Annotated in this window: 57 protein-coding genes (2 of these 57 running past the window's edge); 32 read left to right on the forward strand and 25 right to left on the reverse strand. The window is 52.2% G+C overall.

Translation table 11 applies throughout. From position 1 onward, the window contains the following. The 7 genes from A7E78_RS10325 to A7E78_RS10355 form a co-directional block, all read right to left on the reverse strand. Positions 1-312, reverse strand: partial view of a cyclase family protein gene (locus A7E78_RS10325; protein WP_072284148.1) — the 5' portion only. It extends 300 nt beyond the left edge of the window; only the first 312 of its 612 coding nucleotides appear in the window; the start codon lies at positions 310-312; the stop codon falls past the left edge of the window. Positions 313-447: 135 nt separating this feature from the next. Continuing rightward, positions 448-720 (reverse strand): ATP synthase subunit c family protein, encoded by a 273-nt coding sequence (locus tag A7E78_RS10330; protein ID WP_072284149.1) that lies wholly within the window; start codon positions 718-720, stop codon positions 448-450. A gap of 80 nt (positions 721-800) precedes the next feature. After that, complete coding sequence (gene atpB, locus A7E78_RS10335) at positions 801-1,505, reverse strand: F0F1 ATP synthase subunit A (protein WP_072284151.1); 705 nt, start codon at positions 1,503-1,505, stop codon at positions 801-803. After that, the gene (locus tag A7E78_RS10340; protein ID WP_072284152.1) at positions 1,502-1,888 is read right to left on the reverse strand and encodes an ATP synthase subunit I; all 387 of its coding nucleotides are present in this window, start codon (positions 1,886-1,888) and stop codon (positions 1,502-1,504) included. Before A7E78_RS10340 ends, atpB begins: the two co-directional genes overlap by 4 nt. Continuing rightward, entirely contained in the window at positions 1,875-2,129 is a 255-nt protein-coding gene (locus tag A7E78_RS10345; protein WP_072284153.1) for an AtpZ/AtpI family protein, read from the reverse strand. Before A7E78_RS10345 ends, A7E78_RS10340 begins: the two co-directional genes overlap by 14 nt. A 130-nt stretch (positions 2,130-2,259) precedes the next feature. After that, a complete protein-coding gene (locus A7E78_RS10350) occupies positions 2,260-3,204 on the reverse strand; it encodes an HD-GYP domain-containing protein (protein WP_072284154.1) in 945 nt (314 codons plus the stop codon). Between the two features lie 172 nt (positions 3,205-3,376). After that, a complete protein-coding gene (locus tag A7E78_RS10355) occupies positions 3,377-4,681 on the reverse strand; it encodes a pyridoxal phosphate-dependent aminotransferase (protein WP_072284156.1) in 1,305 nt (434 codons plus the stop codon). A gap of 361 nt (positions 4,682-5,042) precedes the next feature. Between A7E78_RS10355 and A7E78_RS10360 the strand changes: the two genes are divergently transcribed. Next, complete coding sequence (locus A7E78_RS10360) at positions 5,043-7,445, forward strand: penicillin-binding protein 1A (protein WP_072284157.1); 2,403 nt, start codon at positions 5,043-5,045, stop codon at positions 7,443-7,445. Positions 7,446-7,568: 123 nt separating this feature from the next. Here the strand turns inward: A7E78_RS10360 and nth are convergent, their stop codons facing one another. The 9 genes from nth to dnaA all read right to left on the reverse strand — a co-directional run bounded on the left by nth (position 7,569) and on the right by dnaA (position 19,743). Beyond that, the gene (gene nth / locus A7E78_RS10365) at positions 7,569-8,204 is read right to left on the reverse strand and encodes an endonuclease III (protein ID WP_235606733.1); all 636 of its coding nucleotides are present in this window, start codon (positions 8,202-8,204) and stop codon (positions 7,569-7,571) included. Positions 8,205-8,314: 110 nt separating this feature from the next. Further along, positions 8,315-9,031 (reverse strand): endonuclease/exonuclease/phosphatase family protein, encoded by a 717-nt coding sequence (locus tag A7E78_RS10370; protein WP_145924887.1) that lies wholly within the window; start codon positions 9,029-9,031, stop codon positions 8,315-8,317. Positions 9,032-9,076: 45 nt separating this feature from the next. Then, positions 9,077-10,081: an NAD(P)H-dependent glycerol-3-phosphate dehydrogenase gene (locus A7E78_RS10375; RefSeq protein WP_072284162.1), complete on the reverse strand. Its 1,005-nt coding sequence runs from the start codon at positions 10,079-10,081 to the stop codon at positions 9,077-9,079. A gap of 13 nt (positions 10,082-10,094) precedes the next feature. Continuing rightward, positions 10,095-10,973, reverse strand: coding sequence for a tetratricopeptide repeat protein (locus tag A7E78_RS10380; RefSeq protein WP_072284164.1), 879 nt, complete (start codon positions 10,971-10,973; stop codon positions 10,095-10,097). After that, positions 10,915-13,410, reverse strand: coding sequence for a DNA gyrase subunit A (gene gyrA, locus A7E78_RS10385; protein WP_072284165.1), 2,496 nt, complete (start codon positions 13,408-13,410; stop codon positions 10,915-10,917). The genes A7E78_RS10380 and gyrA overlap by 59 nt, the downstream gene beginning before the upstream one ends. Positions 13,411-13,471: 61 nt before the next feature. Then, positions 13,472-15,853 carry a DNA topoisomerase (ATP-hydrolyzing) subunit B gene (gyrB, locus tag A7E78_RS10390; RefSeq protein ID WP_145924944.1) on the reverse strand — a complete coding sequence of 794 codons (2,382 nt, stop codon included), beginning with the start codon at positions 15,851-15,853 and terminating at the stop codon, positions 13,472-13,474. Positions 15,854-15,877: 24 nt separating this feature from the next. After that, complete coding sequence (gene recF / locus A7E78_RS10395; protein WP_072284168.1) at positions 15,878-16,975, reverse strand: DNA replication/repair protein RecF; 1,098 nt, start codon at positions 16,973-16,975, stop codon at positions 15,878-15,880. A 45-nt stretch (positions 16,976-17,020) separates the two neighbouring features. Further along, on the reverse strand, positions 17,021-18,139 hold the full coding sequence (gene dnaN / locus A7E78_RS10400) for a DNA polymerase III subunit beta (protein ID WP_072284170.1): 1,119 nt from the start codon (positions 18,137-18,139) through the stop codon (positions 17,021-17,023). A 248-nt stretch (positions 18,140-18,387) separates the two neighbouring features. Next, positions 18,388-19,743, reverse strand: coding sequence for a chromosomal replication initiator protein DnaA (gene dnaA, locus A7E78_RS10405; RefSeq protein ID WP_072284172.1), 1,356 nt, complete (start codon positions 19,741-19,743; stop codon positions 18,388-18,390). Between the two features lie 337 nt (positions 19,744-20,080). On the opposite strand from dnaA, the gene rpmH reads away from it, so the two are divergent. From rpmH to dinB, 18 genes are all read left to right on the forward strand, one after another. Then, a complete protein-coding gene (gene rpmH / locus A7E78_RS10410; RefSeq protein ID WP_072284173.1) occupies positions 20,081-20,233 on the forward strand; it encodes a 50S ribosomal protein L34 in 153 nt (50 codons plus the stop codon). An 8-nt stretch (positions 20,234-20,241) separates the two neighbouring features. Next, positions 20,242-20,583, forward strand: a complete 342-nt coding sequence (gene rnpA / locus A7E78_RS15775; RefSeq protein WP_072284174.1) for a ribonuclease P protein component — start codon at positions 20,242-20,244, stop codon at positions 20,581-20,583. A 16-nt stretch (positions 20,584-20,599) separates the two neighbouring features. Beyond that, on the forward strand, positions 20,600-20,809 hold the full coding sequence (gene yidD, locus A7E78_RS10420; protein WP_072284175.1) for a membrane protein insertion efficiency factor YidD: 210 nt from the start codon (positions 20,600-20,602) through the stop codon (positions 20,807-20,809). Between the two features lie 42 nt (positions 20,810-20,851). Then, on the forward strand, positions 20,852-22,471 hold the full coding sequence (yidC, locus tag A7E78_RS10425; RefSeq protein WP_072284176.1) for a membrane protein insertase YidC: 1,620 nt from the start codon (positions 20,852-20,854) through the stop codon (positions 22,469-22,471). Positions 22,472-22,561: 90 nt separating this feature from the next. After that, positions 22,562-23,935, forward strand: coding sequence for a tRNA uridine-5-carboxymethylaminomethyl(34) synthesis GTPase MnmE (mnmE, locus tag A7E78_RS10430; RefSeq protein ID WP_158516102.1), 1,374 nt, complete (start codon positions 22,562-22,564; stop codon positions 23,933-23,935). A gap of 57 nt (positions 23,936-23,992) precedes the next feature. Beyond that, complete coding sequence (gene mnmG / locus A7E78_RS10435) at positions 23,993-25,861, forward strand: tRNA uridine-5-carboxymethylaminomethyl(34) synthesis enzyme MnmG (protein ID WP_072284177.1); 1,869 nt, start codon at positions 23,993-23,995, stop codon at positions 25,859-25,861. Beyond that, complete coding sequence (gene rsmG / locus A7E78_RS10440; protein ID WP_072284178.1) at positions 25,854-26,510, forward strand: 16S rRNA (guanine(527)-N(7))-methyltransferase RsmG; 657 nt, start codon at positions 25,854-25,856, stop codon at positions 26,508-26,510. Before mnmG ends, rsmG begins: the two co-directional genes overlap by 8 nt. A gap of 240 nt (positions 26,511-26,750) precedes the next feature. Then, the gene (locus A7E78_RS10445; RefSeq protein WP_072284180.1) at positions 26,751-27,515 is read left to right on the forward strand and encodes a ParA family protein; all 765 of its coding nucleotides are present in this window, start codon (positions 26,751-26,753) and stop codon (positions 27,513-27,515) included. Positions 27,516-27,517: 2 nt separating this feature from the next. Further along, a complete protein-coding gene (locus A7E78_RS10450) occupies positions 27,518-28,369 on the forward strand; it encodes a ParB/RepB/Spo0J family partition protein (RefSeq protein WP_072284181.1) in 852 nt (283 codons plus the stop codon). A gap of 131 nt (positions 28,370-28,500) precedes the next feature. Then, entirely contained in the window at positions 28,501-28,779 is a 279-nt protein-coding gene (locus tag A7E78_RS10455; RefSeq protein ID WP_235606734.1) for a bactofilin family protein, read from the forward strand. Between the two features lie 312 nt (positions 28,780-29,091). After that, a complete protein-coding gene (locus tag A7E78_RS10460) occupies positions 29,092-29,517 on the forward strand; it encodes an ATP synthase F0 subunit B (protein ID WP_072284184.1) in 426 nt (141 codons plus the stop codon). After that, on the forward strand, positions 29,514-30,116 hold the full coding sequence (locus A7E78_RS10465) for an ATP synthase F0 subunit B (protein ID WP_083553015.1): 603 nt from the start codon (positions 29,514-29,516) through the stop codon (positions 30,114-30,116). The genes A7E78_RS10460 and A7E78_RS10465 overlap by 4 nt, the downstream gene beginning before the upstream one ends. Then, positions 30,113-30,658, forward strand: a complete 546-nt coding sequence (gene atpH, locus A7E78_RS10470; RefSeq protein WP_072284185.1) for an ATP synthase F1 subunit delta — start codon at positions 30,113-30,115, stop codon at positions 30,656-30,658. The genes A7E78_RS10465 and atpH overlap by 4 nt, the downstream gene beginning before the upstream one ends. 5 nt (positions 30,659-30,663) lie before the next feature. Continuing rightward, the gene (atpA, locus tag A7E78_RS10475; protein ID WP_072284187.1) at positions 30,664-32,172 is read left to right on the forward strand and encodes a F0F1 ATP synthase subunit alpha; all 1,509 of its coding nucleotides are present in this window, start codon (positions 30,664-30,666) and stop codon (positions 32,170-32,172) included. 22 nt (positions 32,173-32,194) lie between these two features. Next, the gene (gene atpG, locus A7E78_RS10480; RefSeq protein ID WP_072284189.1) at positions 32,195-33,061 is read left to right on the forward strand and encodes an ATP synthase F1 subunit gamma; all 867 of its coding nucleotides are present in this window, start codon (positions 32,195-32,197) and stop codon (positions 33,059-33,061) included. Between the two features lie 52 nt (positions 33,062-33,113). Then, the gene (atpD, locus tag A7E78_RS10485) at positions 33,114-34,520 is read left to right on the forward strand and encodes a F0F1 ATP synthase subunit beta (RefSeq protein ID WP_072284191.1); all 1,407 of its coding nucleotides are present in this window, start codon (positions 33,114-33,116) and stop codon (positions 34,518-34,520) included. A gap of 33 nt (positions 34,521-34,553) precedes the next feature. Continuing rightward, positions 34,554-34,967 carry a F0F1 ATP synthase subunit epsilon gene (locus A7E78_RS10490; protein ID WP_072284192.1) on the forward strand — a complete coding sequence of 138 codons (414 nt, stop codon included), beginning with the start codon at positions 34,554-34,556 and terminating at the stop codon, positions 34,965-34,967. A gap of 106 nt (positions 34,968-35,073) precedes the next feature. After that, complete coding sequence (gene dinB, locus A7E78_RS10495) at positions 35,074-36,282, forward strand: DNA polymerase IV (protein WP_072284193.1); 1,209 nt, start codon at positions 35,074-35,076, stop codon at positions 36,280-36,282. On the opposite strand, the gene A7E78_RS15635 is transcribed toward dinB, so the two are convergent. After that, on the reverse strand, positions 36,241-38,016 hold the full coding sequence (locus A7E78_RS15635) for a TIM barrel protein (protein WP_083553019.1): 1,776 nt from the start codon (positions 38,014-38,016) through the stop codon (positions 36,241-36,243). The genes dinB and A7E78_RS15635 overlap by 42 nt on opposite strands. Before the next feature lie 245 nt (positions 38,017-38,261). Here A7E78_RS15635 and A7E78_RS10510 point away from each other — a divergent pair, with 245 nt between their 5' ends. From A7E78_RS10510 to A7E78_RS10535, 6 genes are all read left to right on the forward strand, one after another. Next, positions 38,262-39,635, forward strand: a complete 1,374-nt coding sequence (locus A7E78_RS10510; RefSeq protein WP_072284195.1) for a glutamate--cysteine ligase — start codon at positions 38,262-38,264, stop codon at positions 39,633-39,635. Positions 39,636-39,755: 120 nt separating this feature from the next. Next, positions 39,756-41,753: a transketolase gene (gene tkt / locus A7E78_RS10515; protein WP_072284197.1), complete on the forward strand. Its 1,998-nt coding sequence runs from the start codon at positions 39,756-39,758 to the stop codon at positions 41,751-41,753. Positions 41,754-41,838: 85 nt separating this feature from the next. Further along, positions 41,839-42,489 (forward strand): RNA polymerase sigma factor, encoded by a 651-nt coding sequence (locus A7E78_RS10520; RefSeq protein ID WP_083553021.1) that lies wholly within the window; start codon positions 41,839-41,841, stop codon positions 42,487-42,489. Next, positions 42,486-42,935 (forward strand): anti-sigma factor, encoded by a 450-nt coding sequence (locus A7E78_RS10525; protein WP_072284198.1) that lies wholly within the window; start codon positions 42,486-42,488, stop codon positions 42,933-42,935. The genes A7E78_RS10520 and A7E78_RS10525 overlap by 4 nt, the downstream gene beginning before the upstream one ends. Before the next feature lie 22 nt (positions 42,936-42,957). Then, positions 42,958-43,392 (forward strand): DUF3106 domain-containing protein, encoded by a 435-nt coding sequence (locus A7E78_RS10530; protein WP_072284200.1) that lies wholly within the window; start codon positions 42,958-42,960, stop codon positions 43,390-43,392. 161 nt (positions 43,393-43,553) lie between these two features. Beyond that, positions 43,554-43,961 (forward strand): c-type cytochrome, encoded by a 408-nt coding sequence (locus A7E78_RS10535; RefSeq protein WP_145924889.1) that lies wholly within the window; start codon positions 43,554-43,556, stop codon positions 43,959-43,961. Positions 43,962-44,447: 486 nt separating this feature from the next. Here A7E78_RS10535 and A7E78_RS10540 read toward each other — a convergent pair whose 3' ends face one another. Both A7E78_RS10540 and A7E78_RS10545 read right to left on the reverse strand, forming a co-directional pair. Then, positions 44,448-46,175: a cation:proton antiporter domain-containing protein gene (locus A7E78_RS10540; protein WP_072284202.1), complete on the reverse strand. Its 1,728-nt coding sequence runs from the start codon at positions 46,173-46,175 to the stop codon at positions 44,448-44,450. Between the two features lie 48 nt (positions 46,176-46,223). Further along, positions 46,224-47,690, reverse strand: a complete 1,467-nt coding sequence (locus A7E78_RS10545; protein WP_072284203.1) for an OmpA family protein — start codon at positions 47,688-47,690, stop codon at positions 46,224-46,226. 629 nt (positions 47,691-48,319) lie between these two features. Here A7E78_RS10545 and A7E78_RS10550 point away from each other — a divergent pair. Further along, positions 48,320-48,724 (forward strand): hypothetical protein, encoded by a 405-nt coding sequence (locus tag A7E78_RS10550; protein ID WP_072284204.1) that lies wholly within the window; start codon positions 48,320-48,322, stop codon positions 48,722-48,724. A gap of 67 nt (positions 48,725-48,791) precedes the next feature. Further along, on the forward strand, positions 48,792-49,004 hold the full coding sequence (locus A7E78_RS10555) for a hypothetical protein (RefSeq protein WP_072284205.1): 213 nt from the start codon (positions 48,792-48,794) through the stop codon (positions 49,002-49,004). 69 nt (positions 49,005-49,073) lie between these two features. Here A7E78_RS10555 and A7E78_RS15200 read toward each other — a convergent pair whose 3' ends face one another. The 5 genes from A7E78_RS15200 to trxB form a co-directional block, all read right to left on the reverse strand. After that, on the reverse strand, positions 49,074-49,220 hold the full coding sequence (locus tag A7E78_RS15200) for a hypothetical protein (protein ID WP_201257999.1): 147 nt from the start codon (positions 49,218-49,220) through the stop codon (positions 49,074-49,076). Positions 49,221-49,353: 133 nt separating this feature from the next. Continuing rightward, positions 49,354-49,554 (reverse strand): cold-shock protein, encoded by a 201-nt coding sequence (locus tag A7E78_RS10560; RefSeq protein ID WP_072284207.1) that lies wholly within the window; start codon positions 49,552-49,554, stop codon positions 49,354-49,356. 620 nt (positions 49,555-50,174) lie between these two features. Continuing rightward, positions 50,175-50,525: a C2H2-type zinc finger protein gene (locus A7E78_RS10565; RefSeq protein ID WP_072284208.1), complete on the reverse strand. Its 351-nt coding sequence runs from the start codon at positions 50,523-50,525 to the stop codon at positions 50,175-50,177. 314 nt (positions 50,526-50,839) lie between these two features. Beyond that, entirely contained in the window at positions 50,840-52,369 is a 1,530-nt protein-coding gene (locus A7E78_RS10570) for a YifB family Mg chelatase-like AAA ATPase (RefSeq protein ID WP_072284209.1), read from the reverse strand. Positions 52,370-52,417: 48 nt separating this feature from the next. After that, on the reverse strand, positions 52,418-53,344 hold the full coding sequence (gene trxB, locus A7E78_RS10575; RefSeq protein ID WP_072284211.1) for a thioredoxin-disulfide reductase: 927 nt from the start codon (positions 53,342-53,344) through the stop codon (positions 52,418-52,420). Positions 53,345-53,592: 248 nt separating this feature from the next. Here trxB and A7E78_RS10580 point away from each other — a divergent pair, with 248 nt between their 5' ends. After that, positions 53,593-53,880 carry a hypothetical protein gene (locus A7E78_RS10580; protein WP_145924890.1) on the forward strand — a complete coding sequence of 96 codons (288 nt, stop codon included), beginning with the start codon at positions 53,593-53,595 and terminating at the stop codon, positions 53,878-53,880. Between the two features lie 162 nt (positions 53,881-54,042). Here the strand turns inward: A7E78_RS10580 and A7E78_RS10585 are convergent, their stop codons facing one another. Continuing rightward, a complete protein-coding gene (locus A7E78_RS10585) occupies positions 54,043-54,834 on the reverse strand; it encodes a carbon-nitrogen family hydrolase (protein WP_072284213.1) in 792 nt (263 codons plus the stop codon). A gap of 492 nt (positions 54,835-55,326) precedes the next feature. Here A7E78_RS10585 and A7E78_RS10590 point away from each other — a divergent pair, with 492 nt between their 5' ends. The 4 genes in view from A7E78_RS10590 to A7E78_RS10605 are tightly spaced (at most 16 nt apart) and all read left to right on the forward strand, a layout consistent with a single transcriptional unit that may run on beyond the window. Further along, on the forward strand, positions 55,327-55,812 hold the full coding sequence (locus A7E78_RS10590; RefSeq protein WP_072284214.1) for a Na+/H+ antiporter subunit E: 486 nt from the start codon (positions 55,327-55,329) through the stop codon (positions 55,810-55,812). Continuing rightward, positions 55,812-56,096: an MrpF/PhaF family protein gene (locus A7E78_RS10595; protein ID WP_072284216.1), complete on the forward strand. Its 285-nt coding sequence runs from the start codon at positions 55,812-55,814 to the stop codon at positions 56,094-56,096. Before A7E78_RS10590 ends, A7E78_RS10595 begins: the two co-directional genes overlap by 1 nt. 16 nt (positions 56,097-56,112) lie before the next feature. Further along, positions 56,113-56,436 carry a monovalent cation/H(+) antiporter subunit G gene (gene mnhG, locus A7E78_RS10600; RefSeq protein WP_072284217.1) on the forward strand — a complete coding sequence of 108 codons (324 nt, stop codon included), beginning with the start codon at positions 56,113-56,115 and terminating at the stop codon, positions 56,434-56,436. Further along, positions 56,433-56,647, forward strand: partial view of a Na(+)/H(+) antiporter subunit B gene (locus A7E78_RS10605; protein WP_072284218.1) — the 5' portion only. The gene runs 31 nt beyond the window's last position; 215 of the gene's 246 nt are visible here — the first part of the coding sequence; its start codon is at positions 56,433-56,435; its stop codon lies beyond the right edge, outside the window. Before mnhG ends, A7E78_RS10605 begins: the two co-directional genes overlap by 4 nt.

The following is a 56,647-nucleotide window of genomic DNA, read 5'->3' on the forward strand; positions in this document are numbered from 1 at the left end:
GGTGCGAAGTAAAACCTTCGGTCCGACGGGCTCTGGTCGGCGAGCCAGAAGCGCTTCGTCAATAGGACCGCGATGCTCGCTCAGGTCCCATACCTGACAGGGACCTATCATCTGCTCTAGGGGTAGATCCACAACACTTGGGCCGTCCAACCCGAGATGCCCCGGTAAATCGAGATGAGTCCCGCTGTGGCTGGCTAAAGATAGTGAACTAACAGCAAAGGCTCCGCCCTGTTGGGCCAGGACCAGGGGAGGGTCGCCGGGAAAGACCGGCAGGGTTTCGTTCAAGGGCACGCTGATATCTATGATTTTCATGACTAGCCTTCTCACCGGGGTCCCAGTGGAGGTCTTCGGGAGGGAAATTCGAAAGTTTTATAACGGCCGGGCCAAAAAAAACGGGGTGAATCCTATAATGGATTCACCCCGTGCCATTCATTTTAATCAACGCTTTTAGTGCGCTGCACCCAACATTTGCAACACTTTGTCAGTGAAGGGGTTGGCGACCAGCACGATCATGGCCACAACGAAGACGTAGATAGCCAGGGACTCAATCATCGCCAGACCAATCAGCATCGTGGTCAGAACCTTGCCGCTGGCGTTTGGATTGCGGGCTACGCCCTCTAGAGCGCTTTTGAGGGCCATCCCCTGGCTGAGGGCAGTGGGGACCACACCAAGAGTCATAGCTGCTCCGGCTGTAATGATACACCAAGTAAAGTAATCCATGTTTGCTACTCCTTTTTAGAATGTGACAACACTATCGCTTCGGCCCAATCACGGGCCAGCAACTTTCCCTGTTCGGGGATTTAATGGGCTTCTTCCAAAGCACCGGCAAAATAAATCATGGACAGCAGAGTAAAGACAAAGGCCTGGATAAACGCAACCAAAATCCCCATCAACATCATTGGAATCGGCACAATAGCCGGCGCCAGAGAGAGGAAAACCATCAACACCACCTCATGGCCGTACATATTGCCAAACAGACGCAATGTGAGGGATACGGGCCGGGCAAGATGACCGATAATCTCAATAGGCAGCATCAAGGGTATCAGCCACCAGATGGGACCGGTAAAGTGCTTGATGTAAGACAGGCCGTGCTTTTTAAAGCCGATGGCGTGGGTCAGGAGAAAAACCACCAGGGCCAACGCTAAATTGGTATTGGGGTTGGCGGTCGGCGGCATAAAGCCAGGAATCAAGGCTATCAGGTTTGAAACCAGGATAAACAGCGCCAGGGTGGCAACCACCGGGAAAAAAGCCCTCCCCTCGGAGCCCATGGTTTCACCGATCAATCGCTCGATCTGCTCGAGAACCACCTCCATGAAGTTCTGAAAACCCTTAGGGTCCTTCTGCAGGCGTCTGGAGGCGAGAAAACCGGCCAGGATCAGGATCGCCATGGTCGCCCAAGCGTAGGTCACATGATTGAAATAGCCGAAATCGGCCAGTTGCTCCGATGTATAACCAAACTTCAGTTTCTCGACCAGCCACTGAAAAAACAGAAAGGGATGTGTCATGAGATACAGATCCTGCCTTTAATAATTCGTTCCAGGGCAAGCCCCAGGATATTAAACACCACAACCGAAAGCCCCACCGCCAAAGCCGGCGTAGAGAGCTGTGCGGGACCGATCAATAGAAACAACAACACTGCAAGTACCAGCAGTCGCAACAACAGGGAATATAAATGGGTACTCGGCTTCTGCTTAGCAGCTTCGGCCAGCAACCGGCCCAGAGTCCAGCGCAACCAGTAAAAACCGCCGATGGAAACCAGGCCGCCTGCGGCAACACCGAAAAAAACCGCCTTCGATTGCCACAGCAAACTGATCAGAGTCAAGCCGAACCAAAGCATCCAGCTACGCCGGCAAAGCACTTCCGGCAGGAGATCATCAGGATCCTGCATCTTTTTTCTCTTCCTCGCGCTGCTGGCGTTTCAGTTCCCGGTTGACGAGATAGAAGAGGTTGCGGAAACCGGCCGCAATTCCAAACCCTAGAAACAGCATCGTCATCCAGGGGGACGTTCCTAACCGTTGATCCAGGTAATACCCTATGGCCAGACCGATAAGCGTCGCGGCCACCATGGAAATGCCCAGAGTGGACAGAAACCCCAACGATTTATACAATTGCTGCCGTTCTTCTGCCATTAAGTCCGTCTCAGATCCAGCTGTCAGCAGCTAAAGTGTAAACAACCCACTTTAGGTATCATAGCGGTTATGGGAAGTCAAACTGAAATTACCCCTCGGCCCGGTTCAAAATCTATCACCTGCGAGGAGTTCAAGCCAGAAAGAGTTTAACGAAACCGGCAAAAACTTGTTCGTCCGGACCGCTTATCACATGTTCTTTCATAAACTTGAGGGCTTCAAAGGAGGAACGGCTGTTATGATAGGGTCGGTCTGCCGTCAGGGCTTCATAAATATCGGCCAGCCGACAAATCCGGGCATAAGGATGAATCTCATCGGCTCTCTTCTGATTGGGGTAACCCCTGCCGTCGTCCCGCTCGTGATGCTGGAGAATAATAGTTCGTGCCTCGTCAGTCATCAAACCACTGCTCTCCACCATTTGATAACCATCCAGAACGTGTTGATTGACAATCTCCCGCTCCTCGTCCGTCAACATGCCGGGCTTATTAAGAATATCGATGGGGATTTTGCATTTGCCGAGATCGTGTAGAAAAAACCCGGCTCCCAAGGCCTGCATATCATGCTGACTGTCGCCACTAAACAAGATTCTTGCCAGAGCTATACTGAAAATACCGACATTGGTTGAATGAACATAGGTGCTGTGATCATAGGTGGTGAGATGTATCAGATGTTTGGTTGCCTGATCGTCCGAGACAATGAGATTGACTGTGGGTTCCAGAATTTCACAGGCCTGCCCAAGAAAGACCGCGCGCGGCTCTTCAAAGGCCCGTTGCAGAGTCTGGAGACAAGCGGTATGGACTGCGGCGGCCTTTTTGTCTGAAGTCACCGCAGGATCGGTGACGATGGAGACCAGCGTCTCTTTCAGGTAGGAATTATAAAGGGCGCTCTCTTCTTCGCGAATGTAGAGCAGGTCGGCACCGCTGGCAATAACCCGATCTCGCGTGGCCCTGTCGAACAACACACCCTTTTTGGCAAAAAAGACATATTTATCATCACGAATACTGCGATAAAGATCACAGGGTGCGGCTTTTTCAAACTGTAAGGTCGCCAGTGCTACGGGCAAAAACTGCTCATCCATATGATTTCGCTGTTTCCTTCCTCAAGCCCCTCGATAAAAGATCAATATCAGGCCGTACCCGTCAATAATTCGAATGTATATGAATTAGACCAAAACTGGTGTTCTTATTACTACTACCCTCGTTTGTTAATGATGCACTTTTTTCCCGCCGGCCGGGTTGTTCCATCACAGGTCAGCTGTTCAGGTAGGCCGTTATGCTTTCGCCAAGGGTCTGGAAGATGTGTTTGAATTCCTGCTCGTCCCTTTCAAGAAGGGTAATGCGAATCCCCTGTTCCATAGTGCAGAAAGACGACAAGGGCACCACGCAAATACCGGTCGAGGCCAGAAGATAATAGACAAAACGTTTGTCGAGAGCGACTTTCGGCTCAGCCACTAACCCCTCAACCAGCGTGCGCACCTCGTCGATCTCGATGGGCAAGCTCTGACAGTCGCTGAGCTGACCTTTTTTAAAGACGACGCTCATATAGAAAGCGCCGTTGGTACGATTAACCTTGATGCCGGGTATCCCTTGCAACATTTCAACAGCGATGTTGGAGAATTTTTCGTAACGGTCCTTGCGCTCTTTCAGATAGACCGGATACTGAGGATGGCTGAGCAGCCGCGGTATGGCCTTTTGCGGCAGAGTGGTGGAACAGACCTCGACCATCTTGGCGTCGAGAATGCTCTTCACGTACTGCTGGAACACCGGGTCCTTGTCGGCATTGTAGACCTCCATCCAACCGCAACGGGCACCGGGCCAGGGTACTTCCTTGCTGATCCCCTTAAGAGCCAGGGCCGGCACCTCGCCGATGATATCGGAGATCGGCTTGGTCGATGTGCCGTTAAAAACAATATTGTGATAGACCTCATCGCAGATGATAAACAGATCGTATTCGCGGGCGATGGCGATCATCTCCTGCAGAATGCGTTCTGGATAGACGGCGCCGGTAGGATTGTCCGGATTAATGATAAGAATACCGGAGATACTCGGATTGTATTTAACGGACAGACGCAGATCGTCCAGGTCGGGATACCAATGGTTGTCCGGATCAAGGCGATAAGAGATCGGCTTGGTGCCGGCATGGGCGGCCTCAGCGGAGGAGTGGGTGGAATAGGTCGGGGTGGGACCGATGATGCGCGCTTCACGGCGCAGAAAGCCGTAGACCTTCTGAATCGCGTCGCCGAGACCGTTGAAAAACATGATGTCGTCAGCGGTGATCTGGGTCTTGCCCCGCCGGTTGGTCTGCTCAGCCAAAAACTGGCGGGTCTCCAGCACGCCCCGGGTCGGGCTGTAACCGTAGGAACAATCCTGCATGACCAGGTCGGCAACCACTTCCTTCATCCATTGGGGAATTTTTTCACCCTTGGCAATGGGGTCGCCGATATTCTCCATGTTGGTTTTGATGCCCATCTGCTGCAGCTTATCGGCAATTTCGACGATAGCGCGAATTTCGTAAACCAGCTCACCGGCTCCGATATGAACGATATTGTTGCGCATCCTTCCCTCTCTCCCCCTGATAACGGACCTGCCCGCAACAGCGAAACAGCACTCCGAAACAAAAAAGACCACGAGCTCAACACGCCCATGGCCTTACTGACTGTTTATCGATATCGAATATCAGGCAGCAAAACGATGGACAGCGCGGAACCCGGCCGCCGCGTTTAGTTCACGCGCTGCCGCCGGACAACGATATCCCTGCCTGTTTATACTCATTCGGTCCTCCTCGGCACCTGCTCGTGTTTGGGTAACATAGCTCCCGGCCAAAGTCAATCCTCTTCTAGCGGCAAAAGGATTTATCCACGGGCTCAACTATGTTATAAAACAAGTACTTTCATCTCCAAGGAGCACACTTATCCCCATGTCCCCTTCTAAGCTTTTGCGCATACTGCTGCTGATCACCGGCGGCCTGCTGGTTACCATGATCGTCTGCCTTCTCGGCGCCTACCTCTATGTCTCGGCCCGACTGCCCAAGGTTGAAACGCTCGCCGATTACAAGCCACCGGTGATCACCCGCATTCTCGGTGACGACGGCTCGCTGATCGCCGAGCTATATCGAGAACGACGCATCCTGGTCCCCGTCTCAACCATGCCGCGACAATTGATCGAAGCCTTTGTGGCCGCCGAAGATGCCAAATTTTTTCAGCATAAGGGTCTGGATTTAGAATCCATTGCCCGTGCGGCTCTGAAAAACATCCGCGCCGGCGGTATCGTTCAAGGCGGATCGACCATCACTCAGCAGGTCGCCAAGAGCCTGCTGTTGACGCCGGAACGGAAGTTTTCCCGCAAGTTCAAAGAAGCGATTCTGGCCTGGCGCATGGAAAAACACCTGACCAAGGAAGAGATTCTTTATCTCTATCTCAACCAGATCTATCTCGGTCACGGTGCCTATGGTGTTCAGGCAGCGGCGGAAAACTATTTTGCAAAAAATGTTGAGGACCTGAGCTTGGCCGAATGCGCCATACTGGCCGGTCTGCCCCAGGCTCCAAGCCGTTATTCACCCTACCGCCACCTGAAGAAAGCCAAAGATCGCCAACGGTATGTGCTGGAGCGAATGACTCAGGAGGGCTATATACCAGCCGAAGATGCCATCCAGGCCCTGAGCGAAGAGCTGGTTATTCTCCCGCGGAGCAAACCACAGATTCCCGGCGCCGCCTATTTTACTGAGCAGGTTCGCCGTTATCTGGAAAAAACGTTCGGCAGCGATCTGACCCTTACGGGGGGGCTGGAAGTTCACACCACGATGAATCTGGCCATGCAGCAAGCTGCACAGCAGGCGGTGCGAAACAATCTACGCAACCATGACCGGCGCCAGGGTTACCGCGGCCCGCTGCGCATTCTCGACAAACAAGAACAGGAACTGTTTCTTGCAGAACAGAACACCACCTGGCCCGAGGCGCCACCGGTCGGGGAACGTCTCGAAGGCCTTCTGATCAAAGGAGATAAAAAAGAGCTGGTGGTGCGAATCGGTTCCTTCACCGGGTTCATTCCTCGTAAGGACCTTTCCTGGGCCGGCAATCTTAAGATCGTCGCCGAGGGTCAGCCCGTTAAGATCGACAGCAACAAGAAACGTGTCCAAATGCCTGTCGGATCTGTCTTGCTAGTCGAGGTGGTTCGCCATCAAAAGGATGGAAAGCTTGACCTGGCTCTCGCTCAGGAACCGCAAGCTCAGGGCGCAATGGTCGCCCTTGACCCGCGCTCCGGCGAGGTCAAGGCTATGGTCGGAGGGTACGATTTCAGTCAAAGCCAGTTCAATCGGGCCATTCAAGCCAAACGCTTGCCCGGATCGGCTTTCAAACCCCTCATCTATGCCGCCGCCCTCGACAAAGGCTACACCCCGGCGACGATTGTCCTCGACACCCCGCTTATCTATCGGGAAAAAGGGGAACAGGGGCAAGAGAAGGAGTGGAAACCGAAAAACTACCGGGGATCCTTTTCCGGCCCGACTTCTCTGCGCCGGGCTCTGGCTCGCTCATACAATGTTGTTACCATCAAGATTCTCCAGGATATCGGTGTCCGATATGCCATCGGTTATGCGAAAAAGCTCGGGATTGAATCGCCCCTTGCCGCTGACCTGACTCTGGCCCTCGGCTCTTCGGCCATTTCTCCTTTGGAATTGGCAACAGCCTACAGCGTGTTCGCCAATGGTGGAGTCCGCTTTACCCCCAATTATATATCTAAGGTGGTCGATCGTAACGGCAAGGTACTGGAATCCGTCGACCCGGCCGATTTCCCTGAGGGTGCGGACGACCAACAGAAGTTGATTCGTAACCCTTCCGAGCGGGTTATTTCACCGGACACGGCCTATCTGATCACCAACCTGATGGAGAGCGTCGTACAAAACGGTACCGGCTTTCGCGCCAAGGCCCTGGGTCGACCCGCTGCGGCCAAAACCGGCACCACCAACGACCAGAAGGATGCCTGGTTCGCCGGCTACGTTCCACAATTGATTGCTGTTTCCTGGATCGGTTACGACCAGGAGCGTTCGCTGGGCAAAAGGGAGACCGGCTCCCGGGCAGCGGCCCCGGCCTGGGTCGAATTCATGAAAGAGGCCCTTCAAAGCCTACCCCGTCAACATTTTCCCGTCCCGGACGGTATCGAATTCCGACCCATCGATTCGGATACAGGACTGCTAGCCCCGGAAGACGGTTCGGATGTGGTTTTTGAAGCTTTCGCTTCCGGTACGGCGCCGACTCACTATGCCATTGAAAGCAAACAGCCCAGCGCCCAAGATTTCTTCAAACTCGACATGGAAGATCTCTGATCATTAGCGCATCTCTACAAACCAAAAGCGCCGGCCTTTCCAGGCCGGCGCTTTTGGTTTTATTTTCATTTCGCGTTTGAATTCGCTGATTCCGTTTGGAAAAGGTTCTTTTTCAAACGGAATCTAGTTTGCCCGGTCGACGCCCCGCTGCGGACACTCTTTCAACAACGGGCATTGAGAACAGAGGGGAATGGGGGCTTTGCAGAGTTGGCGGCCATGGAATATCAAAAGATGAGAAGCCTGCACCCAATGTCTCTCAGGCAAAAGCTGACAAAGGTCCCGTTCGATTTTTACCGGGTCCTGCTGATCGGTCCAGGCAAAACGCCGGGACAAACGCTTCACATGGGTATCGACCACCATACCGGGAATACCGAAAACATTGCCCAGCACCACATTGGCTGTTTTGCGCCCGACGCCGGGCAATCGAACCAGCTCGGAGAGCGTTTGGGGGACCTGGCCATTGTATTGGCTTATTAATGTTTGGGCGCAGCCGAGCAGACTCTTGGCCTTGTTTCGATAAAAACCCGTCGAGCGAATATCCCCTTCCAGAACGTACAAATCTGCTTCGGCCAGGTCCTGAACACTCGGGTATTTAGCGAATAATCCCAAGGTCACCTTATTCACCTGCACATCGGTACATTGGGCTGAAAGAATGGTCGCGACCAGAAGCTGAAAAGGACTATCGTAACGCAGGGCGCAATGAGCATCGGTGTAGAGTTGATAGAGTTTATCAAGGATTCGGACTGCTTTTTTACGCATTTGTAGACTGGACATTGGCCTGATTAGCTGGTGTATTATTATAAAAAAGAGGACTTATCAACTCTGTCCACAGACTTTTCCACAGGAAGACCAAAGTAATCAACAACCCCTTAGCCCGGGGCAATCTCCATGCGGCGGTTCTTCAGGCCTCCGAGTCGCAGATAGAGTCGGGGATCGGCCATCTGCACAGTGAAAGAAATTGGCAAATGAGTCGACGCTTCTCGCGCTAAAGAGCTATGCAAAACGGAACAATCGAGGATGCGCAAACCGCCTCGCATATAACCCCGGTCCCGATCCAACAGAGGAAGGCGCGCAGGGTAGGTGGCACTCCAAAAAGGGGTCGGCGTACGCCGCATGGAGCCAGCCCAGTTAAAGAGCAAAGCGGCGGCCAAGGGGTCGGCAAAGTCGCCGATCACCAACTGTGGGCACTGGGCACTGTGACGACCCAGAAGTTCGGGTCCGAACAGAGCACGGACCTGTTGTCGATAGTGATAAAAGCCTGTGTCAAGGCGTAGATTATACAGGAAAAGTCGCTGACCGGCTAAATCGATGTCAGCTCGTTGGCAACAGCCGGCCTTGGCCAGTCGATACTCTTGCACCCCCTTAAGGGGAATCAGGGACAGCAAGGCATTACCGCCTGTGCAACTCTGACCAAAACTCTGCATGCCGAGTTGTTCAGCCAGATAGGCCAGTTGGCCGGGGTCCTCCTCGCTGTTCACATCCTGCAGAGCAACGAGATCAGGGGCTGATTGCCGTATAACCTCGGCAATACGCTCAGGATCAGTTCGACCGTCCCCTCCGCGGCAGCGGTGGACATGATATGTCATGACCCGAATCGCTTTCACCGCCAGCACCTCGGCTAAAGCCTTTAATTATTCGGAAAACTCCGCTTTCAACTCGCGCTTCATCAGTTCCCGTACAGCCGTACGCGGATCTTTGTCTTCATTGAGAATCAAGTACATCTGCTCGATTATAGGCACATCCACACCCAGTTTTTGCGCAAGCTGATAAGCTGAGAGGGTGGTTTTGACACCTTCGGCCACCATCTTCATCCCTTTGAGAATTTCGGCCAGTTTGCGTCCTCGACCAATCTCCAGCCCGACGGTACGGTTGCGGGACAGATCTCCGGTGCAGGTCAGCACCAGGTCCCCCATGCCGGCCAGTCCGGAAAAGGTGGAGCGTTTGGCGCCCTTGGCCAGACCTATACGGGTCATCTCTTCAAGGCCGCGGGTAATGACCGCCGCCCGGGTATTATAGCCATAACCGAGGCCGTCACACACCCCTGCCGCAAGAGCAATAACGTTTTTCAGGGCGCCACCCAGTTCCACGCCGATGACGTCATCCTGACGATAAAGCCGGAAATAGTCGCAGCTGAACAGATCCTGAACAAAGACGGCGACCTCTTCTGAATCAGCGGCCACAGTCAGTGCGGTAGGTATTTCGGCTGCCACTTCCCGGGCAAAGGTCGGACCCGAAAGGTAGGCGAGCCTCCGGCACTTCTCTGCCGGAAGCACTTCTTCAATGACCTCCGACATGATCATCAGGGTGCTGTTTTCAACTCCTTTGGCCGCGGAGACCAAAAGGGTATCAGCAGCGATGTGCGGTTCCGCCTCTTGCAGTACTGTACGCATTACCTGAGACGGAGAAACCAGCAGCAGCATTTCCCGACCGGAAACCGCTTCAACCAAGTCGCTTGTAAAGGATAGGTTGTTATCGAGGGTAAAACTGGGTAGATAGAGATCGTTCATGTGGGTTTGCTGCATGCGGTCGACCAGATCCTGCTCATAGGCCCACAGCATTACGGAATGGCCCTGTTTAGCTAACAAGTCCGCCAGGGTTGTTCCCCAACTTCCAGCACCTATTACCCCAATATTCATAACCTTTTTCTCCTTACGTGGCCTTGCGTTTCTTTTTTATCCGCTTTCGTACCTGCTTAATTCGATTCTCCAGGACATCTGCCTCCCGGTAACTTCCCTGTAATTCTTTTAACAAGGTTAGAGCCGCCTGCAGTTCTCCCCGCTCTTCTTTTACCACTGCGAGACCGTACAATGCTTCCGGATAGAAAGGGCTGTCAGGGTACTCTTCCACCACTCGTTGATAAACAAAGGCGGCCTCTTCTAACGCGCCTTCGAGAGCCGAAGCGGAGGCGATGCGAAACAGGACCTCGGCGATGCGTTCGCACTGCGGATAATTCTTTAACAGGCTTTCGAATTCGATGCGCGCCTGCTCAAAATTGTTCTGCCTGAAATAGGTGTCGGCAATTTCATACTGCAGCCCTTCGCCGCCATCACTGCCACCATCAAGCAACTTTTGATAGGAAGTCAATGCCCGGTCATATTCACCCAGGCGGTATTTATAGATATCCGCTGCCCGGCGTTGGGCTTTGCGTTCGACCTCATGGCCGGGATAATCTCGCTCTACCAACAGATAAGCCAGCAGCGCTTCACGATCCTGGTTGAGGTTAAACTGAAGGATTTCACCGGCCAACAACAGGGCCTGCGGCGCAGACCTGAATTGTGGATGGTGCTCGTACAGATGACGAAATTTACTATAGGCCCGGCTGTATTCTCCCCGCAATAACAATGCTTGGCCGCGATCGAATTGACGCTGCGGTATGCGGTTAAAGTTCCAATGGTACAGGGCTATTGCGGCACTGATCAGCACCATCGCCGTGCTCAGCGCCAACAGCAGTTGAAAGCGGCCTTTATTCTTATTCCGGCGCTTCTTCTCCTCCAGTAAAATCGTCTTCTGCAGTTTCTGTATCTCCATCGGCCTCATCCTTTTCGGCCAGCTTTGCAACCGCCACGATCCTTTCGTCGCTTTCCAGGACCATCAACCGAACACCTTGAGTGTTGCGTCCGATAATGGACAGATCGCAAACGCCGGTACGCAGTACCTTGCCGCGGTCGGTAATAAACATCAGATCGAAATCATCGTTTATCAGCTTAATATCTACAACATGACCGTTGCGATCGGAGGTCTTGATGGTGATGATACCCTTGCCGCCTCGTCCCTGCAGCCGGTACTCATTGAGGTCGGTACGCTTGCCGTAACCGTTTTCAGTAACCGTCACCAGGGTAGCAGATGTGGCATCGGAAACCACTTCCATACCGATCAACCGGTCTTCCCCCTCAAGCTGCATGCCCCGCACACCGCGGGAAGTACGACCCATGGCCCGGACGTCCTTTTCGGCGAAACGAATGGCCTTGCCGTTGCGACTTGCCAGCAGCACATCCATAGAACCGTCGGACAAACGGGTCGACACCAGGCGATCACCCTCGTCGATCGTCAAGGCAATGATGCCGCCGACGCGGGGATTGGCATAAGCCATCAAATCGGTCTTTTTAACGATACCGTTCTGAGTGGCGGTGATAATGAACTTACCTTCGGTAAATTCCTTGACCGGAAGTATCGAGGTAATATTCTCTCCGCTTGCCATCTGCAGCAGGTTGACGATCGCCTTGCCGCGAGCCGCCCGGCCACCCTGAGGAATCTCGTGAACCTTCAGCCAATAAACCTTGCCGAGATCGGTGAAGACCAGAATGTAGGAATGAGTCGAAGCGATAAACAACTGCTCGACAAAATCCTCTTCCTTCGGACGCATGCCGGTCTTGCCCTTGCCACCACGTCGTTGAGCGCGATATAGCGAAACGGCATTGCGCTTGATATAACCGCTGTGAGAGACGGTTACCACCATTTCCTCATCGGTGATAAGGTCCTCCAATGAAAGCTCACCGGTTTTTTCGATTATTTCAGTACGGCGATCATTGCCGAAGCGGTCACGGATATCGACCAGTTCCTGCTTGATAATCTTGAGGATTTCCACCTCGCTGGCCAGAATTTCCTTGAGACGGGCGATCTGGGCCATAACTTCTTGGTACTCAGCAATGATTTTTTCCCGCTCGAGACCGGTTAAGCGATGCAGACGCATATCGAGAATGGCCTGGGTCTGTAAAGCCGTGAAAGAGAAACGATCGATAAGACGCTGCTTGGCTTCGGCGGGACTGCTCGAACCCTTGATAATAGCAATCACCTCATCGAGGTTTTCCAAAGCTATTTTAAGGCCTTCCAGAATATGTGCTCGAGCTTCCGCTTTTTTAAGTTCATAGATGCATCGGCGGGTGACAATTTCTTTGCGGTGATCAACGAATCGATCCAACACCTCGCGCAGAGACAGAATTCTTGGCTGACCGGAGACAATAGCCAGCATGATGATGCCGAAAGACGACTGCATGGGGGTCATTTTGTAGAGCTGATTCAGGGTCACCTGGGGGATGATGTCCTTTTTCAACTCGACCACCACGCGAATTCCGTCCCGGTCCGATTCGTCACGCAGATCGGATATTCCCTCAATTTTCTTATCTTTGATCAGATCCGCTATTTTTTCGATCAACCGGGCCTTGTTGACCTGAAAAGGTATTTCCGTGACCACGATACGTTCGCGGCCGGTGCGACGGTCCTTTTCCACCAGAGCCCGGGCCCGCATCTGAATAATGCCACGGCCGGTGCGATAGGCCTGATTAATCCCTTCCCTTCCGAGAATGAAGCCCGCCGTGGGGAAATCGGGGCCGGGAATCAGGTTCAGCAGTTCCTCAAAACTCAGGGTCGGATCGTCAATGACAGCAATTAGAGCGTTGATAACCTCGGTCAAGTTATGGGGCGGTATCTTGGTCGCCATACCAACGGCGATCCCCTCCGAACCGTTGACCAGCAGGTTGGGAAACTTACAAGGCAGCACCAGGGGTTCTTCCAGAGAGCCGTCGTAGTTCTCGCCAAAGTCGACCGTTTCTTTTTCCAGATCGGCCAGCAGTTCATGGGCCAGGCGATCCATACGCACCTCGGTATAACGCATGGCCGCCGCCGAATCGCCATCCACCGAACCGAAATTTCCCTGGCCGTCGACCAGAGGATAGCGCATGGAAAAATCCTGTGCCATGCGAACGATGGTGTCATACACGGCCGTGTCGCCATGGGGGTGATACTTACCGATGACATCACCGACCACACGGGCCGATTTTTTATACGGCTTGTTATAGTCGTTATTCAGCTCGTTCATGGCAAACAACACCCGCCGATGGACCGGCTTCAGACCATCTCGGATGTCGGGCAGAGCCCGGCCGATAATGACACTCATGGCATAGTCCATATAGGACTTGCGCATCTCGTCTTCGATATTGACGCTAACCTTGTTCTGTTCCGAAAGCATCCAAATCCTCCGGGGGTTTGCTGACAAACCCCGTAAAATAGTATATTCCTACACCCGTTCGTTATACGTCGAGATTGGCAACGTTGAGGGCATTGTTTTCGATAAATTCACGGCGGGGTTCAACCTGATCCCCCATCAATACGGTGAATATTTCGTTGGCTTCTACCACATCCTCGATTTTCACCTGAAGCAGAATTCGTTTTTCCGGATCCATGGTTGTCTCCCATAACTGATCGGGATTCATTTCACCAAGACCTTTGTAACGTTGGATATAAATACCCTTGCGAGCCCGAGCCAAGAAGTAATTGAGCAGGTCCTGACGATTGGCCACGGTAGCTTCTTCATCCCCTTCCTTAGAGATAAAAGCCTTTTCGTCACAGCAGATATCAGCCACCAGGCGGTGCGCCTGCAGCAACAGATGATACTCGTGAGAAGAAAGGGTTTCCAGCACCTGCTTGTCAATACGGGAACGGACATTTCCAAAAGTAAACAGGATTCTCTGCGGATCTTGCAACAGTTCGAAGGTGGCCCTTGGTTCGACGGACCGCAAAGTTTCTACCAAGGGTTGAAGATCCAGCAAATCTGAAAAACCGTTGGCTACGCGACCTTCAACGAAAATCCGCAGCACTTCGCTGTTGACCCCCTTATTCACAATCTTATCGAACAGTCGATTGTATTCGATAATATTGCGAAGGGTCGGAATAATCTGCTTGCCGCGCAACACCTTGTCTCTCTTCTCCATCTGCACGGTCATGCTGTCTACGCCAATATTGAGCAGATGCTCGAGAAGCGCATCCTCGTCCTTGAGGTAGATCTCTTGCTTGCCCTTTTTGGCTTTATAAAGAGGAGGTTGAGCGATGTAAAGAAAGCCGCGCTCGATAAGTTCGGGCATCTGCCGGAAGAAAAAGGTCAGCAGCAGGGTTCGAATATGGGAACCGTCGACATCCGCATCGGTCATGATGATAATACGGTGATAGCGGGCCTTCTCGATATTGAAGTCTTCCTTGCCGATACTGGTGCCCATGGCGGTGATCAAGGTGCGAATTTCATTGGAGGTCAGCATCTTGTCGAAGCGGGCCTTCTCCACATTGAGAATCTTACCTTTCAAAGGCAAAATAGCCTGAAAACGTCGGTCACGACCCTGTTTAGCGCTACCACCGGCGCTGTCACCCTCCACCAGATAAATTTCACACAGGGCCGGATCTTTTTCCTGACAGTCTGCCAGTTTGCCCGGCAGGGAAAGACCGTCAAGGGCTCCCTTGCGTCGGGTCAGATCGCGGGCCTTGCGGGCTGCTTCACGAGCCCGAGCCGCCTCGATGCCCTTTTCCAGAATTTTCCTGGCGGTTTTCGGATTTTCCTCCAGGTAGACCGCCAGTTTTTCATTCATCATCGACTCGACATAACCCTTAATTTCCGAATTACCGAGTTTGGTCTTGGTTTGGCCTTCGAATTGGGGGTCGGGAACCTTAACCGAAATAACCGCGGTCATGCCTTCGCGCAAATCATCGCCCGAAACCGAAGCCTTAACATTTTTCAACAGATTGTTAGCGGTGGCATAGGTATTCATGGTGCGGGTCAGAGCCGCCTTGAAACCAAAAAGGTGGGTTCCTCCTTCGTGGGTATTGATATTGTTGGCAAAGGAGAAAACTTTTTCGTCGTAGCCGTCGTTGTACTGGATGGAAATCTCGATCTCCACCCCTTCCCGTTCGCCCTTGATGTAAATCGGCTCGGAATGAAGGGGAGTCTTGGCCCTATTAAGGTACTCGACAAAGGAAATAATCCCACCTTCGTAGAGGAAAGCATGTTCCTTTTCGCTACGTTCGTCGGAAATACAAATTTTGACGCCACCGTTAAGAAAAGCCAGTTCTCTCAATCGACGGGACAACACCTCAAAGGAAAATTCGGTAGTCTCGAAGATTTCCCCGTCGGGCCAGAAGGTTATCTTGGTACCGCGCTTGGCAGTATCCCCTTCTTCCAACAATGGACTTTGAGGCACGCCGCGGTGATAGCTCTGCCGGTACTTGCGGCCATTACGACGAATTTCCAACTCAACTTTTTCAGATAAGGCATTGACTACGGAAACACCGACTCCGTGTAAGCCGCCGGAAACCTTGTAGGAATCGCTGTCGAACTTTCCGCCGGCATGGAGTACGGTCATGACCACCTCAGCCGCCGACTTTTTCTGCGTCGGATGCATATCGACCGGAATACCGCGACCGTTGTCTTCCACTGTTACCGAACCATCAATATGGATCGTTACCAGAACTTCGTCACAATGGCCGGCCAGGCTTTCGTCGATGGAATTATCCACCACCTCGTAAACCAGATGATGTAGTCCTTGAGGACCGGTCGAACCGATATACATGGCCGGCCGTTTACGCACTGCGGATAATCCTTCAAGAACCTTGATGCTTCCCGCATCATACCCTTCTTTATTTTCCATTTGCGTCATAAGTTCCTCATGCTTTTATTGACAAGCGTCATTATTCAGGCTTCCTTTGATTACACAAAAGGACCTGACGTCGTCGAACCCTTTGTTGCACATTGCCTGCAGTTCAGTGGTAGTGACAAAAACCTGTCCCTGCCGGCTGCGTAAAAACTGAAAAAAGAAATCCTGCCGCTGACGGTCGAGTTCCCCGGTCATATCATCCAGCAACAATACAGGCTGTTGGCCGATGATTTTCTCCAGATCAATAATCTGGGCCGTTTTAAATGCCAGCATAAATGAGCGTTGTTGTCCCTGGGACCCGTATTGACGTAGGGAATGGCCTCCAACGAGAAAATAGGGGTCATCCCGGTGAGGCCCTGCCAGGGTGCGTCCCAAACGCCTTTCCTGCACCGCAACCTGCTCAAGTTCTTTGCGAAATCCTTCGCGTAACTCTTTTTCTGTACCCGCAGAAGTCGGATAGTGGAGGTCTGCTTCTTCCTGACCAGCGGTTATTTGCCGATAGATCTCCTGCAATTGAGGTACCAGGCGTTGCAGATAAGTGATCCTGTCCAAACGAAGACGAGCGCCGGTCAGTATAAGGTTTTCGTTCCAAGGAGACAACTGCGATGCATCGCAGCCTTCCTTAAGAAGCTGATTTCGTTGTTGCAAACACCTCTGGTAGGCTCTGGCTCTTTCCAAAAAAAGGGGCTCTGCTTGAAAAGCTGCCCGATCGATCAAGGCACGGCGGCCAGCAGGATAGCCTCTGGCCAAACCTACCTCTTCCGGAGAAAACAGGATAGTAGGAAATAAACCTAAAAATTCCGAGCTCTTGGAAACCGGCTTACCATTGATTCGAGCACTTTTTTGTTGGCCCCGAAAGGTTAACTCTATAGTAGTCAAAACACTGTCGCGCATGACCTCGGCAAACAACCGACCAGCCGGCATCTTTCGGCGAATCATGTCACTGCCCGGCGAACCGCGAAAGCTTTTCAAATGTCCTAGAAGATAGAGGCCCTCCAGGATATTGGTTTTTCCCTGAGCATTAGCTCCCCATAGAATATTGAATCGTCTATCTGGGAGAATTTCAACATGTTCCAGATTGCGAAAATTATGCAAAACCAGACGACGGAGATACATGAAAACGATTATCTACAGGGTATATTTCCCTGCTCCTTCAATATCCTAGAGCCTCATGGGCATGATCACAGCGAGATATTCCTGATTATCACAAGGAGTAATCAAACCGGGGGAGAGTTTGTCCCGTAGAGAAAGGCATATCTTCTCTTCATTCTGGGCGTTAAGAATATCTATCAGATAACGAGCGTTAAAACCAACGCTGATTTCCTCCCCCTGGTATTCAATTTCGATATCCTCGCGAGCATCTCCAAATTCCGGGTTGGAAGAAGACATTTCCAGCTTATTTTCTTTAATCTCGATTTTAACCCCTTTGGATTTTTCACTGGATAAAATAGACATGCGTCGTAAAGCATGCAGAAAAGACTCCCGAGGAATAATAGCGGTCAAATCGTTATTTTGCGGAATAACGCGGTTGTAGTCGGGAAACTCTCCATCTACGAGACGCATGACAACCACCGTCTGGTTTTTCTGAATGACCGCGTTATTGTCGAAAAAGCCGATCAGAAGCTCTCCGTCATTTTCTTCGGCCATTTTTTTCAGTTCAAAAATACCCTTGCGAGGGAAGATAACCCCCTTGGCCAACTGTTCGATATGACTGACATCAAGAGGTTTCTGAATCAGGGATAGACGATGGCCGTCTGTTGCTACCAAGCGCAACAGAGACTGATTATCCTTTTCTACGGGACGGAAATAAATGCCGTTGAGATTGTATTTACTTTCGTCAGTGGAAATAGAGAAAAAGGTCTTATCTATCATCTCCTTGAGCAGGGTGCCATCCACACTGACAAACTGTTCTTTTTGGAAATGGGGGAAATAAGGGAATTCTTCCGCTGAAAGACCTACAATATTGAAGAAAGCCTTACCGCAACGGATTTCAATCCAGCAGTTGTCCTTGGCATTGAAATCTATTTCTTGTTCAGGAAGTTCTTTAATAATCTCGAAAAGTTTTTTTGCAGAAACCGTGATTTTCCCAGGGGACTTGATAGTGGCCGGATAGCTGGCCTTCATTCCCACTTCCAGGTCTGTGGCGGTCAGGGTAATTTCACCGTCTATCGCCTCGATCAGAACGTTGGCCAAAATAGGGATTGTATTTTTCTTTTCTACTATCCCCTGAATTCGTGCCAGGCCCTTGATGAAGATTTCTTTTTCAATAGCGAAGCGCATAATGCCTCCTGTTAACAGCCTACTGTTTATTTAAAGTCTTTTCTTTTAAAAACAGTAGATAGTAGTAGATGCCTGTTGATTTGTTGATATGTGGTAAAAACCTTTAAAAATTGATGTCATAGCTTGTGAGGAAAAAAAGTCATAGGCTGTGTTGAAATAAGCAGCTTTTGTGGAAAAGTCCTCCAAAGAGTGAAACCCTGCACTTATCAACTTTTTCATCCACACCTTTTGCTTCTCTTTAAACCTCTTTAAACGGTTAATTCTTTTTTCAACGAATTGATTACAGTGCGGAGCTGAAAATCCTCTTCCATATTTTTTTCGATCTTTTTTATCGCATGGATAATCGTCGAGTGATCTTTTCCACCAAAACGATCACCGATCTCAGGGTAAGAAAAGGAGGTCAGTTGTCGCGATAGATACATAGCTATCTGCCGCGGCAGGACCAGGGCTTTCATCCTTTTGGATGATTTGATGTCGGCTACCTTTATTCCATAATGATGGGCTACCCGCTTCTGGATTTCTTCTACACTAAGTTCCCGCTTTTTCTCGATAAGGATATCTTTTAATACTTCCTGAGCCATTTCAAGGGTGACTGGAGTTGCCGTAAGGCTGGCGTAAGCTCCTATGCGTACCAGGTAACCTTCTAGCTCGCGAACATTACTACTTATTGAATTAGCTAAAAAATAAGCCACCTCTTCAGGCAGGCCTATACCGTTGGCTTCTGCCTTCATTTTTAAAATGGCGTGTTTTGTCTCCATGTCCGGAGCTTGAATATCGGCAATAAGGCCCCATTCGAAACGGGACCGCAACCGTTCTTCCAGACCGGGAATTTCCTTTGGAAATTTATCGGAGGTTACGACAATCTGTTTATGGGAATCATATAAAGCATTGAACGTATGAAAAAATTCTTCCTGGGTTCGTTCTTTGCCGGCGATAAACTGTACATCGTCGATAAGCAGAACATCCATGGAACGGAATTTATTACGAAATTCATCCATCTTGGCGTAGCGGAGTGAATTGATTAGTTCATTCATGAACTTTTCCGAGGTGTAATAACAAACCTTCATCTCGGGGTTGTTTTTCAAGATGGCATTTCCGATGGCCGTTACCAGGTGTGTTTTACCGAGACCTACTCCACCATAAATAAAGAGCGGATTATAGGTGGTGGCCGGATTGTTGGCTACAGCCATTGCGGCGGCACAGGCAAATTGATTTGATGAGCCAAGGACGAACTCTTCAAAGGTATATTTGGAATTGAGGTTAAATCCATTATTGGCGGTGCGAACCGGTGGTTGTGCCGCTGCCGGTGTCGGAGAGGGTGGTGCTGGTGAAGAGACAGGCTTATCAACGGATTTTTTAGGTGGTGTGGTTGATACCTTTATCACCACACGATAAGGGTTAGACGCAAGCTTAGAAAATATTTCCTGAATGATGGAGACATAGTGATCCCGTAGCCAATCAAGAACAAAACGGTTTGGGACCTCCAGCAGAACCTTGTCTTCCTCCACTCCGGCAAACTTGATTGGGGTAATCCAAGTAGCGAAATGTTGTGGAGTGAGGGTTTGCTCCAACTGCTCGAGGGTTTTCTCCCAAAGTCCGTTCATAGGCGGATTCATACTACATAAAAGTGTGAAAATAACAGGACAGAATATATAATTAATCCACAACCATATAAACAGGTGTGGATAAATAATGTTGCCATGCTGCAACAGCTTATTTATGCTAGTGTCCCGTGGGGAAAAAAGAGGTTTCAAACTATCAAAGGCCCCTTCCTTTTGCAAGAAAATTTTGGATCGGGATGGCGCTCTTATAACGCCGGTTCAAGGACTTTCTTATGATTCATGCTTGACAAAAAAATTTGAACGTGGTTAATAATGCGATTCGTTAAATTTCCTTGTTACCGTTTCCTGAGGATAAAAATAAGCTACAGAGGAGATACAAATGTCCAAGAGAACCTATCAGCCCAGCAGAATCCGTAGAAAAAGAACCCACGGCTTTCGTGCCCGGATGCAAAGCAAAAACGGCCGTTCTGTTATTCGGCGTCGTCGTGCCCGTGGTCGCAATAAGTTGGTTGTAACTATTCCCACTAAATAGTTAAGTATATGGGTAGCGGCACTTATTCTTTTCCCAAAGAGCGTCATCTGCGAAAATCTATTGATTTTCAGCGGGTGCGGCAAGGGGGAAAGCGCCGGCACACACCCAGCTTTATCGTTGTAACTTTACATCGATCGAACAGCCTCACTCGCCTTGGACTGACCGTTAGTCGTAAGGTTGGTGGGGCTGTTCAGCGCAATCGGGTAAAGCGATTAGTGAGAGAATTTTTTCGCAACCATATCAATAGGTTGCCGGCTGATATCGATATATCGATTGTTGCCAAGGTGGGCGCAGCCGATCTAAGTTATGTTCGGGTTTGTGAGGAATTGATGTTTTTGGTAGAAAAATAACCAAGGCGATCCCATCATGCTGCAAAAAGCGGTACTCGCTCTATTAACGTTCTATCAGCGATTTATTTCACCTCTTAAGGCACCTTCCTGCCGGTTTTATCCCAGCTGTTCCAGTTATGCCTATGAGGCGGTAGCCAAATACGGAGTTTTACGAGGGCTTTTTAAAACCGCCGTCCGTCTCGGACGTTGTCATCCCTTCCATCCAGGCGGCTACGACCCTGTTTAACACTCTGCTGCAATCGCCAGCTGACAAACGGAGATTTTTCAAATGGAAAACAAGAATATTCTGATTGCCTTTGTCCTTATGCTGGCGGTTTGGGTGGGAGTCAATCTCCTGTTTCCTGCTCCTTCGGCTCCTCCCGAACAACCGAAAGTTGATGAATCTCAGGCAGCATCTGTCGTTAAAGACCCCGTTGCCACCCCGGACTCCCCTGTTCAAGCTGCCATGGTGGAACCAACTATTCCGGTGCCGCAACAAGAACGCACTATCGTAGTAAGGTCCGGACGGTACGAGGCTGTTTTCAGTTCGGCCGGAGGCCGGTTAAAGTCTCTTTCCCTGCTTGGTTATGCACAAACCACCGCCCCTGATTCTCCGCCGGTATCACTGGTTGATGCACCGGTTTCTCAACAAGCTACATTGCGTACCGAAGGTCTTGGTGAGTTCGATATTTCGTCGGAAGGCTTTTATGCCTTGTCCGTTGATGAAAATCTGATTGAACTTGGGGCTGATGAGGAGCGGGAAATCGTTTTTACCGCAATATCCCCTCGCGGTCTTAAAATAGAAAAAATCTTTAAATTACGTGGTAATTCCTTTGATTTCGATTTGCAGGTTCGGCTGACCAATCTCGGCACTCAAACGCTCCGAGGGGCCACCAGTTTAAGTCTGGTAGAGCCATGGAACGAATCGATGAAAGGATCCCGTTACTCTTTTGTTGGGCCTGCCGTCTTTGACGGAGAAAAAGTGCATACCCATGAGGTAGAAGATCTGGCTGAAGAGGCACCGGTGTACGGCAGTTCATCGGTCTGGACCCTTTTCGAGCGGAAATACTTTATGTCTGCTGTGGTAGCCCTGGCCGACGCAGGAGAGAAGTTCCGGATTTCGAAAAGTGGCGACCTGGTCGAGAATACTATAGAGACACCTTACGCCGTTCTGGCAGCGGGGCAATCTACCAGCGCTGATTATCTCTGTTTCTTTGGACCTCGAGATATCGAGATTTTGGAACAGGTTGACCGTCAACTCGACAAAGCCATCGACTTCGGCTTTTTTGAAATTATTGCCCGTCCCCTGCTTACCGTATTGAAGTTCTTTTATAGCTATGTTGGGAATTGGGGAATAGCGATTATTTTGTTAACCTGCATCATTAAATTGCTTTTCTGGCCTTTAACGCAGAAAAGCTATAAATCCATGAAAGCAATGCAAACCCTGCAACCTGAAATGCAGAAGTTACGGGAAAAATTTAAGAACAACAAAGAGCAGTTGAATAAAGAGATAATGGCTCTTTACAAGACCAAACGAGTCAATCCTATGGGGGGTTGCTTGCCCATGTTTGTGCAGATCCCGGTCTTTTTTGCCCTATACAAAGTGCTGCTCGGCACGATAGCTCTGCGACATGCGCCTTTCGCATTCTGGCTGCAGGACTTGTCTGTCAAGGACCCTTATTACATCACCCCGATCATTATGGGGGTTACGATGTTTTTCCAACAGAAAATGAGCCCGAGCACTATGGATCCCGCCCAGGCTAAAATCTTCATGTTTATGCCTCTCATTTTCACCTTTATGTTTCTTAATTTCCCTTCGGGCCTGGTTCTTTACTGGATGGTCAACAACATATTGACGATTCTTCAGCAGTGGCATGTTAACCGTGAACCTAAAGCTGTTGCCAGTTGATATTCGGCGGAGTAGTATTGGCAGTCTAGGGTAAATATTGTTTTGGGAGGGAGCATCTGCTGCCTCCTTTACTTTTAGGTGCTATCTAAAGTGATTATCGATAGTCAGGATACTATTGTCGCTATTGCTACCGCTCCCGGTGAAGGGGGTATCGGCATTGTTCGGCTTTCCGGTGTAAACGCTGAAAAGTTTCTCAAGCTTTATTTCAATTCGGCGGGCAATCATTGCCAGTTCACTTCCCATCGGCTGTATTACGGCCAGTTCCGTCATACCGATGGTGATTTGGTCGATGAAGTAATGGCTGTCATCATGCGTGCACCCCGATCATATACGATGGAAGACGTGGTTGAAGTACACTGTCATGGCGGCAGTGTTGTTCTGCGTCGAATCGTTGATCTCTTTATCGATGCCGGAGCTCGTCTGGCTCGGCCCGGGGAATTTACTCTTCGGGCCTTTCTCAATGGCCGCATTGATTTGACGCGCGCCGAGGCCGTTATCGAGGTTATTCGTTCCCGGTCTGAGGCTGCTTGCCGCGTGGCCCTTGGGCAACTGGAGGGACGTTTATCTCAAAAGCTATTCAGCTTTCGTGATGACATTAGCGATCTGCTTGCCGAGGTAGAAGCAGGGATCGATTTTCCCGAGGAAGAATTGCCTCTTATTGATCGCCAACGCCTCATCGAAACCTCTACGTATTTAGAGGGACAAATGGCAGCACTTCTTGATTCTTTTGAATCGGGCCGTCTTTTGCGCGATGGTTTGTCGATCCTTATTTTTGGCAAGCCGAACGTTGGAAAAAGCTCATTAATGAATACGTTGCTCGGAGAGGCAAGAACGATTGTCTCCGACATTCCAGGGACGACCAGGGATACCGTTGAAGAGAGTCTTATTCTCAGGGGTATGCCTTTGAGGCTTATCGATACGGCCGGGGTTAGACAGACCCTTGATCCTGTAGAAATCCAAGGGGTGGAGCGCGCCCAAGCCAAGGTAGCTGGTGTGGACTTAGTTTTGTTGGTCGTCGACGGTAGTCAGGCTCTCGATGAAGATGATCAGAAGGCTTTACAATCCTGCGATCCAGCTCGGACCTTATTGGTTTTAAATAAACAAGATCTGGGGGACAGTCATCTCCCTACCGAATTTTTACCTCTGCCGGCTTTTTCCATAAGCGCTCGTAGTTCCTTTGGTATCGACCAACTACTGAATGGTATAGTTAGTTTCTTTTCTAAAAGTGCCGGTAGTGAGGGGAGGGAGACCACCCTCCTTTCCGACCGGCGCCATCGTGAATCCTTACTGTTGGCTCGCAATGCTCTTGAACGATTTAGGGTCTGTCTTGCTGAAGACCAGCCCTCTGAGTTTGGGGCGCTTGAGCTAAGAGAAGCGCTACAAGCCTTGGGGGAAATTACTGGCGAGACGGCACCTGAGGATATTCTTGAAAAAATATTTACACGCTTCTGTATCGGTAAATAAGAAGTGTTCCACGTGAAACATTCACGGAGGGGGGCAAAAAGCTCCTGCAGGTAGGTTATGTATAGTTATGGCAAAGAGTATGATGTAGTGGTGGTAGGGGCAGGCCATGCAGGATGTGAGGCTGCCTTGGCGGCAGCTCGCATGGGTTGTCGTACCCTGTTGCTAAATTTAAGTTTGGATGCGGTTGCTCAGATGTCTTGTAATCCTGCTATTGGTGGTTTAGCTAAGGGGCATCTGGTAAAAGAAATCGATGCATTGGGTGGTGCAATGGCCAAATGTATCGATGCTACGGGAATCCAGTTTCGTATTTTGAATACGAAAAAGGGACCAGCTGTTCGTGCATCCAGGGCCCAGGCAGACAGACATCGCTATCAGGAGTGGATGAAGCAGTATATTGAAAAACAAGCCCTGATAGACCTCAAGCAGGGAGCGGTAGTCGGTTTATTGATGGAGGATGGCTGTCTTATCGGGGTGAGAACCAGAGAGGGACTTGAGTTTAAAGGAAAGACGGTGGTGCTGACTACCGGCACCTTTATGCGTGGTTTGATCCATGTGGGTTTAGAAAATTATCCGGGAGGGCGAGCGGGCGAACCGCCATCTGAGGGATTGTCCGACCATTTAAAAACCCTCGGTTTTACGGTCGGGCGTTTAAAGACGGGCACGCCTCCGCGCATCGATGGTAATACGGTGGATTTTACAAAGGTAGAGCCCCAGCCTGGAGATTCTCCGCCCCAGCCTTTTTCTTTTGAAACGGAAAAGATAACCGGAACACAGGTAAGTTGTTATATAACCGGTACAAACCCCAGAACACATGAGATTATCCGGTCAGGTCTCGATCGTTCCCCTCTTTACAGTGGAGTTATTGAAGGGGTAGGGCCCAGATATTGTCCTTCTATTGAAGATAAGGTGGTACGTTTCCCTGAAAAGGAATATCATCAGGTGTTTTTGGAACCGGAGGGGCTAGATACCTCAGAGATGTACCCTAATGGATTGCCAACCTCTCTTCCGCCCGATATTCAGTTGGCCTTTTTGCGTACAATACCTGGGCTTGAGCAGGTTGAAATAACGCGGCCAGGTTATGCTATTGAATATGACTTCATCGATCCTATCCAGTTGAAGCCCTCGTTGGAAACTAAGAAGGTGGAGGGGTTGTTTCATGCTGGGCAGATCAATGGGACCTCTGGTTATGAAGAGGCTGCCGCTCAGGGGTTGATCGCAGGAATTAATGCGGCATTAAAGGTTAAAGGTCTTGATCCTGTGGTGATAAGGCGGGAGCAGGGCTATATAGGGGTCCTGATTGATGACTTAGTCAATCTGGGAACCAAAGAACCTTATCGTATGTTTACTTCCCGAGCAGAATACCGGCTGTTGTTACGTGAAGATAATGCGGATCAACGCTTGACGGAGCTGGCTTATGGAATTGGACTGGTTTCGGAGGAGCGTTGGCAACGTTATCAAGAAAAAATGAAATATTACGAGCAGGGCCAGATGCTCTTGAAAGAGACTCGACTGTCCCCGGGAGACAAAGAGTTGATTAAGTCTCTGGGTTTGCAGGGTCTAAAAAATGGCCTCAGCCTCAACCAGCTTCTGCGAAGGCCTGAAATTACCATACAGAAACTGTCTGAGTTTATACCTGGTTTAGCTGAAATTCCTCTGGAGGTGCAGGAGCAGTTAGAAACGAACATAAAATATGAGGGATATATTAAACGGCAAATGGATCAGGTAGAGCGCTTCAAAAAAACAGAAGATGTGACTATACCAGAGGATTTTGATTACCAAACCATTAATTCATTGTCCGCCGAAGTAAGAGAAAAACTTCAAAAAATTAGACCGTTAAGCCTGGGGCAGGCTTCACGTGTACCCGGCGTAACACCTGCGGCGGTAGCTATCTTGGCCGTTGCTCTTCGTAGAGGATCCAATGCCTGACCGTGATTTGTTGGAAGAGATGCTTCAGCAGGTCAAGGTTGTTTTGTCTGGCAAGGCCCTTGATGATTTGCTCTGGTTTAGAGATGAATTGTTGCGTTGGAATAAAAAAATAAATTTGACTGCGATTACTGATCCGGCCGGTACCCTGGAAAAGCACCTGGTTGATTCCCTGACGCTGTTGCCTTATTTAAAGCCCAAAGGGACCATTCTTGATATGGGCTCCGGTGGCGGTTTTCCCTCTATTCCTCTCAAAATCGCCCGGCCGTCGTACAAGATATGGTCTGTGGATGCTGTCGCCAAAAAGATTTCCTTTCAAAAGCATGTGGCTAGGTCTTTAAATTTTCAAGATTTTACACCACTGCACCTGCGTCTTGAAGACCTTCCCAGCAATAGTGCCTTAGCTCCTTTTGATATGGTTGTAACGAGGGCTTTTGCCCCATTAAAAGAAATTCTGGAATTAGCAAAACCTGTTTTGGCATTGAATGGTATCGTGGTGGCCATGAAAGGCGCTGATGGAATGGATGAATTGGAGGAGAATAGAAGTTATATAGAAGGTAGCGGGTTTTGTTGTCAGAAAACCGTACAAATGAGGTTGCCAAAGTCGGATGCGAAGCGAACCCTATTGTTTTTTAAAGAAAGGGCCTCCTGATTTTTCGATTTCAATATACCTTTTATAATATTTCCATCGAGAATCCCACGTTGAAGATGTTTAAAAAATATGGCATTAAGCCTGCCAGGTTTCAGTTTTTCTAAATGAAAAGCGAATTTACGGAAGAAGTGCGGATCCAACGGATTATATTCTATACAGAATCGTATGTATTTTTTTTTCACTCTCCCGGCGAATTATGGTAGCCTCCTTTAGCACCCGCTGAACAGAAAGGAAGCCTTTATGGCACAGATTATTGCCGTGGCCAACCAAAAGGGTGGGGTCGGAAAAACCACGACGGCGATCAACCTTGCCGCCTCACTGGCCGCAGCAGAGCAGCAGACCCTCCTTGTCGACCTGGACCCTCAAGCCAATGCCAGCAGTGGCGTAGGGCTCGATCGCTCTACTTTAAAGTATACGACTTACCACGCTTTATTGGGAGAGGCCAAGGCCAGTGATGTTGTTTGTAATACGCCGTTAAGCTGCTTGCAGATTTTGCCGGCGACGGCCGATCTTATCGGAGCCGAAATCGAGCTCGTCTCGGAGCCAAACCGGGAAACCCGTCTGCGCACAGCCCTTTCTGAAATATCTAATAATTACAAATACATAGTGATAGATTGTCCACCTTCTTTGGGGCTGCTTACCATCAATGCCTTAACTGCCGCCGATTCCGTATTGGTGCCTTTGCAGTGTGAGTATTACGCCATGGAAGGGCTTACTCAATTAAGCAAGACCATTCGCTTGATTCAGCGTCAACTGAATCCAGATCTTGTTTTAAAGGGGATTCTGCTGACTATGTTTGACCGGCGCAATAATTTGTCTCATCAGGTCAGTGAGGAAATACGTCGCCATTATAGCGACAGGGTGTTTGACACGGTTATTCCTCGCAATGTCCGGCTTTCTGAAGCGCCCAGTCATGGTTTGCCGGTATTACTGTACGACATAGCATCCACAGGGGCGGCAGCCTATCTGTCCCTGGCTAAAGAAATTATCTCAACGGGGAATTAGATATGGCCAAAAGACCTGCTCTCGGAAAAGGTATCGGGGCACTGTTGACTTCGGCAAGCGAAGATGACGGGCGAAAGTATTTCCTGTGTCCCATAGAGGAGCTGCGACCTCATGATCAGCAGCCTCGTAAGTCTTTTGATGATGCCAAAATGACCGAACTGGTCGCATCGGTGCGGGAAAAAGGGATTATTCAACCGCTGGTGGTGCGCCGGATGGACGATCATTATCAGATCATTGCCGGAGAGCGCCGTTGGAGAGCGGCCCAAAAGGCCTCACTTCATGAAGTTCCCGTAGTTATTCAGGATGTTACCGAGGATATGGCCTATGAAATGGCCATTATCGAAAACATTCAGCGAGAAGACCTCAACCCCATCGAAGAGGCCGAAGCTTATCGCCAGTTGATCGATCGATTTGAGTTAACTCAGGAGGTCGCAGCCAAGCGGGTCGGCAAGGACCGATCCTCGGTGGCCAATTCCATGCGTCTTCTGAGATTGCCAACCATCGTCCAAAACGATGTGGTTACCGGAGCGCTTTCAATGGGCCATGCGAGGGCCCTGCTCTCTTTGGAGGATGCCCAGGACATTCTCGAAGCCCGGGAGCAACTGTTAATTAAAAAGTTGTCAGTTCGTGAAACTGAGTCTCTGGTTCGGAAAATCAAGAACTTTGCTCACCAGCCAAAAAAACCAGCAAAACCGCAACCCGACCCTGAATTGCAATATTTGGCCGAAGAATTGCAAAGATCCCTTGGCACTCATGTGTCGATTCATTCAAAGAAAAAGGGTGGAAAGATCGAGATCAGTTATTTTTCTGCTGAGGACTTAGATCGCCTGTTAGAACTCTTAGGCGTTTCGTGAGGATTTGAGAGAATGAAGGGGAGGAAGGACAAAACGGTTATGCGCAAAGATGCGGCAGCGGATAAAATCAAGGCTTTTTTGGGGCCGGCAGTCAGTTTGAGGGGACCCTGGTATTTGAAGACATCGTCCGTATGGATGGTACATTCAATGGCAAGATTACCTCAAAGGATACGTTGATCGTTGGCGAGTCGGCTCATATCGAGGCCGATATTTCAGTAGGCACTTTGATCCTCAGTGGTCGTTTCAAGGGGCAAGTTACAGCGAATGTTCGCGTGGAATTGCGTGCTCCGGCTCAAGTGGAAGGGTCCATTAACACCCCCTCCCTGGTTGTAGAAGAGGGAGTGTTAATGAATAGTACCGTTTCAATGGGGCCAGCCCAGCCTCTGGCGACAGCGGATATCCCTGAGTAGCTAGCGGCCGAATTCGAACTTTATAGAAAAAGGGATTGACAAGAGTCAGTCGCCTATTGTTATATTTGCGGTCGCCGTCCGGGTTGTTTACACTGCGGCTCTTTTGGAGTAATTTCCTCAAAATGGCTAAGAGGACGATTCAAGCGGGCTTTCCATTTCGCTCGTTGTTTCTCGGGCAATGATCGATAGTTTTTATTGCTGACCGATTTTTAACGCCTGCTTGCGCCGGTTCCTGAAACCGGAGGTCTGAAAGCAGGTTCTGTCCCAAGACAAATCATTGTTGAATTACTTTCATGTCTTTGAGGTATTGCTGTGATCAAGGTTGACTGGACCATTTTATTGCAAGCTGCCAATTTTTTCGTTTTGATGGGAGTGCTGCATCTGATCTTGTTCCGACCGCTAGGCAAGATCATGCAGGGTCGCCGTGATGAAATTGACGGTAACCTGCAGCAGGCCGGGACCCTTAAGGAACAACTCAGTGGGGACCTGGCGGCTTATCAGGAAAAACTGCAACAAGCCAAGATTGAAATAGCCGAGGAACGGAAGCAATTTCGTCAAGAGCTGACGACAGAAGCTGCACGGATGCTGGGCGTAGCTAATGAAGAAGCTGCCGCGGAGCTTCAGGCGATAAAAGACCGCGTGGCGGGCGAGAAGGAACAGGCCTTGGTCGAACTGAAAAGCCAGGCAGAATCGCTGGCGGCCAAAATTGCTCAGAAAGTTGTGGGGAGGGCGCTTTGAAAGGCGGATTTAAAACCAAGATCGGCGGCATGGTCACTCCTGCAACAACAGTCGGCTTGATGTTAGTTTTGGCCGGGGTGGCTTGTGCTTCCAGTGATGCGCATGGCGCTGACAGCGGAGCCTTGCTAAAGGATTTTCTATATCGCTGTCTGAATTTCGCTGTCATTTTTGGTGCGCTGTTCTACGTTTTAGCCAAGCCTCTTCGCAAGGGCTTAGGAGAAAGGCGTGCCAAATTAATTGAAAATCTGGAACAGGCCAACAAGGCTCGTGAGTTGGCGGAAGCCAAGGTGGCCGAATATGAGCGTAAACTGGGCGACAGTGACCGCGAAATAGCTGAGCTGCTTGCGCAGGCCAAGGAGGCAAACAGTCTCGAACGGGCCAATGCTTTGGCAGAAGCTCAGGCTGTCGCCGATACGGTGCGCAAGGAAGCTCGGCAATGTGCTGACCGGGAAATTGAACGGGCCCGGCGGGAATTACGAGCGGAAACGGCACAGATGGCCGTAAGAATGGCTGAAGAACGGTTACGCCGGCAAATCACAAACGAAGATCATGCTCGGCTGGTGACGGAAAACCTGCAGCAGATGGAGAGTCAATCGTGAGTGTCAGTGTAATATCCAAGCGATATGCCAGAGCCTTGGTGCTGTTAGGCCAGGAGCGGAACGCACTGGACCGGTTTCGGGAAGAAGTCAATCGGTTGGTGCGGGCCTTTGCCGTAGAGAAGCGCCTGGCGTTGCTGCTGGAAAGCCCTTCGTTGCCAAAGGCGAAAAAGGATGCGGTCCTGACCGGCTTGGTTTCCCTGCTCCAATTATCCGGAGAAATCAGTAATTTCCTTGGATTATTACAGAGCAAGGACCGCCTGCGTTATCTTCCTCAGATTGAAAGAGAATTTAGCCATCAGGCCGACGAAGCTTTGGGAGTGCAGCGGGTTCAGGTTCATACGGCTGTCCCTCTAGAGGATAGTGCGCGTGACGCCTTGAGTGCTTCCCTTGCTGAACGAAGTGGACGACAGATTGTGCTGGAAGAGCATTGCGATCCTGCTCTGATTGGTGGATTGCAGGTAGAACTGGATGGGCAGGTGCTTGATGGAACGGTGCGTACGCAATTGCAGCGAATTGCCAAGACCATAACAGAGGGTGAATAATTCTCATGGAAATCAGAGCAGAAGAGATCTGTAATCTCATAAAAGAGCAGATCGAGAATTTTGATCGCGAAGTAGAAGTTAGTGAGATGGGCACCATCATCTCTGTCGGTGACGGTATAGCACGTATCTATGGCCTCGATAATGCCATGGCCGGCGAGCTATTGGAATTTCCCGGCGAAACGATGGGCATGGTGCTCAACCTGGAAGAAGACAACGTCGGTGCAGCTATTCTTGGTGAAGGACATCACATCAAGGAAGGGGATACCGTTAAGCGCACCGGTCGTATCGTTGAAGTTCCGGTAGGTGAGGAACTCATCGGACGGGTGGTCAACGGTATTGGCCAGCCCATCGACGGCGGTGGCCCAATTTCTACCGATAAAACCAGCCAGGTTGAGGTCAAGGCACCGGGTATCGTTACCCGAAAGTCCGTTGCCGAGCCTTTACAAACCGGGCTGAAGGCCGTCGATGCCATGGTTCCTATCGGCCGTGGCCAACGTGAATTGATTATCGGTGACCGCCAGACCGGAAAAACCGCCCTGGCCATCGACACCATCATCAACCAGAAGGGTCAGGACATCGTCTGCATCTACGTCGCCATAGGACAGAAATGCTCCACGGTGGCCCAGGTGGTGGACAAGCTTCGACAGCACGGTGCGATGGACTACACCATGGTCGTCTCGGCCAGCGCCAGTGACCCGGCACCTCTACAGTTCATCGCCCCTTATACCGGGGTCACCATGGGAGAGTATTTCCGCGACAACGGCAAGCATGCCCTGATCGTCTACGATGATCTTTCCAAGCATGCTGTCGCTTATCGCCAGCTTTCTTTGTTGCTGCGCCGTCCTCCGGGCCGTGAGGCTTTTCCCGGCGATGTATTTTACCTCCACAGCCGTCTGCTGGAGCGGGCCGCCAAGCTTACAGATGAACTCGGTGGGGGCAGTCTGACCGCCCTTCCGATCATCGAAACTCAGGCGGGTGACGTTTCCGCCTATATCCCGACCAATGTTATCTCCATCACCGACGGACAGATCTTCCTCGAAACAGACCTGTTCTATTCCGGGGTTCGTCCGGCCATCAACGTCGGTCTGTCCGTATCCCGTGTTGGCGGTAGCGCCCAGGTCAAGGCCATGAAGCAGGTGGCAGGCACTCTGCGTCTGGCCCTGGCTCAGTATCGGGAAATGGCAGCCTTCGCCCAGTTCGGTTCGGACCTCGATGTCGAGACCCAAAAACAGCTCCATCGCGGAGCTCGTTTGGTGGAAATTCTCAAGCAGCCCCAGTATCAGCCTCTGTCGGTTGAAAAACAGGCCCTGATCATCTTCGCCGCGAACAACGGCTATATTGATGATTACCCCCTGGGGGCCTTGCGTCGCTACGAGGAAGAGCTGTATAGCTTCGTTGACACCCGTCACCCTGAGCTTATCAACCAGGTGAGGGAGAAGAAGGCCATCGACAGCGATTTGCAGGAGCAGATCAAAAAGGCTCTGGACGAATTTAAGAATGAGTTTGTGGCCTGAGTAAGGCAGAAGGCAATAGGCGATGGCGAACCTGAAGGACATAAAAAAACGCATCACCTCGGTTAAGAACACGCAGCAGATCACCCGGGCAATGAAAATGGTGGCTGCAGCGCGTTTCCGCAAGGCTAACGAGGCCGTCGTGGCAGCTCGTCCTTATTCGGACAAGCTGCATGAAGTGCTTTCCAGTTTGGCTTTACGCGAAAAGCGCAAGGTGCATCCCCTGCTGGCTCGGCGTGACAGCAAGAAAAAGGCTCTGCTGCTGGTACTGACGTCCGATCGCGGTTTGTGCGGTGGATTTAACGTCAATATCACCAAGGCTTCTGAGGCCTTTGTTAACAACGAAACCACTGGTTTTGAGTCCTACGATATGCTGGTTATCGGGCGCAAGGGAAAAGAATACTTTGTCCATCGTCCGGCCTATAACGTCACCAAGTGCCACGAAGGGGTAACCAGTCAGGCTTCTTACGGTGTCGCCTCGCTGCTCGGCCAGGAGATAGTGGCCGGTTATAGCGAGGGCGACTACGATGGGGTCTTTGTGGTTTACAATGCTTTTCGCAGTGCCATCTGTCAGGAAGTGACAGTGAATCAATTGCTGCCCATTGTGCCACGAGAGGTATCGGAAGATGCGGTGGTGACCAACTACATCTACGAGCCGGACCGTAGCGAGGTGCTGAATTCGATATTGCCCAAATATGTTGAAGTACAGATTTATCGGGCTTTTGTCGAGTCGTTGGCTTCTGAACACGGTGCACGGATGAGTGCCATGGACAGTGCTACTCAAAACGCGGCGGATATGATCAACCGTCTGACCTTGCAGTATAATCGGGCACGCCAGGCTGTGATCACCAAAGAATTGATGGAAATCATCTCAGGCGCGGAATCGGTTTAACAAGCTTACCCGCAACCGCGCTCGCGGTGGGGATTAGGAGGAAAAGTTCACCATGAATACAGGCAAAGTCTCCCAGGTAATCGGACCGGTGGTTGACGTCGAATTTCCCGACGGCCAATTGCCCGAGATCTATCACGCCCTAAAGATGAGTAACCCTTCTCTCGGCGACGAGGAATGGAACCTTGTCGTTGAGGTTGCTCAGCACCTCGGCGAGAACACTGTGCGTACCATTGCCATGGATAGCACCGACGGTTTGGTGCGTGGCCAGCAGGTACTCGATACCGGTCGGCAGATTACCATGCCCGTTGGCCGCGGCACCCTGGGACGGATTCTCAATGTTGTCGGCGAGCCGGTGGATGAAATGGGACCGATAGAGAGCGATACCCAGTGGGAAATTCATCGCCCTGCGCCCGAGTTTGTTGAGCAGTCGACAAAGGTTGAGGCCTTCGAGACAGGCATCAAGGTTGTGGACCTTCTGGCTCCTTATGCCCGTGGTGGTAAGATCGGTCTGTTTGGTGGCGCCGGTGTTGGCAAGACCGTTCTGATCATGGAGTTGATCCATAATATCGCCAAGCAGCACGGTGGCTATTCGGTTTTTGCCGGGGTTGGCGAGCGGACCCGTGAGGGTAACGACCTGTGGCACGAAATGAAGGAATCGGCGGTACTCGACAAGACCGCCCTGGTTTATGGCCAGATGAATGAACCGCCTGGGGCCCGTGCTCGAGTTGCCCTGTCAGCCCTGACGGTCGCCGAATATTTCCGTGATGAGCAGAATCAGGACGTGCTGCTCTTTGTCGATAACATCTTCCGCTTTACTCAGGCGGGCTCTGAGGTCTCGGCTCTTCTTGGCCGGATACCTTCGGCGGTTGGCTACCAGCCGACCCTTTCTACCGAAATGGGTGAATTGCAGGAGCGTATTACGACGACCAAGAACGGTTCCATTACCTCCGTTCAGGCCATTTACGTGCCGGCGGACGACTTGACTGACCCGGCTCCGGCGACCACCTTTGCTCATCTCGATGCGACCACAGTTCTGTCCCGACAAATCGCTGAACTCGGGATCTATCCGGCCGTCGACCCCCTCGATTCTACCAGTCGTATTCTTGATCCCCAGGTGGTCGGCGATGAGCACTATCAGGTGGCTCGCGATGTACAGTTTGTTTTGCAGCGCTACAAAGACCTGCAGGACATTATCGCTATCCTCGGTATGGACGAATTGTCCGAAGAGGATAAGCAGGTTGTCGGGCGAGCTCGCAGAATTCAGAAATTCCTGTCCCAGCCATTCCATGTGGCCGAGATCTTTACCGGTACCCCTGGTAAATACGTTGAGCTTAAAGAGACGATCCGTGGCTTTAAGGAGATTGTCGAAGGCAAGCACGATGCTGTCCCCGAGCAGGCCTTTTATATGGTCGGAACTATCGAGGAAGTGCTGGAAAATGCCGCGAAGATGGCCGGCTAAGCCGGTTAGGTCTTAGCTCAGGAGAAGCAGCGAATGGCGCAGAAACTTACATTGGAACTGGTTACACCGGCCAAACAGGTGCTTTCGGAAGCGGTGGATGAAATTACCGCGCCCGGTAGTATGGGGCAGTTCGGCGTGTTGCCGGGCCACACCCCGATGTTGACAACCCTGGAAGTCGGTGAGCTCAGCTACCGTAAGGGCAGCGATACCTTCTATGTGGCTGTCAACTGGGGTTATGTGGAAGTTGAAGATGACCGGGTAACGATTCTGGTGGAGACTGCCGAGATCGAAGATGAAATAGATCTGGAGAGGGCCAGAACCGCCCTAGGTCGCGCCGAGGAGGCGTTGGCCGAGATGTCTGCCGAAGAAAAGGAATATCTCGTTATGCAACAGGCCTTGGCCCGGGCTATGGCCCGAATTCAGGTAGCGAGCCGTAAAGCCCGCTAAACAAGTTCTATAAATCAAAGTAATAAAAAAGGCGGCCTCTAAGGGCCGCCTTTTTTATTACTGAAACCTTGAGCCCGGCACGGAGCCTCTGGTACCATGTAACCCTATGAATCGCAGCATTATCCATCTTGATCTCGATGCATTCTATGCTTCCGTCGAACAGCAGGATGATCCGCAACTGCGGGGCTTGCCCGTACTGGTTGGAGGTCGTTCCGGTCGTGGGGTGGTCTGTGCCTGTTCCTATGAAGCTCGGCGCTTCGGTATACACTCCGCCATGCCCATGACCAGGGCGCTCCGACTATGCCCCAAGGCTGTGGTGCGGCCGGTGCGCATGGAACGCTATCGCCAATTTTCACAACAGGTTTTTGCGATTTTCTCGCGCTTTACAGACCGTATCGAACCTCTCTCTCTTGATGAAGCCTTTCTCGATGTCAGCGGTTGTGAACGCCTGTTCGGTACACCGGTTCAGATCGCCGCCCAGATCAAGGAGGCGGTTTTCCAGGAGACCGGTTTGACTATCAGCGCCGGGGTGGCGGAGAATAAGTTTCTGGCCAAGCTGGCTTCGGATCATCAGAAGCCCGATGGTCTCTACGTGGTTCCACAACCACCGGACCGTTTTCTGTTGCCCTTGCCTCTTAAGCGCTTATGGGGGGTAGGCCCGGTTACCTGTCAGCGCTTGGAAAAGCTGGGACTTCGCACTGTTGCCGACTTGCGCCAACTAAGTGAAGCTCGTCTGGAACAGCTTTTCGATAGCGCAGGACGGCAGCTCTACCGTCTGGCCCGGGGCGAGGACTCCCGTCCGGTAATCGTTGCAAACAGAGCCCATTCCATCGGTCATGAGGATACCTACGATCATGACTTGCAGGATTCTTTTCAGTTGCATCGGTCGCTGCTCGACCTTGCAGAGCGGGTGGCGACACGATTGAGGAGAAAGGGGCTGGCCGGAAGCGTGGTTCAGCTCAAAGTTCGCTACGCCGACTTTACCACCGTTACCCGTCGCCGCACTGTCGAACCTCCCCTCGATTCAGCACTTGCTATTCTTCAGGTAGCAAAGGAGCTGCTTCTACGTACCGATGCCGGAGAGCGGCCCGTAAGGCTGCTCGGTATCAGCCTTAGTCAATTGCGGGACGGGCCCGAAGTTCAGGGGGAACTATTTGGCGATGAACAGAGAGAGAGGGTTTCAGCCCTCGATGGTGCGGTGGATCAGTTGCGGCGACGTTATGGTGTCAAGGGGGTGCAAAGGGCCAGCTTGATGACAGGGGATAAAAACGAATCAGAGGCGAAAACGGGGGGCGATGGTTGGGATGGCTCTTAACAGAGACTTCTGGTTGTGAACTTCCAGGGTGGCAGTGGGGCGAAGGTTCCGCTGATCGAGCTCATGAAATAGCCCGGAAAAATCGGCGCTGCCCTCACCGGCAGCCAGGTGGGCGTCTCGGTCGCCATGGTTATCATGCAGATGCAGGTGATGCAGGTGTGAGCCGAGGGCGTTGAACCACTCTTCCAGGCTGCCCTTACCAAAAAGGTGCCAGTGACCGATGTCGAAGCAGTGACCCAGCCAGGGTGAATTGATTTCATCCAGCAGGGCTTGCAGGTTTTCGGGGTATTCCTCAAAAATATTTTCCAGGGCCAAGCGACATTTTTGCTCCTCCGCCTGGGCGATGAGCTCGGGCCAGAAGCGAAGGCTGGCTTCTATCCACAGTTCGTTGCGGTCGCCGTAATGCCAGCGGAAAAAGCCGGGGTGAAAGACGATTTGGCGGGCCTTTAGCAGCCCGGCGAACAGCAGGGTACGATCGAAGCGGCGGCGGGTCGCATCTCGAACCAACGGATCGATGGCGCCGGGATTGAGATCCATGAAAGGGGCATGTACGGTGACCGCCAGCCCGGCATCGGCCAGCTTTCGGCTCCATTCGCCCAGTTCGGCCGGTGAACGGTCCAGGTCGAACCACTTAAAGGCGATCTCCGGTTGCAGACGCTGTTCGATGAGCAGAGGCAGTAATTCTTCAAACTGACCGCAGGGGACATGGACATGTAAACGGTCATTCATGACATTAACCCCCGCGGCGACTTGCTCAAGCTTCTGAATGGCCGGAGGTTCGCCGATGGTGATCAACACATCTTCGACTTCAATGGAAGTGGTCGATTCGGGATTAAACATCATCTGGCCGTTATTTTTCTTGATGGCAATGATCATGATTCCCCAGTCGCGGCGCATACCGGAGGAGATCAGGGTCTTATCGATAAGCACCGAGCCGGGAGCTACGCGAATCTCTTCCAGCTGCAATTCGAGATTCTGGCTGCCAACGGCGATATCGATGAAATCCACCACCGATGGTCGCAGCACTGCCCAGGCCATCCGGCTGGCGCCGATTTTATAAGGCGAGATTACCTTGGTGGCTCCGGCACGGATCAGTTTCTTTTCAGTGCCTTCTTCGCCACAGCGGGCAAGGATGAAGAGGTCGGGGTTGAGGCCGCGGGCCGTGAGGGTGATATAGACATTGGCTGTTTCCGAATCGACCGCGGTGATCAAGCCCTTTGCCCGTTGGATACCGGCTTCAATCAATGCTTCGTCATCTGTGGCGTCACCCTGCACAAAAAGAGTACCCTCGGCGGCAAGTGCTTCGCAGATCTCCGGGTCCCGTTCCACGACCACGAAAGGCACCGGCCGAGAACGAAATTCGCTGCTGATCAGGGTGCCGATACGGCCATAACCGCAGATGATGTAGTGACCCTGGAGTTTGTCGATCTGCTTGACCAATTTTTTCCTCCCCAGAATGGTTCGCAACTGCCCTTCCACCATGAACTGCAGCAGGCTGCCGACGGCATAAGCGATGATGCCGGCACCGAAAATGATGAGCAGAACGGTAAAGAAGCGTCCGTGATCGGATAAGGGATGCACCTCCCTGAAGCCGACAGTGGCCAGGGTGATGACCGTCATGTAAAGGGCATCGAAAAGCCCCCAGCCTTCGATCAAGGCATAACCGACGGTGCCCAGGCCGATGGTGGCAACTACGATAAACAGGGATAAGCGCAGGCGGCGAACCGGGTTCATGATTTCTCCGGTAATCAAGGATATTGGGATGATAGCGTTCCGGCCGGTAAAAGGCAAGAGAGGAAGAAAGGCCGGAGAGTTGGCGAGGGAAAGATCTTGACATGGTTGTATTGCTTCCTGCACTTCAACCGTCTGCCGGGTAAGGTTCCCTTTGCCTGGAGACCCTATCTGATGCTAATGTGAACATTTACTGATAGGTACTGTTTGGTACCCCGTTTATCCACCTGGAGCAGGCTCGCCTAAATATGACGATGCAACAAAAAAACCATTTCCAGCAGCCGGTCAGCAACGTTAAGCAGTTGAGGGATTTTTTAGCCGCCGGCGCTCGCCCTAGAGAGCAGTGGGGTGTCGGTGCCGAGGTGGAAAAACTGGTGGTCGATGCTGAAACGGGTGAGGCGGCCTCTTATCAACGCATCGAAGCTCTGCTGGAAAGGCTGGTCGATTCTCGTACCTGGCAACCGATCCGGGAACAGGGCCGTCTGATCGGTTTATTGGGGAGGGACTCCTCGGTGACCTTGGAACCGGGTGGTCAATTGGAACTATCCGGGGCCCTTTGTCCTGATCTCCACTGTTGCCGCAAAGATTTTTGCCGGCACATCGACGATATTCTGCAAGCGGCCCGGCCTCTCGGGTTGCTTTTTCTAGGGCTGGGGGTACAGCCTTTTTCCCCTCTGAAAGCCATTGACTGGCTACCCAAGCCCCGTTACGCCATTATGCGCGCCTACATGGAGCAGACCGGCGATATGGGCCAGAACATGATGAAACAGAGTGCCGGTCTGCAGGTCAATCTCGATTTTGCCGACGAGGCCGATTGCATCGACAAACTGCAGGCGGCCCAACTGCTGGCACCCCTGTTTTATGCCCTGTTTGCCAATTCTCCTTTGCTTGATGGCCAGCCGAGCGGATTTCTTTCCACCCGTGGCGAAATCTGGGCACGTACTGACCAGGACCGGTCCGGCTTGATCCCGGGCCTGCTCGATGAAGGAGCCGATTTGGGTTGCTACATCGAATATGCCCTCGATGTGCCCATGTATTTTATCGTTCGGCAGAAACAGCTGTTTGATATGACGAAGGAACGTTTCTCCTTTCGGCGCTATCTGGCCGAAGGTTTTGCCGGGTTTCGAGCGACTCTCGGCGATTGGGATCTGCATCTGTCGACCCTTTTTCCCGAGGTGCGTCTGCGGCCACAGATTGAATTGCGCAGTGCCGACACCCTGCCTCCGGGTTTGTCCTTATCGGTAGCGGCCCTGTCCAAGGGCCTGTTGTATGATGATGCGGCGCGGGCCGAAATCCACCGCTTGTTTCGGACTTACGATTCAGCGACCTTTCAGCAGGTTTATCGGCAGTCGTGGCGCCTGGGACTAAAAACCCCCGTGGGGCGCCATACTTTGCGAGACCTGGCTCTTCAGGTTTTAACCCTGGCGCGTGAGGGGTTGATTCGTCAACAACGGGAGCGTGGCAGCCGATTTGATGAGACCCTGTTTCTCGATGGTCTCGATGAAATCGCCGAAAGCGGCGTCACTTTGGCAGAACGGTTGTTGGGGCGCTGGCACGGCTCACGCCAACAACGGCTTAAAGCTCTCAAGGAACATTGCGGATTTGAACATTGCGGCCCCTGACTCTGTCAGGCGCTGAAGAGCTGCTTCGGAGTCTGCCGGACTATTGTTCATGGGCCAGCTATAATCTCAGATGTTTGGTCCGTATCGTCTGACAGCCATTCAGAAAAAGGAGTAATGCGTATGATCAGCGAACAGATCGATCTGTCCCTGGCAAAAGAGGCTGTCGACACCATTCGGCTGCTGGCCGCCGATGCCGTGGAACAGGCTCAATCCGGACATCCCGGCACGCCCATGGAAGCGGCACCCATTGCCTACCTTCTCTACTCCCGTCATCTGCGCCATGCTCCACAACAACCCGACTGGCCCGGTCGCGACCGCTTCATTCTGTCTTGCGGGCATGCCTCAGCATTACTTTACAGCCTGTTGCATCTCACAGGATATGATCTGTCCCTGGAGGAGATCAAAGCTTTTCGCCAGTTTGATAGCCGTACCCCGGGGCACCCTGAGTTTGGTCATACGCCCGGTGTGGAGACAACGACGGGACCTCTCGGGCAGGGTTTTGCCGTTGGGGTCGGTATGGCCATGGGGGCTCGTTTTTTGAAAGAACAGGTCGACCAAGAGCTGTTTGACTATCGGATCTATTCACTCTGTTCCGACGGCGACCTGATGGAAGGGGTGGCGGCAGAAGCCGCTTCTTTGGCCGGCCACCTTCGTCTCGGAAATCTGGTCTATCTCTACCTGGATAACCATATCACCATTGAAGGCGATACCGCTTTGGCGTTTTCGGAAGAGACCGCCACCCGTTTCCTGGCCTATGGGTGGCAGGTGCTGCGGGTCGAAGGGGAAAATTTAGAGGAAATTGACGGGGCTATCGCCTGTGCAAAAGAAGATCCGCGACCCAGTTTAATCATCGCCCGCACCCATATCGGCCAGGGGGCACCTAACAAACAGGACAGTTCGGCGGCCCATGGGGCACCTCTCGGCCGTGAAGAACTAAGGCTGACCAAACAGGCGCTGGGACGAAACCCGGAACAGAGTTTCGAAGTACCAAAACAAGTGAGCGAACATATGTTCGCGGCTGTGGAACGGGGAGAGTCCCTGGTTCGAGAATGGCAGCAAAAATTCGAGAGCCGTCAGGACGATGCGCGGTCGGCGACCTGGCACCAGCTTGCCGGAAAAGGCCTTTCCGACGGCTGGCAGCAGTACCTGCCGGTATTTGACACGGATAGTGGTCCGATGGCCACCCGCAAGGCCAGTGGATTGGTGCTCAATGCCCTGGCTCCTCACCTGCCCCTCCTTCTGGGAGGATCGGCCGATTTGGCGCCGTCCAATAACACCGCTTTGCAAAATGAGACGGCCTTTCGGCCCGGAGCCAGTGGCCGCAACATTCATTTCGGGGTACGGGAACATGCCATGGGCGCGATTCTCAACGGACTGGCCCATACCCCGGGGTTAATCCCCTATGGGGGAACCTTCCTGATCTTCTCCGATTATATGCGGCCGCCTATTCGCTTGGCTGCCATGATGGGGTTGGCCCCAATCTATGTTTTTACCCATGATTCAATCGGTCTCGGCGAAGACGGCCCGACCCATCAGCCCGTCGAACAGCTGGCAGCGCTTCGGGCGATTCCTGAGCTGAGGGTTATCCGGCCCGCTGACGCCAATGAGACGGCCATGGCCTGGCGGGTTGCCCTCGCTGAGCGCCAGCGGCCAACGGCGCTGGCCCTGTCTCGGCAAAACCTGCCAGTTGTCGATCGCAAAACTCACGGAGCAGCCGAGGGCGTGGCCCGTGGTGGTTACGTTCTGGCGGCCGAAGAGGGGCTTTTGCAGGCCTTGCTTATTGCCAGCGGTTCCGAGGTGTCGTTGGTTTTGGCCGCTCGAGAAATATTGCAACAGCAGGGTATTGCCACCCGAGTTGTGTCTCTGCCCTGTTGGGAGCTGTTTGATGAACAGTCCCAAGATTACCGCCATGAAGTTTTGCCACCGACCTGTCCAGCACGTCTGGCCGTCGAGGCGGCCGCAGCCTTCGGCTGGGAGCGTTATGTCGGCGACCGTGGAGACATCTTGGCCATGGACGGCTTTGGTGCCAGCGCGCCGGCCGACCAGTTGATGGAGTATTTCGGCTTCACCGTTGACCAGGTGATCGCCAGGGTTCGACAATTAATAGAGAAAAACTGATTTTTTTCGGGGTCGTTGGTAAACTTTTTTTCTGCAGGCTCGTCCAAGTATGCGAGAACGGATCTCAAAAAACAGGAAGAGGCCTATGACTCCCCAAGCCGCAACCGCTGTGGTCGATCCTGCTTCGGTGCAGGATTACACCATGGCGTCAGAACTTGGCGACCGCCATGATAAAATATTGCTCGAGCAGTTGCGTGCCGGGCACCCCGGTGCTTTTGAACAACTGGTAGCGAGCCAGGCATCACGATTGATCAATCTGGCCTTCCGGTTGATAGGCAACCGTGCTGAAGCTGAGGAAATCGCTCAGGAAGGGTTTCTGCGCCTGCATCGATCATTGGATAGTTTTCGCGGCGATTGCAGTTTATCAAGTTATCTCTATCGCATCGTTTCGCGTCTGGCCATCGATCATTTGCGGCGGGAAAAATTACGCCGAAAACTTTTCTTTTTTCGTCGTCATGAGGACGATGCCGACCCGCTGGAGTTGGCAGCCGATTCAAATGCTTCGCCGCGGGATAATTTGCAAGCTAAAGAGACCGGGCAACGTTTGCTGACGGCCCTTGACGGCTTGTCGGCCCGGCAAAGGGCGGTTTTTGTGTTGCGCCATCAGGAGGGAATGTCCCTCAAAGAAATTGCTGCAACGCTCTCTTTGGAGGAAGGAACGGTTAAGGCCCATCTGCATCGGGCGGTACGCGCCTTGCGCGCCGAACTGGAAGATCTGCAGGAGGATCGGTCATGAACGACACTACAACGAGACACTGTCATAAAGAGGATTTGCTGCTTTATTACTACGACGAACTGACCGATCAACGGCGAGCTGAGTTGGCGGAACATCTTGCCGTTTGTGAGAACTGTAATAAAGAATGGCAGCAACTCCAGCGGTCTTTAAGCAGCCTGTCTCTTCCCGTAATCGAGTTCAATTCGGTTGAAACCAAAAGGTTTGCCGCCCGGGTTGCAGAACGAGCGCAGCGCCCCAGGCACAGCAAGCTCTGGGTGTGGGGAGGCGCATTGACTGTTAGCGCGGTTCTGGCCCTGACCCTGATTGCCCGACCACCGGGGCTAGTTCCCGGCCAAAGAAACGGACTGGTGGCCGATGCCGCTATCGTTCAGGAGCTGGAGCTTTTGCAGAATATGGAACTGCTTGAAGACCTCGATCTCTTGCAGGGATTGGAAGGTCAGGGATGATGGAGATGGAAAGGAAACAACCATGAAACGCTTATGGCTACTTGGTCTGTTGCTGGTGGCCGGCCTGACCTGGGGGCAGGGAACGGGTTGGGCCAAGCGCTACTCTGACCAAAATGACGGCGGACGAAGAGTTGTTGCCGATAAAGACATTACCGAAGGCAACCGTTGGCAAAAACTGACTCCAGAGCAACGCAAAGAGATGAAACAGCGCTATCGTCAGTTTCAGGATTTGCCGCCGGCAGAACAGCAAAAGTTACGCAAGCGCTATGAACGTTTTCAAGAGCTTTCGCCGGAAAAGAAGCGACGCATCCAAGAGCGGCATCAACGGTTACAGAAGATGACCCCGAAGCAACGGGAAGAGTTGAAACGGGAGTTGCAGCGTATCAAGAAGCTACCGCCGGAAGATCGCCGCCAACAACGCCAGGAATTACATAAGCAATATTTTAACGGCCGCTGATCATTTACCGCAACGAACCACCTTATGCCAATCAAAACAACCCCCTTCTTCAAAGGGGGTTGTTTTGATTGTTTTGTGGTCGATATTTGCAGCGAGCCTTTTTGCAGAAGCTATAATTCAACAAGGCAGTGTATTGGTACACCTTTTCCAAGGAGACGCTGATGACAAAGATCCGCTGGGGTATGACAATGGTTCTGGTAACATTGGTTTTGCTATGTGTTGGCGGGTGTAAAGAACAAATGAAGGAAGAACTGCTGAGCGCTGCTTCCAAGCCTGCCTTTGCTGCTGTTGAAGAAACGGCGCGGGTTGCTACCCCGGTGGCGGAGCCTAAAGATGGACAGGCGCTGTTTCAGCAGCATTGCGCCGTATGCCATCCCGGCGGTGGTAATATCATCAATCCGGACAAAGGGCTTGATGGAAAAACCCTGGCAGCCAATGGCATCGTAACTGCCGGCGATATCGTCTCCCTGATGCGTGAGCCGAGACCGGGAATGAGCGCTTTTAGTAAGGAATTGCTGTCCGACCGGGATGCCGGCCGCATCGCCGAATACATTCTTCAGACTTTTTGAGCGGATTGGTAAAGGATTGTAAAGCGGTTTAGTTCAGCCAGCCTCTGAGTTTTCGCGAACGTATCAAACATAAGGGCCATGGATGTTATTCTCCTTTCAAGGAGGAATAACATCCATGGCCTTTTTTATAAGAAATGCCGCCTGGTTTTGTTCAGAGAGTTTGAGTTGTCAGGCCGACAGAAGATAAAAAAACGCCTCCCCTTCCTTTGTGTGTGGGGTGAAAGAGGGAGGACAATAAAACGCTCTAGGAGGAATTCCACCCGGAAACTCTCGCCAGAATGCCGGGTGGCATTGTAATCGCAGTTGCAAAAAAGATTAAAAAGATTTTCAGTCTTTCCTGTATACACAATCTGAAGGGACAAAAGCAATCATTATGTGTTAACAACCCTCTTTTTTTATCTGTAATGAGTTGTGTCGGATAAGCGATTGAAAGGGGCTGCGAGAAAAGCCTATTTATGAGGAAAGAGGTGGTAGAAGGGAGGATTTTTACTGTTTGCCGGCGCGGCGAAAGGCGGCCAGAAGATCGTTCTGACTGAGGATTCCCAGCAGATGTTTGGGTTGTTCCGGGTCTATCACCGGAAAGTAACTGATGTAGCGGTATTTCTGTAGAATTTCCAGGGCTTCGCGCAGGGTCTGGTCGGGATGCATGGCGATGTGCCGTTCGCCGGCCAGATCGCTGGCCACCACCAGCTTGGCCAGGGTGGGCTCGAACACCAGGTTGCGGATTTCGGTGTAGTTGATCATGCCGACGAAGTGCCCGTCGCCGTCGATTACCGGAAAACGGTCGTAGCGGCTGTGGGCGATGAGGTGCAACAACTCATTGAAGGGCGTGTCGTTGGTGATGGTTTCGACGTTGCGACGCATGATGTGTTTGACCAGGATGTCGCCGGGGTCGCTTAGCTGGTGACCGGCCGGGATGCCAAGCGACGAACGGAAATGCTGGACCACGTTGTGCAATCCTTCGATGGTCCCCTGTGGCGCGCGTTTTTCCAACAGAGAGAGTATCGGCACCTCGCCGGCTCGCACCAGCCCGAAACGGATCGCCAGCGGGCCGATTAGTTCAAACAGGACCACCGATCCGAGCACCATGGTTTCAAGCAGTCGTCCACCCGCCGGCCACTGCCGGGTGAGCGTGGTGGCCAAGCCGATGGCGACGCCCCCCTGGGCGAGCAGGGTAAAGCCGGTGTGAATGCCTCGCTCGCGGTTGAAGTTGCCGAAATGGGCACCGACTCGCGCGCCAACTAGTTTGCCGAGAACCCGTGCGCAAAAATAACCGAGGCCAAGTAGTCCGATATTGGGGAGGGTTTCAAGGTGCAGATTGGCGCCGGCGATGAAAAAGAAGGCCACATAAAGGGGATAATCGAACTGCTGGAGAGACTCTTCAAGGAGGTGCCAGCGCGGCGAACTGTTCGCCAGCACCAAGCCGAGAAACAGCGTTGCCAAAAGTGGGCTGATGCCGAGGGTGCGGCAGACGCCGGTCACTGTAAAAACGGCGCCCAAGAGCAATAGCTTCTTCTCGCTGGGGGTTTCAAGGCGCTGGGCCCACACCGAGGCGGCAAAACCTAACAGGCCGCCAACCAGTAACGGACCTAACATCTGCCACAAAACCGACGCAATGGGAAAATCCGGTTGCAGCAATATCTGGCTCAGGACGATAAAAGCGAGAATGGAAACAACATTGTTGAGCCCCACCAGGGTCAAGGCGGTATGGGTCACAGGCCCGTCGGCTTTGTACTCGCGGATAACCATCAAGGTTACTGCGGGCGCCGTGGTGATGGTAATCGTTCCGAGCAGTAGCGCCAGTGTCAGCGAAGTCTCGACCAGGGAAAAGCCGGGCAGGCTTGTTTTGACGACTAGAAGGTTGAGGGAGGCAACGGAAAGGGTGACAAGCAGGAAGGTCAGGCAGATTTCGCCAAAAGAGAACCAGAGAATCCGGTGTTTCCAGCGTTTAAGATTTTCAGTTCGGCATTGTCCGCCGATACTGAGCAAAATCAGACCGAGGGCGATGTCGGTAACGATTCGCAGGTCCTTGAGGACCTCGGACGAAATGAGTTGGGGCAGGCCGGTCAGATGGGCAAAGGATGGCCCGACCAGCAGCCCGGTCAGCAGATAGCCGGTGACCCGGGGCACGTGTAACATGCCTGCCACGCGCCCACCGATCAGGGTGCCACAAAAAATGACCCCCAGAGCGCTGAAGATAGCGGACAGGTCCATAAAACACGACTCCTTTTCGGATTGACAGGTGGGGCAGCAGGGCTCCGGTCAGGGCTGGGCCGGGATCAGGACAATGTCGATCCGTCGGTTGATGGCCCGCCCTTCGGCGGACTGATCCGACGCCAGCGGGCGTTCCGAGCCGTAGCCCTTCGCTTCGATCTTTTCCGCCGGCAGGGTGTCGTTGGCGATAAGGTAAGCCTGCACTGCTTCGGCCCGCTTTTGCGACAGGGCCAGGTTGGCAGCGGCCGAGCCGGTGCTGTCGGTATGGCCTTCAATGATAGCCCGCGGTTGGCCGAACAGGCCGATAGCCCGCTGCACTTTGCTCAGCAGCGGATAGTTCTGCGCTTCGATGACCGCCTGGCCGACTGCAAAGCTCATCGCCTTGAGGCGGATGATCAGGCGGTCGCCTTGCTTGTAGACCTCGGCGTCACCGGGGGCGAACACATTCTGGACCTGGTTGAAGAGCTTCTGGAAGCGGCGCTCCTCGTCCAGTTGCTGGCGGGCCGCCCGTTCTTCCCGGGTCGAGCCTTCAAGAGAGGCGATCTGTACGCGTAATTGATCGATGGTCGCTTCTAGTGCGGCAATCTCATCCTGTTGATCCTGTCGCTGTTGCTGGTTACTGGCGATAGACGTCAGAATCCCTTCCAGCTGGCCTTCAAATACCTGGTCCCTCTGGTCGGGCAGATTCAGCTGTTCAGCTGTCTGATGTAATAACCCTTCGATATATAGGGCTGTCTGTTCCGAAGGCCGGTTTTCCAGGTTTTGACTATGTAGCATGATCTGCTCCAGGCGGCGGGTATAAAAGAGGGCCTCCGCTGCTTTCTGGCGGATTTCTTCTCTTTGGTAGCGACGGTCGGTGACGAAGGCATCTGCTTCAGCGAGCTTTTCCTGTGCTTCGGCCAGGGACAGGGGGACCTGCCGAGAGGCGCGGTTGGCCGTTGCCTGGTCCAGGAGCCGGTGGGCTTCGCCGAGATTACGTTCCTTGATGGCGCGCAATTCCAGTTGATCATAGGCATCGAACACCTTGGCCTTGTCCTTTTGAGCCGAATCGAGGTCGTTGTCTTCAATGGCTCGGGTCAGGCTTAAAAAACGTTCTTCTGTCGCAGTATATTCCGATCCGAGGTCAGCGGCGCCGGCGGCCAGGGCCAATTGACGTACCTTGATCACATCGGCAAGGACGGTTCGGGCGATTTGGGCCGTTTGCTCGGAACGTTGCAATTCAACCCGGCCGGCAGTGATCTTGAGCAGGATTTCGGACAGATCGGTCTCTCGCTCCAACATGCCCTGAGCTTCTAGATAAAGACGCTCCGCTTTAGCAAAATTGCGGGGTGACAGAACATCCAGGCTTTCTTGACGAGCCGTATCCAGGTCGCTTTCAAGGCTGACCAGCTGTTCGACCGGATCTTTGTCTTCCAGCGCTGTAGAGAGAGCTGGAGGACGTCCTCCGCAGGCGCTGAGCAGCAGCACGAGTAGCAAGGCGATCCAGGGTATGTTGGGGCGATTCGACGGATGCATTCTGCAGGCCTCCTTTTCATGTTTCGCTTTTTAACCAGTTAATCTAAAACGGTCAACGAAATTCCGAAGCCGAAAGCTCTAAATGGCATTGAACCCAATCCTGTATATTATACTTCATCAATATAGATAACGCTGTGATATCAGGAAGGGTTTCTTGCGCCAGTGTAGACTGAATAAAGGGGCATTGCAATGACAAGTCGCTAAAATAGGCGACTTCATACCGAATTATTGACCTTGTCAGGTTCAAATCCTTAGAGAATGGAAGCCTTAATATTCTGTGCTTGGCTTCCAGGAATGAAGCTTAAGGGACATAGTGTTTTCAGCTGCAGCTATGAAAAGAAAGCAGAAAGGTCCCTTCCTCAGGGGTTAATCAAGCAATAGAGAGCTTTGACGGTGTCCTTTAAGGGCAAAAAGGTGTATGATGTGACTTTACCCTCCCACAACAGATCTTCTCTTCAACTATTCAATCGCCCTTCATGTCTTGTGAGGATGATCCCTCGGCATGGAGAGATTCGGCGGCCCTTTCGACTTTTGGACCGTCTCTTGTCAAGCCTGTTCGATAGATTCCAGTGGTCTCCCTGATTTTTATCGGACATGTCTTGGCCAGCCCCAAGGAAGGAAGTACCGTTATGCAAGATGCCACGCTTTCCGTCGGTGATTCTATCGAAGGCCGCTGTACTAAATGTCGTAAAAATACCGCTCATATCATCGTGACTCTGGTCGAAGAGAATCCCGGCAAGGTGCAGTGCACCGTTTGTAATCGTGAGCATAAATATCGGCCGCCCACAGCGGCAAGAAAGCCGGCAGCACGTCGAACAGTCGATCCCAAAGAGGCCGAACGCCAGGAATGGCAGGCGTTGCAGCCAACCATGAATCCTGCCAAGGCGACGGATTACTCCATGGACGCGACTTACAAGGTCAATGCACTGATTAATCATCCTAAGTTTGGACTTGGTGTGGTGCAGCGAGTGGTGGGGCCGCAAAAAGTTGAAGTGTTGTTTGAGGACGGCCGAAAGATGATGCGCTGTCAATAAGATTTGCCGCTGTGTTTTCCGGACATGGCAGGCAGTAGGTTGGAAGTGGAAGCCAGCAAGGAAACGTATGAAAATTTGTAAGCTGTGTGAAGAACAATCTGAAAAAGCGCGCAATGGAAAGCCCCATGAATCTTTAACCAAGGTCGATGGGGCGCGCATTTTTAAAGGACACAACAAGCGGGGCTTTGAGGAACAGGATTATCAGTGTCTGAGTTGCAAGGCTAAATTCACTCACAGCACCAATAAAAATGATTTGGCCTGGACTTTATGGCAGGGGTAGCTGCCTTTTATGCCAATCGTTGAGGTTGCTCAGCGGGCGCAGAAACCCTGCGCCCTCACAGCGGCTGGATTAAGGAATTGTTGATTCGTCAACTATCTGCTTTGAAGGGCTTTCGGCATTGTCTTCTTGTTTGCGTTTTTTCTTTTCTTCTTTTTTGGCTTTTTTGGCGAGTTCCTTCTGACGTTTTTCATAACCATAATTCGGTTTTCTAGCCATGGGCCGGTCCTTTCCGTTTGAGGTTTGGCCTGTCCAGGCATCCGGGCAGTAATGTCCTCGAAGATTGCTGAAGAAAAAAGAGCCCCACGAAGATTCGAGGGGCTCTTTTTTTAGCTATATGCAAAATTTAACTTTAGATTTTGCGTACATTGGCCGACTGGGGGCCTTTTTGACCTTGGGTGACCTCAAAGCTTACGCGGTCGCCTTCGGCAAGGGATTTGAAACCATCACCCTGGATCTCGGAAAAGTGAACGAATACGTCAGGGCCGTTGTCCTGCTCGATGAAACCAAAACCTTTTGCGTCGTTGAACCATTTTACTGTGCCTTCTGCCATTTTTTTCTCCGTGTCCCCTTTGCAGGGACTTTTTGGTTGTGTAAATCCGCTCGTCCAAATAAAAAAACACCTGCCCAAGAGGGCCTGTGTTTTGATCCGAGCTGACACCTTGTCAATTCGGTGAGCGACAAAAAATTTACACAAACTTGCTTAAGTTTTTTCAAGTTAACATGGCCACCTAGTAAAAGGCAAGCGATAACTGCTTGTGGCATAAAAGAAAATTCTTCTGGCGCTCAATTTGATTCAAAAACTGAGGGTGTGGTCGGCAAAAAAAGAAAATGATTCTGAATGAATGTGGGCTCCGGCTTACAGTCTTCTTCCCAACAGTCTTACTGTAATAGAGCTGTAAAACAGCAAAGTTTTTGACCCAATGGAGATCCAGTACTCGGGGTAAATTTAAGACATTTGGTTGGATAACGTTCTTTGAGAGGGCTTTTTAGGTTGCCTGGTTGCCGCCAGTAAACGGCTTTGGCAATGAAATGCCGGCGCCTGGAGGAAAAGCTTGCCGAGACAGGCGCCGGCGTATGGTCATTTGTGAGTACGCGCAAGGTGAACGATTTGAGTGCTCAAAGGGTAAGGGCCTCAGCTGACTCTAATCGTTATATTTTCAAATGCTCCATTTATAGCTCGTCAGAGGTAAATTCAACCCCACAGGTCGAACACTTGATCAGCGGACCTTTCTGGTGGTCGGGATTACTCTGCAGGTGTTTTTTCAGGCTTACATGCGAAGTAAGGTCCACTCCACATGTTGAGCATTTGATCAGTGGGTGCGTTGCGGTGGTAATCTTATGTTCTGGATGGCTTTTTACATGCTGCTCCGCGGCCGATTTGGAGGTGAAGTCCACACCACAGGTGGAACATTTGATGAGAATGCTGGCGTCCTCGGCTTGAGGGGCTGCCATTAATGTCCCCGTGGAACCGAAGGCGACAAACGCTGAAACCAATATTGCGAGAACTAGAAATCTTGACATGTCTGACTCCTCGTAAATAGTTTGCCCTTCTTTTATTCTATGCTATCTCGCCAATTTAAATCTATTAGCAAGTCCAACTTTTTTCTTTGACCGCTTTTCCAACCCGGTTTTTCGGCTGTCAGGGCTTAAAGCCATAAATGCTCAGGTAACTGTAGTCGCCCTTACAGTTAATGGGATAAATATAACGGAATAGGGCGGCGCAATGCATGGACCCTCGACCAAAGGGTAAGAGTCCGCCGGACAAGGGCTCGGTTGGAACGGGGGGCGAGCCTAAAAAGCTCGAAGGTGACTTATGGCTGTTAAGGCGGTGGGAGTTAAGAGGATTTCCGGTCCAACGACCGGTACTGAATCGCTTCGGCCAGGTGCGATTGGTGAATCTGCTCTTCTCCGGCCAGGTCGGCGATAGTTCGGACTACTTTGAGGATGCGAGTGTAGGTGCGGGCCGAGAAGCCGAGCCGGTCGGTGACCGTCTCCATTAATTTCTGGCCTGCTTCGTCGAGGGAGCAAAAGCGGCGCATCTGGCGAGGGGTCATGGCCGCGTTGCACACTGTGGAACTGGTGGAAAAGCGTTGCTGTTGCCGCAGGCGGGCTTGTTTTACCCTTTCGCGAATGGTCTCGCTGGCCTCTGCCTCGCCGCTGGCCGAGAGCTCTTTGTGGCTGATTCGCGGCACCTCGATGTGCAGGTCAATGCGGTCGAGCAATGGTCCGGACAGGCGGTTGCGGTAGCGGCGGGTCATCAGCGGAGTGCAGCTGCATTCGTGCAACGTATCGCCAAGATACCCACAGGGGCAGGGGTTCATGGCCGCCACCAGCATGAAATCGGAGGGATAGGTGAGGGTTGAGGCCGCTCGGCTGATGGTGACAACGCCGTCCTCCAGGGGCTGGCGCAACATTTCCAATACATTCTTCTTGAATTCGGGCAACTCATCGAGAAACAGCACCCCATTGTGTGCTAAGGAAACTTCACCCGGTTTGGGTACCGTGCCACCGCCGATCAGGCCGGCGTCGGATATGGAGTGATGGGGGCTGCGAAATGGTCGAGTGCAGACCAGGGCGTCCTGCCGGGGCAGCAGGCCGACGATGGAATGGATCTTGGTGGTGACCAGCGCCTCGTCGAAGCAGAGGGCGGGCAGAATGCTTGGCAGGCGCCTGGCGAGCATGGTTTTGCCGCTGCCTGGCGGCCCGACCATGAGCAGATTATGACCGCCGCTGGCGGCGACTTCGAGGGCCCGCTTAACATGTTCCTGGCCACGGACTTCGGCAAAATCCACCGGATGCATGGACGACTGAATAAAAAGATCGTCCCTGTCCATGGGACAGGGTTCCAAGGCTCCTTCGCCGTTAAGAAAGTCGACCAGTTGGCCAAGATCGGAGACGCCGTAGACCGGCAGATCGCCGGCGATGGCTCCTTCGCGGGCATTATCCGCGGGCAGGATCAGGGCTGTGGCGCCCCATTGGCGAGCAGCTACAGCCACTGGCAGGGCGCCACGCACCGGCTTGATCAGCCCGTCGAGGCTCAGTTCGCCCATGAAGGCGAAACGGCGAGGTCGATGGTTTTTGATCACTCCGGTGGCGGCGAGAATGCCGATGGCCATGGGCAAATCAAAAGCGGTACCATCCTTTTTGATATCAGCCGGCGCCAGGTTGATGGTGATGCGTCGCACCGGGAAGTCGTAGCCCGAGTTCTTGATAGCCGACTTGACCCGGTCCTTACTTTCTTTGACTGCTCCTTCGGCGAGGCCGACGGTGGCGAACTGGGGCAGGCCCTGGGCGATATCGACTTCCACCTCTACCGGATAGGCATCGATTCCGATCAGGGCTCCGGACAATACTTTGGCCAGCATGGTTTCTCCTCATGCGGTGGCGTTGTCCCTCTAACTGCCCGCCGCTAGCTAAATTTCGTCGAGATATTTTTCCGTGGCGATAGCGGCCACAGCGCCGTCGCCGACAGCGGTGGCGATCTGCTTGAGGATTTTGCTGCGTACATCACCGGCGGCAAAGACGCCTGGCATGGAGGTGCGGCATTCTTCATCGGTGACGATGTAACCCTCGTTGTTTAGTTGTAGTACTTCCGCCAGGAAGCGGGCCTTGGGGATCACACCTATGGCAAAGAAGACCCCTTCTACCGCCAGGGAACTTTTCTCGCCGGTTTTTTTGTTGGCGAGACGCAATTCGTTGACCCCACGCTGGTCGGCAAGGACTTCTTCCGGGATCGTATCCCAGAGCACTTCGATTTTATCGTTGGCCAAAACACGCTCTTGCAGGGTTTTTGTGGCTCGCAATTGATCGCGGCGATGGATCAGATAAACTTTGCTGGCAAAACGGGTCAGAAATAAGGCTTCTTCGGCGGCTGTATCCCCACCACCGACCACGGCTACCGGAACTTCGCGAAAGAAAGCGCCATCGCAGGTGGCACAATAAGAGACCCCGCGGCCGGTAAGTTTTTCTTCGCCGGGGATACCGAGTTTGCGGGGTTCGGCTCCGGTAGTGATGATGACCGCCTTGGCGCGCAGTTCTTTGCCGTCGACGGTGACCACCTTGTGGTCTCCGGCATCGACCAGTTTCTGTGCTTCACCGTTGCTGATCTGCAGGCCAAACTCCTGGCAGTGCTCATGAAAACGTCCTACCAGGTCCGGACCGTCGATTCCCCCCGGAAAGCCGGGATAGTTCTCTACCTTGGTGGTGGTCATGACTTGACCGCCCACCAGCATCTGCTCCACCAGCAGAGTGTTCAGTTTGGCGCGGGAAGTGTAGAGGCCGGCGGTCAGGCCGGCCGGGCCTCCACCGATGATGATTACGTCATAAAGCTGGTCGTCCATGAAAAACTCCTTAGTGGTGCTCGCAAGGCGAGTTGTTTATAGCATAATTTTTATTAGTTGTGAATAATGAAAGAGGGCGCGGTTTATAGAGTTGAAGGCTCCCCCTTGCCTGTTATTGCCGATTGCCCTATGATGGGCGCGCTCTTTTACCATATGTAATGCCAGCCGGACAACAGGGTTGTCAAATGACGAAAAAAAAGCGAAAAACACCGTCAAAACCATCTATAGGACGCCGCCTGGGCGGTTTCTTGTTCTGGACAGCGCTATTTCTGCTGCTCCTGGGCGCTGCCGACCAGGCACTGCTGCGCCTGACTCCGAAGAACTCGCTGTTGGCCGAGCTGCAGGATTGTTATCTGGACCTTCGCCGTCGCCTGCTGACCCGCCCGCCGGATTCCATCGAAGGGTTGTTAGAGCAGACCCCCTCCCCGAAAAAAAGCTATTTCTACGCGGATCGTCAAGGTGAACTTCATTTCGTTGAAAGTCTGCAAGAGGTTCCGCTTCCTTACCGCAACGATGCCCAGCCGTTGACAGATTAGCGATGGCGTAGCATAAAGTCCACTCTCCTTCTTTGCAGCTCCTTTTCGACCCACGGCTGCAGCTATGAATCTTCAAACGAGCTAAAGACTGTTCTCAATTATCCCAATTTTCTCTTCGGCCGGTATTGTCCGCCAAGATCCAGGCCGTTGCGAAGACATCAATCAGAGCAGAGTACCGTAGATTTCCGGCCGCCGATCGTGCCAGGCTGGAATTTCTTTCCGATAGGCGTTCATGTCGGCAAAGTCGAGCAGTGCTGTTGCTTCGGTAGCCTCCTCTCCTCCTTCAGCAAGGAATTCACCCCGCGGAGAAACAATCAGGCTCATACCAAAAAAACTCAGGCTGCCCAGCTGACCGCAGCTGTTGGTGGCGACCAGGAAGAACTGATTTTCAATCGCTCGGGCTCGTATCAGGGTGCGCCAGTGTAGCTGACGAGGGCTTGGCCATTGAGCGGGCAGGCAGACCACTTCTGCTCCATCCAGTGCCAGCTTCCGAAACATCTCGGGAAAGCGCAGATCGTAGCAGATGGCGACCCCGAGGCGCCCGGCAGAGGTGGCTATCACAAGGGTTGAGTCGCCCGAAGCCAGGAAGCGGTCTTCTTTCATCGGTGAAAAAAGGTGCAGTTTGCGATAGCGACCGACTTCCTGTCCTCGATCATGAATGAAGGCTGTGTTGTACAGAGAACCCCGGTCCTTTTCCGGCATACTTCCGACGATTACCATATTGAGGTTTGCGGATAGTTCACTTAGTTCGGCCGCAATCCGTGGTGTTGCATCAGCCAATGTGGGGAGTCGTTTGTAGTCGTAGCCGCTACTCCACATTTCAGGCAGTACGGCCAAGTGCGCGCCATGAGTGTGGGCCCGTTGAATGGCTATGCGTGCCTGCTTCAGGTTGGCGTCGACATCCCCGGCAACGATGGGAAACTGTATGGCAGAGGCGCAAATTCCGGCGTTCATGGAAAACCTTTTCCTGTAGGGCAGGTTTAAGAATGGCTAATATTTTTCTGCACCAGCTTGAACAAGCAAATTTAGGATCCGGAAAATCAGGTTGCATTGAGAGCTATAGGAAGTCGATCTCTTTATCTAAAGGCAAAGCCTCTAGATAGCGGCTTGTTCCCGGCGCCAAGAAGAATGGCGAAGCTCGATTATAGTCCAGAGCCTTAGGTAGGGCAAGTTGCTCGCCTGAAAGGGAATGCAGCCGGGTGTGTAATCAATTTCGCTGGGTGGATACGATGCTTGACCCCCATCTGTAACCGTGCTAAAAATCCTGTGTTGAAGCGGCTTGGACCTTGGTTGGGGGCGCTTTCTGCCCTAGCTCAAAAGGTCTTGAGATGTTCGGCCTTTGTTTGCCTAAGCACCGGATTCTCTGAAGTCCTGTTGCTCTGGCCCTCGCCTGATCCTTGTTAGGCATGCGCCCGTTGCTTTGCCCGCCGGAGGAAAGTTCTGTTCATGGCCACCAAAATCGCCACCTTTATTACCATGCTTCTGTTCTGGGTGATGCTGTCGGGCATGTTCGATGCCTTCCATTTTTCCCTGGGGATGGTCAGCTGTCTGCTGGTGACCCTGTTCAGTCAAGAACTCCTCTTCTATGGCGGTAAAAAAAGATCCTGGATCCTGGGCACCCTCGGTGCAATGCTCTATTTTCCCTGGTTGTTCTGGCAGATTATCCTGGCCAATCTGGAGGTGGCTTATATCGTCTTGCATCCAAAGATGCTCGATAGGATCGATCCGCACCTGGTCCGTTTTAAAACCCGGCTCCAGCGGCCCATTGCTAGGGTCGCCTTCGCTCAATCGATTACCCTGACCCCCGGAACCATTACCGTCGATCTCCACGACGACCAATTCACTGTCTATGCCCTGACCCGCAGCGCCGCCGAATCCCTTCCCGGGGAGATGGAACGGCGAGTCGGCAAGGCCCTTGATTCGGCATCCTGATGGAAAACTTATTTCTTGCTAGCGGTATGATCTTTATGGTTTTGGTAGCCCTCTGTCTGCTTCGTGTGGTCGGCGGGCCGACAGTTCTCGACCGGATTCTTGGCGCCAATGTCATCGGCACCAAGGTGACCGTACTGCTTCTGATCATCGGAGTCTTGTATAACAAGGTCGAAATGTTTGTCGACATAGCCATCGCCTATGCTTTGTTGAACTTTATTACCACCCTTGGAGCGGCCAAGTATTTCCTGCACCGCAAAAAGGCAGGTTTGCAGGAAAACGACTGACGGAAAGGACGCTGGTATGCACTGGATTGCTGGCTTTTTGATAGTGGCAGGTCTGTTCTTTTTTGCCGTGGGGGTTCTCGGCATCCTGCGCTTCCCCGATTTTTACACCCGTCTGCACGCTGCAGGTAAATGTGATTCCCTGGCTGCAGTGCTGATTATCGCCGGCGTCGCTCTCTACAATTTGACAGACTATTCTTTTGCCAATTTGCTGGTCAGTTTAAAAATCATGGCCATTGCGGTGTTTGTATTCGTCGCCAGTCCCACAGCGACTCATGCTATTACCAAGGCGGCGCTGGTGATCGGCGTTGAGCCCTGGAGCCGAAAGGATCGGGATCAATGATCTGGCAACTCGATCAATTTGCTCTGCTGCTGGTGGTGATCTGCGCGGTGGCGGTTATTACCGTTCGCGACCTGCTTAGCGCAGCGGTTATCTTCGGCGTCTACAGCTTTCTCATGTGCCTGTTGTGGGCCAAGATGGGGGCGGTGGACGTGGCTTTTACCGAGGCGACGGTTGGCGCCGGCATCAGTACCGTGCTGTTTATTGCCGCCAT

Source organism: Syntrophotalea acetylenivorans (assembly GCF_001887775.1).
Classification (GTDB): Bacteria; Desulfobacterota; Desulfuromonadia; order Desulfuromonadales; family Syntrophotaleaceae; genus Syntrophotalea_A; species Syntrophotalea_A acetylenivorans.

Bases quoted from the DNA above. Each gene is read 5' to 3' on its own strand.
- A7E78_RS15635 (WP_083553019.1), bottom strand. From the start codon at position 38,016: ATGAACCCGGTTCGCCGCCTGCGCTTATCCCTGTTTATCGTAGTTGCC.
- mnmG (WP_072284177.1), top strand. From the start codon at position 23,993: ATGTATAGTTATGGCAAAGAGTATGATGTAGTGGTGGTAGGGGCAGGC.
- A7E78_RS10525 (WP_072284198.1), top strand. From the start codon at position 42,486: ATGAACGACACTACAACGAGACACTGTCATAAAGAGGATTTGCTGCTT.
- trxB (WP_072284211.1), bottom strand. From the start codon at position 53,344: ATGGACGACCAGCTTTATGACGTAATCATCATCGGTGGAGGCCCGGCC.
- gyrA (WP_072284165.1), bottom strand. From the start codon at position 13,410: ATGCTTTCGGAACAGAACAAGGTTAGCGTCAATATCGAAGACGAGATG.
- A7E78_RS10350 (WP_072284154.1), bottom strand. From the start codon at position 3,204: ATGGATGAGCAGTTTTTGCCCGTAGCACTGGCGACCTTACAGTTTGAA.
- A7E78_RS10510 (WP_072284195.1), top strand. From the start codon at position 38,262: ATGACGATGCAACAAAAAAACCATTTCCAGCAGCCGGTCAGCAACGTT.
- rpmH (WP_072284173.1), top strand. From the start codon at position 20,081: ATGTCCAAGAGAACCTATCAGCCCAGCAGAATCCGTAGAAAAAGAACC.
- A7E78_RS10540 (WP_072284202.1), bottom strand. From the start codon at position 46,175: ATGGACCTGTCCGCTATCTTCAGCGCTCTGGGGGTCATTTTTTGTGGC.
- A7E78_RS10330 (WP_072284149.1), bottom strand. From the start codon at position 720: ATGGATTACTTTACTTGGTGTATCATTACAGCCGGAGCAGCTATGACT.
- A7E78_RS10450 (WP_072284181.1), top strand. From the start codon at position 27,518: ATGGCCAAAAGACCTGCTCTCGGAAAAGGTATCGGGGCACTGTTGACT.
- atpG (WP_072284189.1), top strand. From the start codon at position 32,195: ATGGCGAACCTGAAGGACATAAAAAAACGCATCACCTCGGTTAAGAAC.
- A7E78_RS10570 (WP_072284209.1), bottom strand. From the start codon at position 52,369: ATGCTGGCCAAAGTATTGTCCGGAGCCCTGATCGGAATCGATGCCTAT.
- rnpA (WP_072284174.1), top strand. From the start codon at position 20,242: ATGGGTAGCGGCACTTATTCTTTTCCCAAAGAGCGTCATCTGCGAAAA.
- yidD (WP_072284175.1), top strand. From the start codon at position 20,600: ATGCTGCAAAAAGCGGTACTCGCTCTATTAACGTTCTATCAGCGATTT.
- dnaN (WP_072284170.1), bottom strand. From the start codon at position 18,139: ATGCGCTTCGCTATTGAAAAAGAAATCTTCATCAAGGGCCTGGCACGA.
- A7E78_RS10560 (WP_072284207.1), bottom strand. From the start codon at position 49,554: ATGGCAGAAGGCACAGTAAAATGGTTCAACGACGCAAAAGGTTTTGGT.
- A7E78_RS10595 (WP_072284216.1), top strand. From the start codon at position 55,812: ATGGAAAACTTATTTCTTGCTAGCGGTATGATCTTTATGGTTTTGGTA.
- mnhG (WP_072284217.1), top strand. From the start codon at position 56,113: ATGCACTGGATTGCTGGCTTTTTGATAGTGGCAGGTCTGTTCTTTTTT.
- A7E78_RS10360 (WP_072284157.1), top strand. From the start codon at position 5,043: ATGTCCCCTTCTAAGCTTTTGCGCATACTGCTGCTGATCACCGGCGGC.
- A7E78_RS10355 (WP_072284156.1), bottom strand. From the start codon at position 4,681: ATGCGCAACAATATCGTTCATATCGGAGCCGGTGAGCTGGTTTACGAA.
- A7E78_RS10555 (WP_072284205.1), top strand. From the start codon at position 48,792: ATGAAAATTTGTAAGCTGTGTGAAGAACAATCTGAAAAAGCGCGCAAT.
- A7E78_RS10520 (WP_083553021.1), top strand. From the start codon at position 41,839: ATGACTCCCCAAGCCGCAACCGCTGTGGTCGATCCTGCTTCGGTGCAG.
- A7E78_RS15200 (WP_201257999.1), bottom strand. From the start codon at position 49,220: ATGGCTAGAAAACCGAATTATGGTTATGAAAAACGTCAGAAGGAACTC.
- tkt (WP_072284197.1), top strand. From the start codon at position 39,756: ATGATCAGCGAACAGATCGATCTGTCCCTGGCAAAAGAGGCTGTCGAC.
- yidC (WP_072284176.1), top strand. From the start codon at position 20,852: ATGGAAAACAAGAATATTCTGATTGCCTTTGTCCTTATGCTGGCGGTT.
- A7E78_RS10445 (WP_072284180.1), top strand. From the start codon at position 26,751: ATGGCACAGATTATTGCCGTGGCCAACCAAAAGGGTGGGGTCGGAAAA.
- A7E78_RS10585 (WP_072284213.1), bottom strand. From the start codon at position 54,834: ATGAACGCCGGAATTTGCGCCTCTGCCATACAGTTTCCCATCGTTGCC.
- atpB (WP_072284151.1), bottom strand. From the start codon at position 1,505: ATGACACATCCCTTTCTGTTTTTTCAGTGGCTGGTCGAGAAACTGAAG.
- A7E78_RS10455 (WP_235606734.1), top strand. From the start codon at position 28,501: ATGGATGGTACATTCAATGGCAAGATTACCTCAAAGGATACGTTGATC.
- A7E78_RS10535 (WP_145924889.1), top strand. From the start codon at position 43,554: ATGACAAAGATCCGCTGGGGTATGACAATGGTTCTGGTAACATTGGTT.
- gyrB (WP_145924944.1), bottom strand. From the start codon at position 15,853: ATGGAAAATAAAGAAGGGTATGATGCGGGAAGCATCAAGGTTCTTGAA.
- A7E78_RS10380 (WP_072284164.1), bottom strand. From the start codon at position 10,973: ATGGAGATACAGAAACTGCAGAAGACGATTTTACTGGAGGAGAAGAAG.
- A7E78_RS10565 (WP_072284208.1), bottom strand. From the start codon at position 50,525: ATGTCAAGATTTCTAGTTCTCGCAATATTGGTTTCAGCGTTTGTCGCC.
- atpA (WP_072284187.1), top strand. From the start codon at position 30,664: ATGGAAATCAGAGCAGAAGAGATCTGTAATCTCATAAAAGAGCAGATC.
- recF (WP_072284168.1), bottom strand. From the start codon at position 16,975: ATGTATCTCCGTCGTCTGGTTTTGCATAATTTTCGCAATCTGGAACAT.
- A7E78_RS10530 (WP_072284200.1), top strand. From the start codon at position 42,958: ATGAAACGCTTATGGCTACTTGGTCTGTTGCTGGTGGCCGGCCTGACC.
- A7E78_RS10545 (WP_072284203.1), bottom strand. From the start codon at position 47,690: ATGCATCCGTCGAATCGCCCCAACATACCCTGGATCGCCTTGCTACTC.
- rsmG (WP_072284178.1), top strand. From the start codon at position 25,854: ATGCCTGACCGTGATTTGTTGGAAGAGATGCTTCAGCAGGTCAAGGTT.
- A7E78_RS10375 (WP_072284162.1), bottom strand. From the start codon at position 10,081: ATGAATATTGGGGTAATAGGTGCTGGAAGTTGGGGAACAACCCTGGCG.
- A7E78_RS10340 (WP_072284152.1), bottom strand. From the start codon at position 1,888: ATGCAGGATCCTGATGATCTCCTGCCGGAAGTGCTTTGCCGGCGTAGC.
- dinB (WP_072284193.1), top strand. From the start codon at position 35,074: ATGAATCGCAGCATTATCCATCTTGATCTCGATGCATTCTATGCTTCC.
- A7E78_RS10550 (WP_072284204.1), top strand. From the start codon at position 48,320: ATGCAAGATGCCACGCTTTCCGTCGGTGATTCTATCGAAGGCCGCTGT.
- atpD (WP_072284191.1), top strand. From the start codon at position 33,114: ATGAATACAGGCAAAGTCTCCCAGGTAATCGGACCGGTGGTTGACGTC.
- A7E78_RS10490 (WP_072284192.1), top strand. From the start codon at position 34,554: ATGGCGCAGAAACTTACATTGGAACTGGTTACACCGGCCAAACAGGTG.
- dnaA (WP_072284172.1), bottom strand. From the start codon at position 19,743: ATGAACGGACTTTGGGAGAAAACCCTCGAGCAGTTGGAGCAAACCCTC.
- A7E78_RS10345 (WP_072284153.1), bottom strand. From the start codon at position 2,129: ATGGCAGAAGAACGGCAGCAATTGTATAAATCGTTGGGGTTTCTGTCC.
- A7E78_RS10370 (WP_145924887.1), bottom strand. From the start codon at position 9,031: ATGACATATCATGTCCACCGCTGCCGCGGAGGGGACGGTCGAACTGAT.
- nth (WP_235606733.1), bottom strand. From the start codon at position 8,204: ATGCGTAAAAAAGCAGTCCGAATCCTTGATAAACTCTATCAACTCTAC.
- A7E78_RS10590 (WP_072284214.1), top strand. From the start codon at position 55,327: ATGGCCACCAAAATCGCCACCTTTATTACCATGCTTCTGTTCTGGGTG.